Here is a 56,492-nt window from a genome sequence, read left to right on the forward strand (position 1 = left end):
GCTCGCAGCGGGCGGGCGACAGCTTGTTGGCCGGCGTCTTGGGATTGATGCGGGCGCGGAACAGGCTTTCCGACGCATAGATATTGCCCACGCCCACCACCGCCATGCCCGCCAGCAGCACCTGCTTGACGGCGGCGCTGTGATTCTTGAAGTGGCGGTGCAGCCAGGCGCCGTCGAAACGCGGGTCGAAGGGTTCGATGCCCAGCTTGGCCAGCAGGGGATGGGTATCCACGGGACCATCGGATCCGGGGTGCCACAGCACCGCACCGAAGCGCCGCGGGTCATGCAGGCGCAGCACCGCTTCCTCGAAGATCCATTCGACATGGTCGTGCTTGCGCAGGAATTCGCCGGGGGCGACGCTGCGCAGCGACCCCGACATGCCCAGATGCACGATCTGGGTGCCGTGCTCGAACCGCAGCAGCAGGTACTTGCCCCGCCGCGCGCATTCCAGCACGGCGCGGCCGGCGATCAGCGACGGCAGATCCGGCGGGATGGGCCAGCGCATGCGGGATTCATGGACGACCAGCCGCGTCAGCGTCCGGCCGGTGATGACGGCGTCGATTCCCCGACGCGTGGTTTCGACTTCAGGCAGTTCCGGCATGAGCCAGTGTAAGATCGTTAATTGCGTGTACGAAGATTGTGCCATCAACCGGACGGGCCGCGTGAAGTCGTCTTTCAAACCTATAAATATCGGGATCGCCGCGCTAGCGCTTGCGCTGGCAGCAATACTGACCCCACCGGCCCAGGCCGCCGACAGCCGGACGCGCGACGCGACCGGGCCTCGGATGGCGCCCCAGAGCCGCCACCCTGAAACCGAAGTCATCCGGCTGCGCCCCGGGCAGTTGCCCTACGTCTCGCTGACCGCCGATATCTTTTATCGCGTGCTCGCCTCCGAGATCGCCGCGCAGCGCGGCATGTACGGCTCGGCGGCTACCACCATGCTGGGCCTGGCGCGGGATACCGGCGATCCACGCCTGGCCCGCCGCGCCCTCGAGTTCCAACTGGCTGGCGGCAACCTGCCCGGCGCCCTGGACGCCGCCCGGGTCTGGGCGCGCCTGTCTCCCAACGACGTCGAGGCCAGTTCCACCGAGCTGGCGCTGGCCGCCGCCAACGGCCAGACCAAGGGCCTGTCGCAGGCCTTGCGCAACCGCATCGATTCCTCGCGCGACAAGCCGGCCGCCATCGGCCAGGCCCTGGCCGTGCTGAGCCGCCTGAACGACCGCCGCCTGGCCCTGCGCATCCTCGACGAATCGCTGAGCGACAGCGTGCGCAAGCTGCCGGCCGCGCACTTGGCGCTGGCGGACGTGGCTTCCGCCTCGGGCGACTACACCCGCGCCGCGCAGGAGTCGCGCGCGGCGCTGGCCGCGGATCCCAAGTCGGAACCCGCCGCCTTGCGCGTGCTGGAGTACGGCTACAAGGTGGACCCGCAGCGCGCGCAGACCGAGGCGCGCGCCTACATCGCCCGCAATCCCAACGCCCGCAAGGTGCGCCTGATGCTGGCAGGCCAGTTGGCCGACAGCGGCGACTACAACGGCGCGCTGGCTGAATTGCAGGCCATGTCGCGCCGCTCGCCGGAAGATTTCGACCTCTTGTTCATGCAGGCGCAGCTGGCCTACAAGGCTGGACAGCTCCCTCAGGCCAAGAGCCTGTTGCAGCAGTATCTGGACGTGCAGCAGCAACGCCAGCGCGCGACCGTCCCGGGCGCAACCGACGCCGGCGCCGCCGCGGCCGACGCCCATGTGCTGCTGGCCCGCATTGCCGAAGACCAGGGCCACTACGACGACGCCATCGCCGAGCTGGGCCGCATCGACGATCCCACGCTGCGCTACTCGGTGCGCATGCGCCAGGCCGCCTTGCGCGCCAAGAGCGGCCGCATCGACGACGCGCTGGCCATGATCGACGCCGCCGGTCCCCAGGACGAGGAAGAGCGCACGCTGGGCGTGCTGACCAAGGCCCAGATCCTGCGCGACGCCGACCGCGTGCAGCAGGCGGTGTCGGTGCTGGAAGCGGCCGATCAGGCGCTGCCCGACACGGTCGAGATCAAGTACGAACTGGCCATGCTGTACGAGCGCCAGAACCGTCTGGCCGACCTGGAACGCATGCTGCGGCAGGTCATCGCGCTGGACCCGGATCATGCGCATGCCTACAACGCGCTGGGCTATACGCTGGCCGATCACAACCAGCGCCTGCCCGAGGCCCTGGATCTGATCACGCAGGCGCTGGAGCTCGCGCCCAACGATCCGTTCATCCTCGACAGCATGGGCTGGGTCAAGTACCGCATGGGCGATTCCGCGGCCGCCGCCGACTATCTGCGCCGCGCTTACAGCGTGCGTCCGGAGGCCGACATCGCAGCCCACCTGGCTGAAGTTCTCTGGACCCAGGGCAAGCGCGACCAGGCCATCGAGCTGCTGCGCGCGGCCGTGGCCAAGGATCCCAAGAACAAGACCGTTCAGGACGTGGCCAAGCGCCTGGGGATCAGCCTGTGACGGCAGTATTCCAACGTGTGTCCGGCGCTGCCGCGCCGCTGCGCTGGTTCCTGATGGCATTGCTGGCGGCGACGCTGGCGGCCTGCACCACGCCCAAGCCGATCGAAGGCGCCAGCGCCGACGCGTTCTCGCGCATCGGCCGCTTCGCCATCACCGTCAACGAGGAAAGCGGCAAGCAGAATGCCGTGCAGGGCGGCTTCTCGTGGTCGGACGACGGCCGCCACTACGTGCTGGACCTGACCAATCCCCTGGGCTCGACCGAGGCGCGCGTGGAAGGCCGGCCCGGCGCGGCTAGCCTGACCAAGGCCGACGGCACCCGCCTGGTCGCCGACAACCCCGATGCGCTGGCAGCGGAGGCGCTGGGCAGCAGCATGCCGGTGTCCGGACTGCGCGATTGGCTGCGCGGCAAGCTGGCCGCCACGCCTGAAGCCACCGAAGTGTCGCGCGACGAACTGGGTCGCCCGGCGGCATTCGAACAGGGCGGCTGGCGCGCGCGGCTGTCGCGCTACGACACGCTGGGTCCCCAATTGCTGGTGCTGGAGCGGCAGGAGCCGGGCCGCCGCATCATGTTGCGCCTGGTCGTCAACCAGCCTTGAACAATGGGCCGCCTCGGCCCGGAACTGGCGGTCGCCCGGTAAAATCGGGCGACCGCTTTTTTTTCGCCCAGCCGTGACTCTCTACGACGTACCCGCTCCCGCCAAGCTGAATCTGTTCCTGCACGTCGTGGGCCGCCGCGCCGACGGCTACCATCTGCTGCAGACCGTTTTCCGCTTCATCGACCTGTGCGACACGCTGCACTTCGACGTGCGCGCCGATGGCGTCATCAGCCGCGCCACGGAGCTGCCGGGCGTGCCCGAAGAGCAGGATCTGACCTTGCGCGCGGCGCATGCGCTGCAGCGGGCCACGGGCACGAAGCAGGGCGTGCAGATCGGCCTGGAAAAGCGCATTCCGCAGGGCGGCGGCCTGGGCGGCGGCTCGAGCGACGCCGCCACGGTGCTGATCGCTCTGAACCGGCTGTGGGGCACGGGGCTGTCGCGGCGCGAACTCATGGAGCTGGCCTTGCCGCTGGGCGCCGATGTGCCCGTATTCGTCTTCGGCCAGTCCGCATTCGCCCAGGGTATAGGCGAAGATCTGACGGCGGTGGCGCTGCCGGATCGCGCGTATCTGGTGGCGCAGCCGGATGCCAGCGTGCCCACGCCACAAATATTTTCCGCACCCGATTTGACAAGAGATTCTTCTTCCACCACAATAGCGGTCTTTCTTGCTTCGCCTACTTCCCGCTTCGGCAGGAATGATTTGGAGCCGGTGGTCTACCGTCTTTACCCAGAAGTGCTTGGGGCATCGCGGTGGCTTGCTGAACAGGGAATCCTTCGTGGAACCCCGGTTCGCATGTCGGGATCTGGTGCGTGTTTATTCGCCGAATTTTCCGAACTCTCCGAAGCCGTTTTGGCAGAAGCAGAAATATCCGCTACAATGCGCGGCGCTGATAAAACATTCAGCCAAACGCATCCACGGTTTCGGTTAGTGCAGGCATGTACTGGGTTAGCTGAACATCCGTTGCGGAATTGGATTGCAAGATAGTTGGGGAGTCGCCAAGCTGGTTAAGGCACCGGATTTTGATTCCGGCATGCGAAGGTTCGAATCCTTCCTCCCCAGCCAACCGAATACATAAAAAAGCTGTTGAACACGCCTGTAAGACACTGGCCCGGGTTCAGCAGCTTTTTTATTTTCCGGGTCCGCTGGTGCATCACCTCGCATCACCTCGTTAGTGTCTTAAAACGACCATCGCATCATCCATCATGGCAAACGATAGCTTCATGATTTTCACGGGCACCGCCAACACTCGGCTGGCCGTGGACGTAGTCAACCACCTCGATATGTCCCTGGGCAAGATGACCGTCGGTCGCTTCTCGGACGGCGAAGTGATGGTCGAGATCAACGAGAATGTGCGCGGCAAGGACGTCTTCGTCCTGCAGCCCACCTGTGCCCCCACCAACGACAACCTGATGGAAATCATGGTGATGGTCGATGCCCTGCGCCGCGCTTCCGCTGGCCGCATCACCGCCGCCATTCCCTATTTCGGCTATGCCCGCCAGGACCGCCGCCCGCGCTCGGCGCGCGTGGCCATCTCGGCCAAGGTCGTGGCCAACATGCTGCAAGTGGCTGGCGTCGACCGCGTCCTGACGATGGACCTGCACGCTGACCAGATCCAGGGTTTCTTCGATATCCCCGTGGACAACATCTACGCGGGTCCGATCCTGCTGGGCGACATCTGGCGCCGCAATTTCTCGAACCTGGTCGTCGTGTCCCCGGACATCGGCGGCGTGGTGCGGGCCCGCGCGCTGGCCAAGCAGCTGGAAGCCGATCTGGCCATCATCGACAAGCGCCGTCCGCGCGCCAACGTGTCGGAAGTGATGAACATCATCGGTGAAGTCGACGGCCGCACCTGCATCATCATGGACGACATGGTCGACACCGCCGGCACGCTGTGCAAGGCGGCCCAGGCCCTGAAGGACCGCGGCGCCGGCGCCGTTTACGCCTATTGCACGCACCCCGTGCTGTCGGGCGGCGCCATCGACCGCATCGAAGCGTCGGAACTGGACGAACTGGTCGTCACCGACACCATTCCGCTCTCCGAGCAAGGCCAGGCCAGCGGCAAGATCCGCCAGCTGTCGTGCGCCGCGCTGCTGGGCGAGACCATCCTGCGTATCTCGAACGCGGAATCGGTCAGCTCGCTGTTCGTCGATTAAGACGCGGCATCCCTCGGACGGGTAGTCCGGATACAGAGTTTTGCGCCTTGCTGGTCGCGGCAAGGCGCAACAAACACGGCGCGCATTTCGCGTGCCGTGCACTAATCGGCGAAGCCTCTTCGCCATTTATTGTTTTTGGAGTTTTCCATGAAATTCAATGCCACTGCGCGTAGCGTCCAGGGTTCGAGTGCGAGCCGCCGCCTGCGCCGCGCGGGCCGCGTTCCCGCCATCGTTTATGGCGGTACGGCTGCCCCCCTGAACATCGAACTCGACCACAACGAGATCTACCACGCCCTGCGCAAGGAAGAATTCCACGCGTCGATCCTGCAAATGGCGCTGGAAGGCGCAGCCAAGGAAGAGCAAGTCCTGCTGCGTTCGGTTCAATGGCACGCCTACAAGCCGCAAGTCCTGCACGTGGACTTCCAGCGCGTGGACGCCAACCAGGCCCTGCACACCAAGGTCCCGTTCCACTTCATCAACGCTGAAGTCTCGCCGGCCGTGAAGCTGGGCGGCGCCATCATCAGCCACGTCCTGACCGAACTGGAAGTCACCTGCCTGCCGGCAGCGCTGCCCCAGTTCATCGAAGTGGACCTGAAGGACCTGCTGCCTGGCGCATCGGTCCACCTGGCCGACATCAAGCTGCCCAAGGGCGTGACCTACGTCCCCCACGGCGGCGACGCCAACCCGCTGCTGGCCGCCACGGCCGTGGTCAAGGGCGGCGCTGCCGCCGACGAAGGCACTGCCGAAGCTCCGGCCGCCTAAGTCCTGCCGGAAAGCCCTCGGGCTTTCCACGGCTGGTACCCGAAACCCTGCGTGTGCATTTGCATGCGCAGGGTTTTTTGGTTTAAACACCCCCATCATGTCTACTCCTATACGCCTCATCGTGGGACTGGGTAATCCCGGCCCCGACTACGAAACCACCCGGCACAACGCCGGCTTCTGGCTGGCCGACCACCTGGCGGACGATTTGCGCGCTTCTTTTGCGCTGGAGAAGTCCTTTTTCGGCATGGTGGCCAAGTCCCGCCTGGGCGCGGACAACGTGCTGCTGCTGAAGCCCAACACCTACATGAACCGTTCCGGCCAGGCGGTCGGCGCGCTGGCCCGCTTCTATAAGCTGGTGCCGGAGCAGGTGCTGGTGCTGCACGACGAACTGGACCTGATGCCCGGCCAGGTGAAACTGAAGCAGGGCGGCGGCCATGCCGGCCACAACGGCTTGAAGGACATCCAGGCGGCTTTGGGCAGCCCGAACTTCTGGCGCCTGCGCATCGGCATCGGCCATCCCCGCACGCTGGGCCTGGCCCAGCAGGTGGCGGACTTCGTGCTGCATCCGCCGCGCCGCGAAGAGCAGAAGGAGATCGAAGCGGTGATCGACCGTTGCCGCGCCGTGGTGCCGGCGATGCTGGCCGGCGATTTTCCGTTGGCGACGCGTCAACTCCATAGCGGCAACGAGGCCTGATGACAGACCTGCGGCAATCGGCATCGGTATCCGGCGGAAAACTGCGCTTTCGCAGCGAGATTGCAGACTTCTGGCGCTTCATCCGCCATCCGCATCCCGTTTCGCGCCTGCCGGGCCGCGCGTGCGCCAGCGGGCTGGTTGCCGACTGGTGGCCGGGCCTGGGACCGGGGCGCCTGCTGGCCTGGGCCGCGCTGCTGTGGGTGGTGAACCTGTTCGCGCTGGGACCCGTGGCGGTGGCTGCCGCAGGCTTGGGCGGCGTTACGCACCGGCTCGATCCCGCCAACATCCCCTGGCTGACCGCCGTCATCTGGGCGCCGCTGGTGGAAGAGACACTATTCCGCTACGGTCTGCGCCGCCCCAAGCAGGCGCTGTGGCTGATTCCGGCAATGGTGCCCGTGGTGCTGTGGGGGCCCAAGGTCTGGACAGGCTTGCTGCTGGCCGCATTCGTGATCCTGGCCTGCTGGGGCGCGCGTCAGCGCGCCGAGCCGCTGCAGGGTTGGGACACGACCTGGCGGCGCTATTACCTGAAGCACTTCGGCCTGGTGTTCCACCTGGTCGCGCTGACCTTCGCCGCAGTGCACCTGACCAACTTCGTCTACAGCAAGACGCCGTACTGGCTGCTGCCCCTGCTGGTGCTGCCGCAATGGCTCACGGGCCTGGTGCTGGGCTGGATGCGCGTGCGCCGCGGAATCGGCGCGGCGATACTGCTGCACGCTATTTTCAACGCCGGCCCCATTTTGATGATCTGGATCATCATGCGCTGGGTTCCCGCCGCCGCAGCCTAACCGGGGCCGCAACGGCGGCCCGGCCGGCGGGGCTTGAGCGCCCGGCCGGGGTAAACTAGAACGTTAACGATCAATACCGTACTTACACAGGATTCCCATGGCTCTGCAATGCGGCATCGTCGGCCTGCCCAACGTAGGCAAATCGACCCTCTTCAACGCTCTGACCCGCGCCGGCATCGCCGCCGAGAACTACCCGTTCTGCACCATCGAACCCAACGTCGGTGTGGTCGAAGTGCCGGATCCGCGCCTGCAGAAGCTGGCTGAAATCGTCAAGCCCGAACGCATCCTGTCCGCCACCGTCGAATTCGTCGACATCGCGGGCCTGGTCGCCGGCGCGAGCAAGGGCGAAGGCCTGGGCAACCAGTTCCTCTCGCACATCCGCGAAACCGACGCCATCGTCAACGTGGTGCGTTGCTTCGAGGATCCCAACGTGATCCACGTGGCCGGCAAGGTCGATCCCATCGCCGACATCGAAGTCATCGAAACCGAACTGGCCCTGGCCGATCTGCAGACCGCCGAAAAGGCCCTGCAGCGCCACCAGAAGACGGCACGCTCGGGCGACAAGGAATCGCAGCGCATCGTGGCCGTGCTGGAAAAGTGCATCGCCCAACTGAACGAAGCCAAGCCGATCCGCGCGCTGGACCTGACGACCGAAGAGAAGGCCGACATCGCCCAGCTCTGCTTCATCACCGCCAAGCGCGCGATGTACGTGGGCAACGTGGCCGATGACGGCTTCACCAACAATCCGCTGCTCGACCGCCTGACCGAATTCGCCGCCGCGCGCAATGCGCCCGTGGTCGCGATCTGCGCCGCCATTGAATCCGAAATCGTTGACCTCGACGACGCCGACCGCCAGGCCTTCCTGTCCGACATGGGCATGGAAGAACCCGGCCTGAACCGCCTGATCCGCGCCGCCTTCAAGCTGCTGGGCCTGCAGACCTACTTCACCGCAGGCGTGAAGGAAGTGCGCGCCTGGACCGTGCCGATCGGCGCCACCGCGCCCCAGGCCGCCGGCGTCATTCACACCGACTTCGAGCGCGGTTTCATCCGCGCCCAGACCATCGCCTACGAAGACTTCATCACCTACAAGGGTGAGCAGGGCGCCAAGGAAGCCGGCAAGATGCGCGCGGAAGGCAAGGAATACATCGTGCAGGATGGGGACGTGATGAACTTCCTGTTCAACGTCTAAGCGAAGCTGAACGTTTTTCCATGCACCCCAAAGATCGGACCTTGGTCCGATCTTTGGGGTGTTTTTCATGGTGAAGCATCCCGAGCAATACGCGCCGCTCGCGTTCCGGAAGGACTTTGCGAGAAAGGCATGAAGGGCGAGAACATGACGGGTTGCGGCGAATGGGCTGGTTATTCGCCGCAAATAACGCGGTGAATAGCGGGATGACCGGTCGCGGCCGAGTTGGACTGCATCAGCAGATGGCTTGATCGCACAGACGTAAGTTTTCAAGCGGCACCCAGCCCGCCTCGCCGTCTATGAGCCTGACCGCCCAAACCCAGCCATTCAATTCGCGTTCGCCGCGCAGCAATTCACCCGGCGCGACATCCAGTTCCTTGTTGGTGAAATCCTCCAGCAGCGTGGCGCTGCCGTCGGCGTGGCGGTCCAGGAATTGCGCCGGCACGAAACCGGCTTCCTGGCCCGCAGGCGTGCAGAGATACCAGTCGGGCCAGCCCTCGGGGCCATCGTATCGTTCGCCGACGGCGACGCGATCTCCCTTGCGCACCCGCATGGGTTTGGGGAATTCGCTGGTATGGGCCTGGATGACCTGGTAGTGGCGGTCGGGATGCATGGGCATAGCCTGTCTGTGTCGTTGCTACGGACGGGACTATGCCACGCGTTCAAGCAGCCGCGGCACTGCCGATGCCAGCAAGGCAACGCCGGACGCAGTCAGCAGCCCCAACACGATCTGCCGGAAGCGCGCCTCGCTGATGCCTATGTAGAGCTTCGCGCCCAGCAGCACAGGCACCAGCATGGCGGCGGCGACGATGGCGAACATGGGCAGCATGGCGCGCGTGACGATGCCGCTTGCCAGATACGTGCCCATGGTCACCAGCAGCATGGACAGGTTGAAGTTCTGGATGATGGCGCGTTGCGCGTCCTTGTCGAAGCCGCGCAGCGTGCACCACAAGGTGGGCAGCGTGCCCGTGAAACCGCCGATACCGCCCAGCACGCCGCCGGCCATGCCGACGGCCGCGTCGGCCGCGCGGCCGCCCGTGGAGATCTTCGGCAGGTTCCTGGCGTACAGCATGGCGGGGCACCAGATCACCAGCAAGGCGCCGAGTATGGTCTTGAACCAGTCCATGTCCAGGCGCGGCAGCAGCGCCACGCCCAGCGGAATGCCGAACAGGCCGCCGATCACGAAAGGCAGCAATCGCCGCAGGTCGAAGCCGCGGCGCACGGTGATGGCGGCGAGGATCTGCCCGACCAGGGCGCCGAAGACCGCGAGCGTCGCGGCCAGGCGCGGGTCCAGCACCCAGGCCCAGAACGACATCGCCACCAGGCCGAACGCAAAGCCCGACAGGCCTTGTACGAAGCCTGCGACGACCGCGCCCAGGGTGACCACCAGATATACAGAATCCATTGCCGTCTCTTTGTTCTTGCTTCGGGGAACGGCTTGTATTCTGGATGATCGCGACTCCTCGCGAATCGCGTTTTTCTATGGGCTGATATCGCTCTTCTTATGGCGGCGCAGTCGATTCTAGTTCGGCGTCTTGCCCACTGCCGCCCGCAGGAAATTCGTTTCCAGCACGCTCAGCACCCGATTCAAGGTATCGATATCCGCGGCGGACAATCCCTTGAGCGACTCCTCGAAGAAGGCGGCCCGTTTGGGCAGGGCCTCGTCCACCACGGCCTGGCCGGCCGGCGTGAGGCTGGCGTTGGTCAGGCGGTTGTCCTGTGGATCCACTGCGCGGGCGATCCAGCCCATTTTTTCCATGGCCTGCAGCTGCCGCGTGAGTGATGCGGGATCGAGCCGGCAGCGTTCGGCCAGATGCTTCTGCGAGCATTGGCCGCATTCATGCAGCGCCAGCAGGATGCGCCAGCGGGGCAGGGCGTGGCCGACCGTGCTGCTGAATGCGCTCTGCATGCCGCGGTAGGCTTGTCCCATGTGCTGGATGACCTGCAAGCCTTGTTGTTGTTTGGGCAAAAGCTATTCTCCGACGCCGGCCGGCTCTGGTTTGGAGGGGCGGATCAACTGGACCGGCGGCACGCGCCGCACGCACCAGAGCGCGAACACCGCAACCACCAGGGCGATGAGCTGTCCTTCGTGGATGGCGCCGACGAGCGCGACGCGCGCGATCTCGATCAGCGAGGTTCCGTCCTGACCTTGATGCGCCAATTGTGCCAGGAACTGCGTCTGGGCCTCGGGATTGACCAGCATCTGGGGATCGTTGAGCTCGGGCAGCCAGCGGGCGGAAGCGCCGCGCAGAGTGGACTCGACGCCGCTGAAGTAGCTATGGCTGACCATGGTGCCGACGATCGCCGTGCCCAGCATGCCGCCTATCATGCGCAGCGATTGCAGCAGCGCGGTGGCGATGCCCAGGTGGCTGCGGCCGGCAGTCTGCTGCGCGAAGACCGTCAGGTTGGGCATGATGAAGCCCATGCCCAGGCCGGCCATCAGCATGTATGCGGCGATGAGCGCATGTGACGTATAGCTATGGGTGGTAACAATGCCCAGGCACGAGAACGCCATCAGGATGAAGCCCGCGTACAGCATGCGGTTGGGATTGCGGATGCGGGTGATGACGCGGCCGTTGATGATGCTGCCCACGGTGATGAAGACCACCATGGGGGTGATGAGCAGGCCGGCATCCTGGGGCGACAGCCCGAAGCCGCCCTGCAGCAGCAGCGGCGCGTAGAACAGCAGCGAGTACATGGTCACGCCCACCAGCAGGGCCAGCGTGAAGAGCATGGCCAGGCCGCGGTTGCGGAACATGTCCAGCGGCAGCAGCGGGTGCGGACAGCGCCGTTCCCACCAGAGCAGGACGGCGAAGGCGACCGCGCTGCCCACGCCCAGCAACATGATGGGCCCGCTCAGCCCTTCCTTGGGCAGCAATTCGACCAGCAGTTGCAGGCTGCCCAGCGCCAGCGCGATGAGCAACGCGCCCTGCCAGTCCAGCCGCACGCGGCCGGTCGTGTGATTGCGCAGGTGCGGCAGATAGCGTCCGACGAACCAGAGGCCGAGGATGCCGATGGGCAGGTTGACGTAGAACACCGAGCGCCAGCCATAGTGCTCCGTCAGCGCGCCGCCCAGGGTCGGCCCCACCGCGTTGGCGATGCCGAAGGCGGAGCTGAGCATGACTTGCCAGCGCAGCCGTACATGGGGATCGGGAAACAGGTCGGGGATGGAGGCGAACGCCGTGCCCACCAGCATGCCGCCGCCTATGCCTTGCAGCGCGCGCGCCAGGACCAGCGTGAACATGCTGTCGGCGGCGCCGCACAGCACCGAGGCGAGGGTGAACAGCACGATGGCCGCCACCACGAACGGTTTGCGCCCGTAGTAGTCGCCCAGGCGGCCGAAGATGGGCACTGTGATGACGGAGGTCAGCAGGTAAGACGTGGCTACCCATGCATACAGTTCGAAGCCCTTGAGTTCGGCCACAATGGTCGGAAGCGCGGTGCCGACCACGGTCTGATCGATGGCGACCATCATCATGACGAAGCACATGCCCAGCATGGCGAGCAGGGTCTGGCGAAAGGGAAGCACCTGGCCGGGCGAGTGCGGGGTGCCTGTAGTGGGGGCGGACATTGCTGGATCTATCAATGATTGATGTATCAATCATTCTAGCCCTACAATCCCCGAGACAGAAAGTTGTCAGGTCCGAGGCCGGATTTCGAGGCACGGAGCCCGGGGGCAAGAGTGCTGAATTTGCGCGGTTTTGCCTGGCTTTCCGCGCGAAGCCGGCTTGATTTGTTACGATAGCGCTATCTGTACGCTGGTCTAGCTGGCGTCTTCATCAGGCTTTCCTTGGCAGATCCCCATTTTTGGCGCCGTAGCCCCAGGCTCGGCAGGAGAACGGGCACGCCCTGAAAGGCCGTGGCTACATAGGCCGGGCGGTTTTCCGCCGCTAAAGCACCTTCCGCGCGCCTGGCGCCGCGGACGGCATTCAAGGATTTCCAGTCGAGGTACCGACGGGGCAGCAATGAAAACGTGGTTCAAGCGCATTTTGATAGGCCTGGTAGTGTTGGTTGTCGTGGCCGTCGTTGGCCTGGCCATCTTCTTGCTGACATTCGACCCCAACGCGTACAAGTACAAGCTGGAAGAGCTTGTCCAGCAACGCTATCAACGCACGTTGACGATCGACGGCGAGATCGAGCTGTCGCTCTTTCCGCGCATCGGGCTGTCGGTCCAGGGCGTGTCGCTGTCCGAGCCGAATAGCTCCGAAACCTTCGCCTCCATCGACAGCACCAGGCTGGCGGTTGCCGTATGGCCGCTGCTGTCCAACAGCTTCGTCGTCGACCACGTCGCCATCACCGGTTTCAAGGCCCGCGTGGTGCGGGACAAGCAAGGCCATTTCAATTTCAGCAACCTCGTGGGCGGCATCGCGCCGGTCACGGCGGCGCCGGCCAATCCCGCCGAAGCCTTGGCGGGCGCGGCGCAGAGCGCAGTGCAGGCCATCGCCAACGGCAATCTGCCGCAGCCGCGCAACAACATGCAGATCGACATCGCCGGGCTGGACCTGAAGGACGGCCAGGTGCAACTGCAGGACGCCATCACGGGCATGGCGGTGGCGGTCACCAAGATCAACGCCAACACCGGCCGCGTCACTTTCAATCAGCCGTTCGATGTGCGCATGACCGCGCGCGTCGAGGGTGGCAATCCGCGCGTGGACGCCAATCTGACCGGCCAGGCGCTACTGACGCTGGACCCGTCGGCCAAGCGTTACGCCGCGCAGAAGCTGGACCTGCGCATGGACGGCAAGCTGCCGGGCGCCGAGGCCAAGAGCCTGGCGATGCGCGGCAATCTGGCCTTCAATGGCCAGAAGTCGGCGCTGGACATCGCTGGCCTGGAAGTCGTGTTCCAGGGCGACGTCACCGATCCCGCTGCACGCGCGACCAATGTGGATGCCAGCGTGGCCATCCCCAAGCTGGCGATCGACCCGCACAAGAGCCAGCTGCAGATCGAGAAACTGGCGATACGAGCCAAGGGCGGCGTGGCGGACGGTCCCTTCGAATTCGCCGTGGACGCACCGGCGCTCAACATCTCGCCGGCGTCGGCCACGGGTGAAGCGTTGACGGGCCGCGTGCGCATCAGCGGCCTGGACGCGAGCTTTGGCCTGAACGGCATCAGCGGCAACGCCGGTGAACTGGACATCAAGGAAGCCAAGCTGGACAGCACGTCCAAGAATGGCGAACGGATCGTCAAACTGAACTTCGCCTCGCCGCTGTCCCTGAACCTGCTGCAGCGCAGCGGAGGCCTGTCCGGCCTGCGCGGCGACGTCAACATCACCGATCCCGGGCTGCCCAAGGGCAGCCTGCAGATCCCCGTGATCGGCAGCGTGACCGCGGACCTGCTGAAAGATCAGGCCACCAGCAAGATCAACGCGGTGCTGGAAGGCGGCAAGTTCGACCTGAGCGCGGACATCACCAAGCTGAGCGATTCGCCGAAGGTGAGTTTCGCGCTGCTGGTGGATACGCTGGACCTGGACAAGCTGGTGCCGCCCGCCGCGGCAACGCCCGCGCAGCCCGCTCCCAAGCAGCCTGCCGAAGCCAAGAAGGAAGACGGCAAGCCGGCGCAACCGGCCGCTGCTCCGGCTCCGGCTCCCGCTCCCGCTCCCGCCAAGCCCGCCGACGATACGATCGACCTATCGGCGCTGATCGGCCCCAGCGTCAACGGCACGATCAAGGTCGGCAAGCTGGTCGTGCGCGGCCTGAAGGCCGACGACGTCGGCGCCGCGGTCAAGCTGGACAAGGGCAAGCTGGACATCTCCAGCCTGACGGCTGGGCTTTACGGCGGCAAGCTGGCGGGCACCTTGTCGGTGGACGCCGCTCAGGGCAACCAGCTGGCCACCAAGATGTCGCTGGCCGGCATCGCCATTGAACCGTTCCTGATGGACCTGGCGCGCCAGAACGTGCTGAGCGGCACGGGCAGCCTTGCGCTGGACCTGAAGACGGCCGGCGCCAATGCCTACGCCATGAAGAGCGGCCTGGGCGGCACCCTGCAACTGCGCCTGCGCGACGGCGCGGTCAAGGGCATCAACCTGACGCAGACGCTGCGCGAGCTGAAGGCCGCCTTCAAGCCGGAATCGCAGAACGAGACCGTGGCCTCCGACACCAGCAAGCAGACGGCATTCTCCGAGATGGACGCCGACCTGGCCTTCACCAAGGGCGTGGCCGCGGTCAAGCGCCTGAACGTGGTGTCGCCCCTGCTGCGCGTGACGCAGGGCGAACCGGCCACCATCGACTTCGTCAAGAGCGAGCTGGACTTGGTGGCGCGCGCCCGCGTCGTCAATCCGGCTGCCGATCCGGAAGGCAAGGAACTGATCGACCTCAAGGACGTGACCATTCCCGTGCACGTCAAGGGGCCGTTCGACAAGCCCACCTACACCGTGCTCTGGAAGGACGCCATCGGCGGCATTCTCCAGCGCAGCCTGGAAAACAAGCTGCGCGAAGCGGTGACGGGCAAGGGCAAGGGCGGCGCGGCCGTCGACAAGGCTTTGAAGGGACTGCTGGGCAAATGAACGCCGAGAACTTCCAACCCGTGGCCGAGTGCGGCGCCACCATGCAGGCCGAGGCCGCTGGCTATCACCGGCAATGGCTGGTCGCCAACGATTCCGGGCAGTGGCTGAACCGCGCCCTGTGTCCGAAGTTGGCCGAGGTCGCGGTCGAGCTGCGGCTGGGTTATCTGGTGCTGAAGGCGCCCGGCATGCTGCGCATGGATATTCCGCTGGACGTCATCGAAGACGACGACAGCGTGCGCTACAGCATGAAGGTGGGCGAGCAGGTGATCGACGTGATCGACGAAGGGGAACTGGCCGCGGCCTGGATTTCCAATTTCGTGCAGGTGCCTTGCCGCATCATGAAGGTGCATCCCGACACGCCCGTGGCCGCCTGGCCGGCCTGAACGGGCAGGGCGCGCGAGGGCCGCTCAGGCCTGCGCGCCAGAGCGCTTGAATTCGAAGGCCGCGTGGGCCAGCAGGCCCGCCATCAGGCCCCAGAAGGCCGATCCGATACCCCAGAAACTGAAGCCCGATGCCGTGGCCAGCAGCGTGATGAGCGCGGCTTCGCGGCGTTGCGGGTTGGCCATGGCCGCGGCCATGCCGCCCATGATGGTGCCCAGCAGCGCCAGCCCGGCCAGCGCGGCCAGCAAGGCGGCGGGCAGGGCCTGGAAGAACACCGCCACGGCGCCGGCAACCACGCTCAGCACGACATAGCCCAGGCCGTAGGTGGCGGCGGCGATGTAGCGCTTGGACGGGTCCGCATGCGCTTCGGGGCCGGTGCAGATGGCCGCGCTGATGGCGCCCATCGTGACGCTGTGCGCGCCGAAGGGCGCGGCCAGCAGGCCCAGCAGGCCGGTGGCCGCCACCAGGCGCGAGGCGGGCGGCTGGTAGCCGGCGGCCTGCAGGATGGCCAGGCCGGGCAGGTTCTGCGAGGCCATCGCGACGACGAATAGCGGAATGCCCAGGCTGACCGCGGCCTGCGCGCTGAAGGCGGGCGTGGTCCAGACGAATTCGGTGAGGCGCCAGTCCAGCAGGTCCAGCTGGATCAGGTTCAGGCCGAAGGCGATGGCGATGGCCACCAGCATGACGACCAGCACCGCGTAGCGCGGCGCCCAGCGCCGGCACAGCAGATAGGCGGCGCACATCGCCAGCACCAGCGCGGGCTGCTGCTTGATGTTGCTGAAGACGCCCATGCCGAAATTGAGCAACACGCCCGCCAGCATGGCCGCGGCGATTTCGCCGGGGATGCGGCGCAGGATGGGATCGATCCAGCCGAACAGGCCGCAGGCCAGCGTCAGCGCGGCGGCCAGGATGAAGGCGCCGATGGCTTCGTTGAAGGGAACCCCGGCCAGCGCGGTAACCAGCAGGGCCGCGCCGGGGGTGGACCAGGCCATGACGATGGGCAGGCCCGTGCGCAGGCTGTAAACGGCGCCGCCCAGGCCGAACGCCAGGCTGAGCGAGCCGATCCAGGAGCCGATGTGGGCGGAGTCCAGGCCCGCGGTATGGCCTGCCTGCACCATCAGCACGGCGGTGCCGCCAAAGCTGACCAGCACGGCGACCAGGCCGGCGGCGATGGCCGATGCGGACAGGTCGCGGCGGGCGTGGTGGCGGGCAGGAGGGAGGTCGATGCTGGACTGCGCGGCGTCGCTCATGCGGCACCGGTCAGGCGACGGTACTTGGCCATGAGCTGTTCCTGGCCTTCATTCCATTGCGGATGAAGCTCGATGCATTCCACGGGGCACACCACTTTGCATTGCGGCTCGTCGTGGTGGCCGACGCATTCGGTGCACCGGTCAGGGTCGATGACGTAATAGTCCTCGCCCATGGAGATTGCTTCGTTCGGGCACTGGGGCTCGCAAACGTCGCAATTGATGCATTCTTCGGTGATGGTCAGGGCCATGGCGGGCTACGGTATGGGGCGGGTAGGGCTACACGCATTGTACTGCCGCTGCGCGCCCGGGCCGCGCAGCGCAAGAAGGGCGCTCTGCGCGCCCTTCGAGGGTGGAGCAATACCTGCGGCGGGGCTCAGCCCGGCCAGGACTGTTCGCGGCGTTCCTTGGCCTTTTCCTGGAGCCAGCGCTCGACGGACGGGAAGACGAACTTGCTCACGTCGCCGCCCAGCTGCGCGATTTCGCGCACGATGGTGCCGGAGATGAACTGGTACTGGTCCGAGGGCGTCATGAACAGCGTTTCGACGTCGGGCAGCAGATGGCGGTTCATGCCGGCCATCTGGAATTCGTACTCGAAGTCGGACACGGCGCGCAGGCCGCGCACGATCACGCGGCCGCCCTGGTCGCGCACGAAGTCCTTGAGCAGGCCGCCGAAGCTTTGCACTTCCACGTTGGGATAGTGGCCCAGCACTTCGCGCGCGATTTCCACGCGCTCGTCGATGCTGAAGAAAGGCTTCTTGTTGCGGCTAATGGCGATCCCAACCACGACTTTGTCGAAAAGCGTGGCGGCACGGCGGACCAGGTCCTCGTGGCCTCTGGTCAGCGGGTCGAAAGTGCCGGGATATACAGCGGTGATCATACGAGCTCCGTACCGTTATAAGTGGTGTACACCATCCTCCGAAGCTCGGATTATTGACCTATTTGCGCAATGCAGCAAATTCCAGCAGGTGGTAGTGGACCGCGCCTGCCTTGTCCTGCCGCAAGATCGTGAATCCTTCGGGGGCTTCGATGGGATTTTCCGCCTCTACGTAGACTAGCCCATGCTCGGTCAGAATGCCCGGCAGAATCGGCCACAGGCGCGGCAGCCAGCCCTGGCCGAAGGGCGGATCCAGCAGGATCAGGTCAAATCGGGACGCATCCATGCGTTCAGCGACCTGCATGGCGTCGCCCACGTGGATGCGTATCATGTCGGCTTTGAGCTTGTCGCGCAGTGTCCGCAGCGCGGACGCGGCGGTCTTGTCCCGCTCGACCATCTGCACATGCGCCACGCCGCGCGAGGCCGCCTCGAACCCCAGGGCGCCGCTGCCGGCGAACAGATCCAGCACCTGCTTGTCGGCGAACTCGCCGCCCCACAGGTGATTGAGCCAGTTGAACAGCGTCTCGCGCACCCGGTCGGGCGTGGGGCGCAGCGTCTCCACGTCGGGCACGGCAATGGGGGTGCGTCTGTATTGGCCCCCGACGATACGAATATACTTGTTACCCATGTTTAGCCGCTTCTTCAAGAAAAAATCCCCTCCGCCCGCCGCGCCGGTCCAACCCGCGCCGCCGCCGGAGGCCGCAGACGCCGTAGCCGCGCCTGCCGAGCCCGCCGCCGTCCCGGTCACGCCCGCGCCGCCAGCGCCAGTGGCCGCCGAACCGCGCCGCGAACCGAGCATCGAGCCGGCCGCTGCCGCACCGGCTGCAACGCCGGTTGTGGCGCCAGTTGCTGCGCCGCATGAGGCGCCGGCCGTGACGCCTGCGCCGGTTGCGCCCGCAGCGTTTGCGCCGGCACCTGCCACCGTATCGGCACCAGCGCCTGTTCCGGCACCAGCGCCGGCCCCGGCCCCGGCCCCGGCATTGGCTCCCGCTTCTGTCGCGGCGACAGCGCCGGTGGTGGCAACGCCTGCTCCGATCGCCGCTCCCGCGCCGGTTGCGGCGCCCGCGCCCGCCGTCGAACCCGCCGCCGAAGCCCCCAAGAAGGCTTCCTGGCTGTCGCGCTTGAAGCAAGGCCTGTCGCGCACGGGCCAGAGCATAGGCGGCATCTTCGTCGGCGTGAAGGTCGACGAGAACCTGTTCGAGGAACTCGAATCGGCGCTCATTATGGCCGATGCGGGCCTGGAGGCCACCGAAAAGCTCCTGACCGCGCTGCGCGCCCGGGTCAAGAAGGAACGCATCGAGGATCCGGCCAAGGTGAAGGCGGCCTTGCGCCAACTGCTGGCCGACCACCTGCGCCCGCTGGAGCGCGCCTTCGACCCGAAGCGCACGCAACCCCTGGTCGTCATGATCGCGGGCGTCAACGGCGCCGGCAAGACCACGTCCATCGGCAAGCTGGCCCACACCTTCCAGCGCCAGGGCGCCAGCGTGCTGCTGGCCGCCGGCGACACGTTCCGCGCCGCCGCGCGCGAGCAGCTCATCGAATGGGGCAGCCGCAACAACGTGACGGTGATCTCGCAGGACGGCGGCGATCCGGCGGCTGTCGCGTTCGATGCCGTCAACGCCGGCCGCGCGCGCGGCATGGGCGTGGTGATGGTGGATACCGCGGGCCGCCTGCCCACGCAGCTGCACCTGATGGAAGAGCTGAAGAAGATCCGCCGCGTCATCGGCAAGGCGGATGCCGCCGCGCCGCACGAGGTGCTGCTGGTGGTGGACGGCAATACCGGCCAGAACGCCCTGGCGCAGATCCGCGCCTTCGACGCGGCCATCAATCTGACCGGCCTGGTCGTGACCAAGCTGGACGGCACCGCCAAGGGTGGCACGCTGGCCGCCGTGGCCGCGGGCAGCCAGGGCGTGCGCCCGATCCCCGTGTACTGGATCGGCGTGGGCGAAAGCCTGGAAGACCTGCAGCCCTTCGTGGCCGACGAGTTCGCCGGGGCCTTGCTGGCGGATTGAGGTCCATGGATCCGGCGCGCATGCGCCGGAAAAAACAAAGGGACGGCGCATGCCGTCCCTTTTGTATTCAAGCCTGTGTCACTTCCAGAACGGCTTGCTGGCGGCCAGGTCGTCGAACGCCTTCTGTGCGTCGTCCGCCAGTTCTTCCAGGCGCGCGCTGATCCAGCCCAGGGCGAACCAGGCTTGCGGATGGGTGGCGGTACAAGACTCGTAGTAGTCCTTGGCCACCGCCAGGTCGTTGATTTCGCCCAGCACGTCCTGCACGCGCGACAAGAGCTTGCGATAGCCGCGCAGCTTGCCGGCGGGCAGCAGCGATTCGGCGAACGCCAGGCTGTAGCGCAGGCGCTTGCCGCGCTTGCGCAATTCGTGGCGCGTGGGGATGTCCAGCGTCGCGAATTGCGTGCCCTGGTCGGCCACCTTGCTATGCCAGCGATGCAGGCGCCGCGCCAGCTGCTTGTGCAGGCGCTGCGGATCGGGTTCGGGCGCCAGCATCGGAATGATGGTGGGTTTGACGCTGGGCGCCGCCACGCCGCCTTCTAGCCGGATGGCGGGCTCGGGCGCGGCGTCGCTGGGCGTGCCATTGGCTATGGTCTGGCCTTCCGTGGACGGCAGGGCCGGCGGCACGTCCAGGCTCCATTCCAACAACTCCAGCAGCCAGGCCTGGAAGGCCTTGCCGCCGGCGATGCTGCGCGCGTCCTGTTCCGGGGGCGCGGCTTCCATGGGGATGACCGGCATGCCCGCGCGCATCAGCGCGGGCGCCACGGTTTCGTTCAGCACGTCCTGGTCGCGATTGGCGCCGAAGGCGGCGAAGTGCGTGCGCACGCCTTGCAGCAGGGCGTCGGGAATCGGCGCGATCCAGCCGTCGAACAGCTTCCAGGCTGAACGCAGGCGGCGCACCCCAACGCGCAGCTGGTGCACGTGTTCGGAGTTGCCGGCGCGGTAAACGCCTTCGGTGTCGACCTCGGCCAGCACCGAGGCGTTGCGCGCGATCTGGTCCAGGCATTCGGCGGCGATGCGCGCCATGGCCTGGGGCGCCGTCATGTCTACACGCAGCTTGACCGACGCTGCGCCGCGCGGCGCCCAGAACTGGGCGATGGCTTGCGCGCGGCGCGCTTCGAGGTCATCGCCGGGAATGGCGTCGGCATCGGCCAGGCGCTGCGCCAACTGGGCCAGCGCGTCGCCGCGTTCAGACTTGCTGCGCGGGTCCAGCACCAGGCTGTGGCGCTGTTGCCAGCCGCGGGCCGCGGCGAAGATGGCGGCGGGGCGGCCCGACACCAGTTCGAATTCCAGTTCGGAGATGGGCAGCTCCAGCGCGCCGGCACGCAGGATACCGGTGTCGTAGGCCAGCTCCACCGTGCCGTAGCGCGTGCGGACCTTGCGCAGCAGGCGCTGCACATCGGTTTCGTAGCGCAGGCCCAGTTCGCCTTTGATGGCGGCCAGCGCGGCTTCGACCTCGGTGCCGGCATACACCGACAGGTCCAGCACCGGACCGGGCCGCGGGTGATTGAGTTCGATGCGCGTGATGGCGTTGATGCCGGGCATCTTCAGCGTCTGCACCCAGTCGCGGCCTTCCTGGCGCAGCCGGATGGCGATGCGCGCCCGCGCAAGTTCGCGTTCGGGCGTATCGAAATACATGGCGTGCAGGCGGATGCGGGTCGCCTCGCGCTGCTTGATCTCTCGCTGCACCGCCTGGCGCGAAGCCGCGGGCACGTGCAGTTTCAATTCCTGTTCCGACATGGCGACGAGCGTCCAACGGCAAAAGCCGAGATCTTAATCAAACGAGGGGGGCGATTTGATGACCGGTCATATTTATTTCACATGGAGCATAGACGTGTTTGCGGCGCATCAACAACCGGGGGTGCGCAGCCTTGCCCGCAAGCCAGGGGGAGACGCTGGCAGCCGAATGCCGAAGCGTTGGCCGGGTTCGTTCAATTACCAAGTTTCAGTGATATGCAATGTTACGAATCGCTTTTCTAATTGTAATTGGCGGGTAACGCGCTTCGCGGCCCTGGCTTCCATCCGCGTCTGCCCAGCAACTGTTCCTGCGGGCCCCGATTACATAAGAGCCCAATGAATCATACGTATCGCATCGTCTTCAACCGCAGCGCAGGCTTGTGGAAAGTGGTAAGTGAACATGCCCGCGGGCAGGGCAAGGGCGGTTGCCGCAGGGGGCGATCCGCGCGCGGGCGCCTGCCGTTGATGGCGATGTTGCTGGTCGCCCTGGGTACGGCCAGCGGAACACAAGCGGGGCCGCTGGTCACTATCACCGGCGATACCACGGTCGGATCCTTGTCAAGCCCGAGGATTACGGTCCTCGTCCCGCTCTCCGTGGGTATATCCGGCGTGGGAACAGTGACCATCGCCGATGGCGGCGAGCTGTGGATGTCGCTCGGCGACACAGTGTCTCTGGCCGACTCGGCCTCGGCTGACGGCACGATCAACATCGGCGCGGCTCCCGGCGCCGCGCCCGTGGGCGCGGGTTTCCTGTTGACGTCGCTACTCGAGTTCGGCGCGGGCACGGGCACGCTGAATTTCAACACCAACAGCACCCACGACTTCGGCGCGGCGCTGGTCAGCAGCGCGGCGGGCACGCATCAGCTCAATCACTATGCCGGCGAGACGCTGCTGCGCGGTGATAGTTCGGGCTTCGCGGGCGCGGTCAAGGTCATGGGCGGAAGGCTGGCCATTCTCAACAAACTGGGAGCCTCCGAAGGACGCATCGATGCTGGAACTGCGGCGGGCGCCAGGGCCAAGGTCGACGTGGGCAGCGGCGGGGCCTGGAACATTGCGGGCAACTTGTTTGTCGGTGAAAACGGCCCCGGTGAACTCAGCATTTACAGCGGGGGAACGGTATCGAACCAGTTCGGCACTGTTAACGCCAAACAGGGCGGCACGGCGCAAGTAAAGGTTCTCAACGCGAATTCCCGCTGGGTGAACAGTGCTGCCCTGTCGATCGGCTCGGACGGTGCGCGGGGGGCGTTGACGGTCGAGCAGGGCGGCTACGTGAGCAGCAACGACGCCTATGTCGGCCGCATGCAGGACGGCTATGGGACCGTCTTGGTGACAGGGAGCGGATCGGCCTGGGTCAATGGCGGCAAACTCCTGGTGGGCGACATGTCTGCCCAGGGCTTGTTGAGCATCGAGAGGGGCGCTGTCGTCACGACGGTCGACAGCATGGTGGGCAGCATGGGCGGCAGCGGCAGTGTGGTCGTCAGCGGAGCCGGCGCCTCCTGGAACAATACCGGTGCGCTCAATGTGGGCTTCGGCCAGGCTCTCCTCTTTGGCACCGGCAGCGTGACGATCGCGAATGCGGGCGCCGTTACTGTCGGTGCGAACGGAACAGGGGTGGTTGCCTTGGCCAAGGATGGCCTGTTCCCCGGATTCGGCACGACCGGCACGATCAATATCGGCGCGCAGGCCAACCAGGCCGCCGTCGCGGCCGGCACGCTCAATGCATCGGCGATCGAATTCGGCAAGGGCAATGCCACGCTCAATTTCAACCATGCCGATACGGGCTATCGATTCCTGGTACCGCTCAAAAGCACGGGCAATGGCATGCACCAGCTGAACCAGATTGCCGGCTCCACCATCATGGAGGGAGACAGCTCCGGCTTCAGGGGCGCGACGAAGGTGTCGGGCGGCAAGTTGATCGTGACGGGAAAACTGGGCGGATCCGCCGAGGTGACGGGCGGCGTGCTGCAGTATGGCGATGGCGCCACGGGCGCGGCCAACAGCCTGAGCGGCAACCTGAAAGTCTCCGGCGCCGGCAGCATGCTGGCGCTGCGAGGGGGCGCCACGCTCGGGGTCGCAGGCGATGTCGATCTGGCCGACGCCACCGTGTTGGACATCGCGGCCGGCGCGGGCAGTCCGTCATTGCAGGCAAACAAGGTCAAGCTGGGCGACGGCGTGGTGTTCAAGCTGAGCGGAATTTCCGACAGGAGCCAGCTTGACAAGGTACTGATCCAGAGCACGAACGGCATCGATGGTGATTTCAGCGGCGTGAGCGTGGGCGGTTTCACGGGCGCCGTCGATTACCTTACCGTCCACACGCGCAAATCCGCGGACGGCCTGCAGTACCGCGCCACCTACGATTTGAGCTGGACCGCCAACAACAATCTGGGCCATGGCACCTTCACGCTGGCCAACCCTGCGGACCGTTTCGACGTGGGCGTGGTGCTGTCGGACCAGGCCGCCAATACCGGGACCGGCTGGAATGGCAACACGCTGACGAAGGCAGGAGCGGGCACGCTGGTGCTGAGCGGCAACAACACCTACAGCGGCGGCACGGTGATCGCCGGCGGCACGCTGCAGGTCGCAAACAATGCGAATCTGGGCTCCGGCGCGTTGACCTTCAGCGGCGGGACATTGGCGGCCACGCACTCCTTCGATACCTCGCGCGCCGTCGCGCTGGCGCAGCATGGCAGGTTCGACGTGGCTGACGGCGCCGTGCTGGGCCTGACCGGCAGCGTGGCGGGGAGCAGCGACCTGATCAAGAGCGGCGCGGGCACGCTGCGCCTGGACAAGGCGGGCAATGCCTACGGCAATACCTGGATCCAGTCGGGGACGCTGATCGGCAATGCCGCTTCGATCTCCGGCGACGTCAGCAACGGTGGGAGGCTGGTGTTCGAACAGTCGATCAATGGCAACTTCTCGGGCAGCATCTCCGGAGCTGGCACGCTCGTCAAGCAGGGTGCAGGTACGCTGGCGCTCTCCGGCGACCACGCCGCCTTCACTGGCAAGACCACGGTGTCGGCGGGCACGCTGGCCGTGCAGGGCGTGTTGGGCGGCTCGGCGGAGGTCACGGGCGGCACCTTGCAGTATGGCAATGGCGTTGCCGGCGCGGCCAACCGCTTGAGCGGCGACCTGAAGGTGAGCGCTGCGGGTAGCAGGCTGTCGGTGCAGGGCGCCGCCACTTTGTCGGTGGCGGGCGATGTCGGCCTGGCTGATGGCACCGTGCTGGACTTTGACGGCAGTGCGAACGGGCCGGTCCTGCAGGCGGGCAGCGTCACGCTTGGCGACGGTGTTGCTTTCCGGATCAATGGCATCACCGGCGCGGGGATGGCGGAAAAGGTCCTGATCGATACCCAGGCCGGCATCAGCGGGGACTTCGGATCCGTGAGCGTTGGCGGCTATTCGGGCGGGGTGGACTACCTTGCCGTCAACACGCGCAAATCGGCGGATCAACGGCAGTATCTGGCCAGCTATGGTCTGAGCTGGATGGCCAATAACGATCAGGCAGGCGGCACGTTCACGCTGACTGGCGCCACGGACCGGTTCGAGGCCGGCGCGGCGCTGAGCGACCAGGCGCCCAATGCCGCGAAAGGCTGGAACGGCCGCAGCCTGACCAAGGCCGGCGCGGGCACGCTGGTGCTGAGCGGAAACAACCGCTACACGGGCGGCACCGAGATCCTGGGCGGCACGCTGCAAGTGGCGCGCGACGAGAATCTGGGCGCGGCCTCGGGTGGGCTGGCCTTCAACGGCGGCACACTGGCCGCCACGGGCTCCTTCGACACCGCGCGCGCCGTCACGCTGGCGAACTCAGGAACCTTCGACGTGGCAGACGGTGCCAGGCTCGGGGTCAATGGGCCAATCTCGGGCGGCGGTTCCCTCGTCAAGACCGGCGCGGGCACGCTGGACCTGGCCGGCAATCACGCCTCGTACACAGGCAAGACGACCGTGTCGCAGGGGCGGCTGATCGTGCAAGGCGTGCTGGGCGGCTCGGCCGCGGTGACGGGCGGATCATTGCAATACGGCAACGGCGTCGCGGGCGCGGCAAACCGCCTGAGCGGCGATCTGAAGGTTGCCGGCGGCACGCTGTCGGTGCAGGGGCCGGCCGTGCTGTCGGTGGCGGGTGATACCGATCTGGCCGACGGCACGGCCCTGGAGATCGCGGCGGCGACTGGCCGCCCCGCCTTGCAGTCGGATCGCGTCTTGCTGGGCGATGGCGTGACGTTCCGGCTGGCAGGCATCTCCGACACGAGCCGGCTCGACCAGGTGTTGATCGATACCCGCCACGGCATCAGCGGAGACTTCGCGTCGGTGAGCGTAGGCGGCTTCACGGGCGCCGTGGACTACATGACCGTCAATACGCGCAAGTCGGCGGACAATATGCAGTACCTGGCGACTTATGGCTTGTCCTGGAGCGCCGGCAACAACCTGGCGCACGGCACGTTCACGCTGACCAACGCCACGGACAGTTTCCAGGTGGGAGCGGCGTTGACGGATCAAGCCGGCAATGCCGCCAGCGGTTGGGACGGCAGGACCCTGACCAAGGCAGGCGCGGGCACGCTCGTGTTGAGCGGCGACAACAGCTATGGCGGCGGTACGACCATCTCGGGCGGCGTGCTGCAGGTTGGCCGCGACGCGAACCTGGGGGCGGCCACGGGCGGGCTGAGCTTCAATGGGGGCACGCTGGCGACTACCGGGACTTTCGACACCGCGCGCGCGATCACGCTGGCGCAGGCGGGCGGCTTCGACGTGGCGGCCGGTACTACCTTGGGCCTGGCCGGCACGGTATCGGGTGGGGGCATGCTCATCAAGGCGGGGGGCGGCACGCTGGTGCTCAGCGGCAACAACACCTATGCCGGCGGCACGCGCATCGTTGGCGGCAGCGTGCGGGTCGCGCAGGACGCGAGCCTGGGCGCGGCCTCGGGCGCGCTGACGTTCGACGGCGGCGCGCTGGCGACCACGGCGTCGTTCGACACCTCGCGCGCCGTCCTGCTGGCGCAGTCGGGCAGCTTCGACGTCGCCGCAGGCACGGTCTTGGGGTTGAACGGCACGGTGTCGGGAGGCGGCATGTTCGCCAAAACCGGGGCCGGCACGCTGGTGCTGGGCGGCAGCAATACCCACGCCGGTGGCACGCGGGTCGATGGCGGCATCTTGCAGGTCGCGCGGGACGCGAACCTGGGCGCAGCGGCCGGCGCGGTAACGTTCGGCGACGGCACGCTGGCGACCACCGCGTCATTTGATACCACGCGCGCGATCTCGCTGATGCAGTCGGGTCGCTTCGACGTGGCTGCGGGCACGGCGCTGGGCCTGAGCGGCACGGTTTCGGGCGCTGGCGGGTTTGCCAAGCTTGGCGCCGGCACGCTGATCCTGAGCGCCAGCAACAGCCATGCCGGCGGCACCGAGATCGCCGGCGGCGTCTTGCAGGTCGCGCAGGACGCGAACCTGGGCGCGGCCGCCGGCGCGTTGACGTTCAATGGCGGCACGCTGGCGACCACGGGCAGCTTCGATACCGCGCGCACGGTCGCGCTGGCGCAGACAGGGACCTTCGATGTCGCCGCCAACACGACGCTGGGCCTGACCGGCATGGTCACGGGTAGCGGCAATCTGATCAAGACCGGGGCCGGCACGCTGCGCCTGGACAACTCGGCCAATGCCTACGGCAATACGCTGATCCAGGACGGCATCCTGGTTGGCAATGCCGCTTCGATCCAGGGCAACGTCGACAATAACGGCACGTTGGTGTTCGACCAGGGCGCGAATGCGTCGTTCGGCGGCGCCATTTCCGGCAACGGCTCACTGGTCAAGAGCGGCGCCGGCACGTTGGGACTGACCGGCGACAGCTCGGGCTTTACCGGCAGCACCACGGTCCAGGGCGGCAGGCTGGCCCTGAACGGCAAGCTGGGCGGTGGCTTGAACATCGGCGCGGGCGGTGTGCTCGCAGGCGCGGGGACCGTGGGCTCGGGAGCTGGCTCGACGGTGACCGTGGCGGCGGGCGCCACGCTGGCGCCGGGCAATTCCATCGGCACGCTGACCGTCGATGGCGATCTCGTCATCGAGAGCGGCGCACGCTACGCCGTGGAAACCAATCCGCAGGGCGCCGAGGCCGACCTCATCCATGTCACGGGCAATGCCACGATCAATGGCGGCTCCGTCGCGCATATCGGCATCGACGGCGACTACGGACTGCGTTCCGTCTACACGCTACTGACCGTCGACGGCGCCCTGTCCGGCCGATTCGACACGGTGACGTCCGACTATGCCTTCCTGACGCCGAAACTGGGCTACGACTACGGCGCGGGCCGCGTGTCGCTGGAATTGGCGCGCAACGGCACCGCGATGGCCTCGGTCGCCGCCTCGCGCAACCAGCGTGCTGCAGCGGGCGCGATCGACAGCATCGGCATGGCGGCGGGCAACGGGCTTTACGACGCGATCGCCGTGCTGCCTGACGACAAGGGCTTGCTGCGTTCCAGTTTCGACCAGCTGTCCGGCGAAATCCACGCGTCGGCCAAGACCGTGCTGTTCGAGGACAGCCGCTACGTGCGCGACGCCGCCAGCGAACGCCTGCGCTCGGCCGCGGGCGCGGTCGGCGCATCGGCGGCGCCGGTGCTGGCTTCCTCCGGGGGCGGCGCCCGCCTGGCTCCGGCCACGGCCATGGGGCCCGCCAGCTGGATACAGGGCCTGGGCTCCTGGCGCCAGACCGATGGCGACGGCAACGCCGCCCAGGTCAAGAGCTCGACCGGCGGCTTTCTGCTGGGCGCGGACGCGACCGTGTCCGACGCCTGGCGGCTGGGCCTGATGGCGGGCTACACCCGCTCGGATTTCGACGTGCGCGACCGCGCGTCATCGGGCGACAGCGACAACTACCATCTTGGCGCCTACGGCGGCGGTCAATGGGGCGCGCTGGGCCTGCGCGGCGGGTTGGCCTACAGCTGGCACGACATCGCTACCCGGCGCTCGGTTTCGATGCCCGGCTACTCCGATCGCCTCAAGGCCAATTACGATGGCCGCACGGTCCAGGCTTTTGCCGACCTCAGCTATCGCATCGACACGCGCATCGCCGCGCTTGAGCCGTTCGCCAACCTGGCTTACGTCAACCTCAAGACCGACGGCTACAGCGAGAGCGGCGGCGCCGCGGCGCTGCGCGCAAACAGCCAGACCACCGAGACCACCTACACGACGCTCGGCTCGCGGGTCATGTCCAGTTTCGAACTGGGCAGCGCGCAAGCCACCGCCCGGGGATCGCTGGGCTGGCGCTACGCCTTCGGCGACTTGAAGCCCACAGCCACCCAGGCGTTCTCCGCTGGCGATGCCTTTACCGTGGCCGGCGTGCCCATCGCGAAGAACAGCGCGGTGCTGGAAGCGGGGCTGGATGTGCAGGTGTCACGCAAGGTGTCGTTCGATCTGTCATACCAAGGGCAGCTCGCAAGCGGGGCGCAGGACCACGGCGTCAGGGCCGGGGTGAGCATGCGGTTCTGATTCGTCGGCGCAAAAAAAACCGCCCGTTTCCGGGCGGAGCAAAGGAACGCTGTAGGGATCCGCGGACGCGTCAGAGGATGCGTTTGCGAACCTGCGTAATGATGATTTCGGCCACGACGACCACCGCGAAGATGGCAGCCAGCACCAGCGCCACGCGGTCCCACTGGAACAGGTTCAGCGCCGTGTCCAGCGCCATGCCGATGCCGCCGGCGCCCACCAGCCCGAGTACCGCCGATTCGCGCACGTTGATGTCCCAGCGCAGCAGCACGATGGACCAGAAGGCCGGGCGGATCTGCGGCCAGTAGGCGTACCAGATCACGGAAGCCTTGCTGGCGCCAGTAGCGGTGACGGCCTCGATCGGGCCGCGCTGCGCTTCCTCGATGGCTTCGCCCACCAGCTTGCCGACGAAGCCGATGGAGCGGAACGCAATGGCCAGCGTGCCGGCCAGCGCGCCCGGGCCGAAGATGGCGATGAACAGCAACGCCCACACCAGCGAATTGACCGAACGGCTGGATACCAGGATCAGCCTGGCCAGCATGTTGACGGTCTTGCTGGGCGTGAGATTGTTGGCCGCCAGCAGCCCGACCGGCACCGCCATCACCACGGACAGGATGGTGCCCAGCGTGGCGATGTGCAGCGTTTCGATCAGCGCGCCGTGCACGCCTTCCGGGTAGTAGGCCCAGTCTATCGGCCACATGCGCCGGAACAGATCGGCCATCTGTTCGGGCGCGTCGTACAGGAACTCCGGAATGATCTCGACACCGCGGATCGCCTGCACGATGGCCGCGACCACCAGCAGATAGAGCGCGAAGCGCAGCAGGCGCTGGCCCATGCTGTAGCGCTGCCAGACGCGTGGCGAACCCGGGGGATTGAAGGTGGAGGCGTGGGCGTTCATTCGTCCACCTCCGCCCGGCGCTTGGCTGGCGTTGCGCTGCCGCCGATGCCGCGCGCACCCGCGAAGCGGCCTTGCAGGATGCGATCGAAGCCCAGGTTGTCCAGGAACACGGCGCGCACGAAGCCCGCGAGGATTTCGCCCAGCATGATGATGGCGATCAGGGTCAGCAGGATGGCGCTGACGAAGTCGTAGTCAAAGCGCTGGAACGCCGAGAACAGCGTGCCGCCCACGCCGCCCGCGCCCACGATCCCCACCATGGTGGAGTTGCGCAAGTTAGAGTCGAACTGGTAAGTCGCAAAGCCGATGAAACGGGCGAACACCTGCGGCAGCACGCCGAAGATGATCACATTGGCGAACGAGGCGCCGGTGGCGCGCACGGCTTCGACCTGCTTCAACGAAATCTCTTCGATGGCTTCGGTGAAGAGTTTGCCAATGAAGCCGACCGAGGCGACCGTCAGCGCCAGGATGCCGGCCAGCGCGCCAAAGCCCACGGCCTTGACGAACAGGATGGCGACGATGACGGGATGCAGCGCGCGGCACAGGGCCACGATGGCGCGGGCGGGCCAGGATACCCAGGTGGGCATCATGTTGCGCGCGCCCAGCAAGCCGATGGGCAGCGCGATGAGGATGCCCAGCACCGAGGCCAGCACCGCGATTTCCAGGCTTTCCGCGATGCCCTTCCACAAGGTGGCGGGTTTTTCGAAGTTGGGCGGAAACATGCGCGCCAGGAACGTGGACGCGTGGCCCATGCCGGTTTCAAAGCGCGCCCAGCTGAAGTCCAGCTGCGCGCCGGCGTACAGCGTGTAGGCCAGCAGCAACAGCAGGCCGGCCTTGGCGCGCCCGGACATGGCGAAGGGGCGGGCGCCTTTGGGTGGGATCATTCCAGCCAAGACTCGCCTCCGTAGATGGTCTTGAGCATGGCGGCGTCCAGCCCCTGGCCATCGCCGTCATAGACCACGTGTCCGCCGGACATGCCGACGATGCGGGTGGCGTAGCGGCGGGCGAGTTCGACGTCGTGGATGTTGACGATGACGGGAATGCCCGTGGCGCTGCCTTGTTCGGACAGCAGCTCCATGATCTCGACGGAGGTCTTGGGATCGAGCGACGAGGTGGGCTCGTCGGCCAGCAGCAGCTGCGGGCGCTGCATCAGCGCGCGGGCGATGCCCACGCGCTGGCGCTGGCCGCCCGACAGCGCATCGGCGCGCTGGTCGGCGAAGCCCGCCAGGCCCACGGTGTCCAGCAGCTTGTAGGCATGCTGGATGTCCTCGGGCTCGAAACGGCGCATCCACGCCTTCACGGCGGAGGTGTAGCCCAGCCGTCCGGTCAGGAGGTTTTCCATGACCGTCAGGCGTTCGACCAGGTTGTATTCCTGGAACACCATGCCGATGCGGCGGCGCGCGCGGCGCAGCGACGCGCCGCGCACGCGGGCCAGGTCCACGGTGCCATCCTGGGACTGCAGCACGATCTCGCCCTTGGTGGGTTCGATCAGCCGGTTGATGCAACGCAGGAGCGTGCTTTTACCGGTGCCCGAGGGGCCGATGATGGCGGTCAGCCCCTGTCCCGCGATCTGCAGGTCGATGCCGTTGAGTACCGGCCGGCCGGCCCGGTATTCCTTCACCAGGCCGGAAATGCGTAGCGACGTCGTCATACGGAATTACTTCTTGCTCTTGGCGGATTCGCGGTCGTAGGCGGCGCGGTTGAAGCTTTCGCCGCCGGATTCGGCGACCTGGCGCACGATGGCCCAGTCCTTCTCGTAGGTCACCGGGTAGAAGCGGTCGGCGCCGTCGAAGGCCTTGGACATTTCCGCGGGGAAGCGGTAGTCGTAGAAGCACTTGAGCATCTGGTCGCGGAACTTGGGCTCAAGGTCGTGCGCATAGGCGAACGACGAGGTCGGGAACTTCTCGCTCTTGTAGATCACGCGGAAGTCGGCTTCCTTGACCTGGCCGCGCTCGACCATGCGTTTGAACACGTCCGAGGCCACGGCCGCGGCGTCGTAGTCGCCGGAGTTCACGCCCATGACGGACTGGTCATGCTTGCCAGAGAAGATGACCTTGTAGTCCTTGTCGGGCGTCAGGCCTTCCTTGGGGAACAAGGCGACCGGCGCCATGTGGCCCGAGTTCGACGAGGGCGCGGTGTGCGCGAGCTTCTTGCCCTTCAGGTCGGTCAGCTTCTGGTACGGGCTGTCCTTCTTGACGATGACGATCAGGTTGTAGCCCTGGAAGCCGTCGGCATAGCCCTTGACTGCGAACGGCACGGCGCCCGCGATGTTCACGGCGAAGGCGGTGGGGCCGGTCGAGAAGCCGCCGACGTGCAGGCGGCCCGAGCGCATGGCCTCGATTTCCGCCGCATTGCTCTGCACCTGGTAGAACACCACGCGCTTGCCGGTGCACTCGGACAGGTGCTTGGTGAAGGGCTTGAAGATGTCTTCGTAGACCGCCGGGTCTTCCACCGGGGTGTAGGTGAACACCAGGGTGGACGGGGTCTTCAGCTTGGCCGGATCGGTGGGCGTGTCGGCCACCAGGTCCTTGTTGGCGTCGCAGTACATCTGGTCCAGGTCGCCCCGGTTGGTGCAGGCGTCGGCGGCTTGCGCGGCGGACGTACCCAGGGCAAAGGCGGCCAGCGTGGCCGCTTGAAGCAGGCGCAGAGCTTGCATCTTGTGTCTCCTCTTTCTTGGTCTGTGTGACGTGTCACTGAATTCAACCTGAATTCAAACATGGAAGAGGAGGGGACGCACTCGGGAAAGTCCCTGCCTTTCTTTTCGCCTTTTGTTCGCTTTGTTCGGTTTATGTTCGTTTTTGCGCGAAACTCGCCGATTAACTCAGCTCCGGTAACCGAGCTTGCGCGAGATTTCCTGCGCGCAGGCCAGCAGCGGCCGGGCAATGGCGCCGTCCCAGGCCACGTCGAACAGACCGGTGGGACCCAGGCTGGTCAGGGCCAGGACGATATTGCCGGTGTTGTCGAAGACCGGCACCGACAGCGCGTCCACGCCCGGCAGCGGATTGCCCAGGGCGCGCGCCATGCCGTGCACGCGGATGTCGGCCAGTTGCGCCTCGATGTTGGCGCGGGACGCCTTGCGCGGAGGCGGCATGCTGGCGATGACGGCCGTGTCGCCTTCCTCGCGCGCGATGTAATGTTCGCTGACCTTGGGCGGCAGCCAGGCCGCGAACACCAGGCCAGTGGCCGTGTGCAGCATGGACATCACCGTGCCCTTGCGCATGTTCACGTGGACCGGGTAGCTGGCCTCGGTCATGTGGATCATGGTGGGGCCGTGCGAGCCGAGCACGGCGATGCCCAGCGTGTGGCCGATTTCCGATTGCAGCTTGGCGATTTCCGGCATGGCGACGCGCACCGGGTCCAGGCGCTGCAGGCTGACCAGGCCCATCTGCAGGGCGAAGGGGCCCAGCTCGTACTGGCCGGTGATGGCGTCCTGCTGCACCAGGCCGACGCGGATGAAGCTGACCAGGTACGGGTGTGCCTTGGCCGAGGTCATGCCGGCGCCCGCAGCCAGGTCGCGCAGGGTCAGGGGCTTGCCGGCGTCGACCAGGGCGGCCAGCAGCGGCACGCCCACCTCGATCGACTGAATGCTGCGGCGGCCGTCGTTGGCGGCCGGAGAGGAAGCGGAAGGGGATGTCGCCACGGTGTGCGGACCTCAGGCCGGCTGTGCTTGGGTGGACCGCGCGGCCAGCAGCCGGTCGGCCATTTCCACGAAGCCCGCGCCGCCGTGGAAGGCGGCGACGAAGGCGGGGCGGTGGGTCAGGCGGTGCAGCTGGGCCTGGATGTTGGCCACGCCGACCGAAATCGGGAAGTAGGCGAACATGGGCTCGTCGTTGGGGGAGTCGCCGATGAACAGGGTGCGGTCCAGGGCGCCGGCCACGTCCGCGCCGAACTCGCGCTGGAACATGGTTCGCGTCATGGTGAGCTTGTCGTAGTCGCCGAACCAGCCGTTGACGTGGATGGAGCTGACCTTGGCCTGGGCGCCGGCCTCCTCGAAGATCTGGACGATGCGGCTGATGGCGGAATCGGGCAGCGCGGGCACGTCCTCGCAGAAATCGATGGCCAGGTCGGCCACGCGGTAGTCCTGGTCGCTGGCCACGGCGGCGCCGGGCACTTCGGCCAGGACGCGGTCGCGGATGGCGTCCAGCTTCCTGCGGCTGGCCTGGCGCGAGGCGGCGTCGGTCCAGTAGTGGGTGGTCATGCGGCGGGCCTGGCGGTCGTAGGCGTAGTAGAAGGCGCCGTTTTCGCCGACCACGGCGCGCACCGGCCACATGCGGGCGATGTGGTCGCACCAGCCGGCCGGGCGGCCGGTAATGGGCACGACCTGGATGCCGGCCTGTTCCAGGCGCTCCAGCGCCGCATAGGCGTCCGCCGGCAGGCGGCCCTCGGTGGTCAGCGTGTCGTCGATGTCGGTCAGCACGACGCGGACGGCCGCCGCGACGGTCAAAGGCATGGCCGCAAGGGCTTGCATGTGGGGTTTCCTTGGCTCGATTTTCAGGGGATGGTCTCCGGGCGAAAGTTTACCGGACACCCCCGGCGGACGGGGCCCGGAAGGCCGGATAGGGGTTCCGCCTCCAGGGGCGGTAAAATCCGGGCTTTCCCGCCTGGTTTACGTGCCCGCCATGTCCGTCCAGTTGTCCCCTTTGCCCGGCTCCGAGCCGGAATCCTTCGGCATCGCTTCGGTTGCCGAGATCATCGCCGAGCTGCGCGCCGGCCGCATCGTCATCCTGGTTGACGAGGAAGACCGTGAAAACGAGGGCGACCTGGTCATGGCCGCCGAATTCGTCACGCCCGAAGCCATCAACTTCATGGTGACGCACGGCCGCGGCCTGGTGTGCCTGACCCTGACCGAAGAGCGCTGCCGCCAGCTGGACCTGCCCCTGATGGCGGCCCGCAACGGCACGCGCTACGGCACCAACTTCACCCAGTCGATCGAGGCCGCAGAAGGCGTCGAAACCGGCATTTCGGCCGCCGACCGCGCCCGCACCATCCAGGTGGCGGTGGCGCGCGACGCCAAGCCCGCTGATCTGGTCCAGCCCGGCCACATCTTCCCGGTGCGCGCGGTGCCCGGCGGAGTGCTGGTGCGCGCCGGCCATACCGAGGCCGGCTGCGACCTGACCGCCATGGCAGGCCTGACGCCCGCCGCCGTGATCTGTGAAATCCTCAAGCCGGACGGCACCATGGCCCGCCTGCCGGACCTGGTGCAGTTCGCCCGCGAGCACGGCCTGAAGATCGGCACCATCGCCGACCTGATCCAGTACCGCAGCGAACACGAATCCATCGTCAAGCGCGTGGGCAAGCGCACCATGCAGACGGCCTGGGGCGAATTCGAGGCCGTGGCCTATGAGGACGCCGCCACCGGCTCCGCCCATTTGGCGCTGGTGCATGGTAACGTGACTCCCGACGCCGAGACGCTGGTGCGCGTGCACGAGCCGGCCTCCGTGCTGGACGTGCTGGACACCGGAGCCAGCCCGCACAGCTGGGGCGTGGCGCAGGCCCTGCAGGCCATCGCGGCCGCACCCGCCGGCGTGCTGGTGCTGATGAACTGCCAGTCGTCCACGGAACACCTGTTTGGCCAGATCGCTGGTTGGAATGACCCGAAGGCCCAGGCCAATCCCGCCAACGCCGACCGTTACGGCCTGCGCACCTACGGGATTGGCGCCCAGATTCTGCGTGACCTGCACGTGGGCCAGATGAAGCTGCTGGCCCGGCCGCGCAAGATGCCCAGCATGGCGGGCTTCTCGCTCACCATTACGGGTTACGATTGCGACCCTCCGAATACTCCCGCAACACACTGAAGGCCGACATATGAACCCTTACATCCTTACCCCCGACCTGAACGGCGAAGGGCTGCACATCGGCATCGTACGCGCCCGCTTCAACGAGGAAGTCGGCCAGGCCGAACTCGAAGCGTGCCTGAAGGAACTGGCCGAACTGGGCGTGGACGAGCGCGACGTGATGGTCGCCACCGTTCCGGGCGCCCTGGAACTGGGCGTGGCCCTGTCCCACATGGCCGAAACGTTTGAATTCGACGCCCTGATCGCGCTGGGCGCGGTCATCCGCGGCGAGACCTATCACTTTGAAGTGGTCAGCAATGAAATGGCCACGGCAATCACCCGTATTTCCCTGGAAACCGGCATCCCCGTCGCCAATGGCGTGCTGACCGTCGACACCGACGAGCAGGCGCAGGCGCGCGCCGCCGGCAAGGGTCGCGATTGCGCCCAGGTGGCCGTTGAAATGGCCAACCTGGTGGCGGCCCTGGAACCCGAGGAAGAAGACGAAGACGACGAAGACGAGGACGAAGATTTTGACGACGAAGAAGACGACGACCAGCGCTGATAGCGCGGCGCAGGCCCGCGCCAACGCGCGCAGCGCGCGCCGCCGCGCCCGCGAATTCGCCCTGCAAGGCGTGTACGCGTGGCTGCTGCGCGGCGGCGAAGGCACGCAGGACGCCGGCGAGATCGACGCCCATCTGCGCGACACCGAGGACTTTTCCGAGGCCGATGCGCAGTGGTTCAAGACCTTGCTGCATGGCGTGCTGCGCGAAGCGCCCGCGTTGCGCCAGCGTTTCACGCCCTACGTCGACCGTCCGCTGGCCGAGCTGTCGCCCGTTGAGCATGGCATCCTGCTGATCGGCAGCTTCGAACTGATCCATCATGTCGAAGTGCCGTACAAGGTCGCCATCAATGAAGCCGTCGAACTGGCCAAGTCGTTCGGCGGCACCGACGGTTTCAAGTTCGTCAACGGCGTGCTGGACAAGCTGGCGGCCGACGTGCGCGCGAACGAAGTCCAGGCTGCTGCTAGACGGTAGGGCTCCCCCGAAGCGCTGCGCGCTTCCCCCCAGGGGGGCGCCGCTGCGGACCGGCGGAGCCGGATCCGCGCGGCCCGGATTGTGGGGCACCTGTTTCTTGCGCGGTTGTGCGGCGGCGCGACCCATGATTTGTGTGGGGGCTGTAAGTCCCCCGCGGGATTCAACGCCGGCCGGCTGCGCCGGACTGCGGAGTTGCCTTGGCGTCCGAATTTGATTTGATCGCGCGCTATTTCACCCGCGCGGCCCCTGCCGGCCTGCTGGGCGTGGGCGATGATTGCGCCCTGTTCCCGGTCCCGCCCGGCGAACAGGTGGCCACCAGCACGGACTTGCTGCTGGAAGGCCGCCATTTCTTTCCCGATGTGGATCCGAAGTCGCTGGGGCACAAGGCCCTGGCGGTGAATCTGTCCGATCTGGCCGCCATGGGCGCGCGCCCTGTCGGCTGCGTGCTGGGCCTGGCCTTGCCGCGGCTGGACGAACCCTGGCTGGCGGCTTTCGCTGAGGGCTTCCACGCGCTGGCCGCCGCCCACGGCTGCCCGCTCATCGGCGGCGACACCACGCGCAGCGCGCACGACCTTGCCATCAGCGTCACCGTGTTCGGCGCCGTGCCGGCAGCGCAGGCCCTGAGACGGGACGGCGCCCAGGCTGGCGACGACATCTGGGTATCGGGCGAATTGGGGGCGGCCGACGTCGCCTACCGTCTGCTGGACGGGCAGTACCCTGCCGATGCGGCGCTGCTGGCGGCGACGCGCGGCGCGCTGGAATGGCCCGAGCCGCAGGTGGCACTGGGTCTGGCGCTGCGCGGCATCGCCCATGCCGCCATCGATATTTCCGACGGCCTGCTGCAGGACCTGGGCCACATCCTGGCCGCCAGCCGCGTCGGCGCCACGCTGCAGTACGAGCAGATGCCCGTGGCCGCCGCCCTGGCGCCGCTGGACGAAGCGCCGCTGCGCCGAGCCGTGCTGGGCGGGGGCGACGTCTACCAGCTGTGCTTCACCGCGCCTGCTTCCGGGCGCGAGGCCGTGGTCGCTGCGGCGGCCGCATCCGGCGCGCGCATCACCCGCGTCGGACAGGTCCAGGCGCGGCCCGGCCTGTCCGTGCTGGACAGCCAGGGCCAGCCCCTGGCCGAGCTGCCTGCCGGTTTCGATCATTTTCCCGCGGCCTGATCCGCCGCGTCCCAACCCGCACACCCATGCCGTCGACCGACAATCGTCCCACCTCCATGCGCGACCGCGCCCGGACCGCATACCCGCCCTTGTCCTGGGTCTGTCGCGATCCGGGCAGGCTCATCGCCTTTGGCTTCGGCAGCGGCCTGATCCGGCCTGCCTCGGGCACCTGGGGCACGCTGCTGGCCTGGGCGATCTGGGTCGCCGCCGCGCCCGCCGCGTCGGACTGGGCGATCGGCGCATTCCTGGCGCTGGCTTTTTTATACGGATGCTGGGCCTGCCATCGCGTCGGCCGTGAACTCCAGCAGTCGGATCATGTCGGAATGGTCTGGGACGAGATGGTGGCGTTCTGGCTGGTGCTCTGGCTGACGCCCGCGGGCTGGTTGCCGCAGGCGCTGGCGTTCGTGCTGTTCCGCACGTTCGACATCGTCAAGCCGCCTCCCATCAAGTTCTTCGACGCCCACATCAAGGGCGGTTTCGGCGTGATGTGGGACGATATCGTGGCGGCCGGATACGCCTTGCTGGTCATGGCGCTGGTCGTGCGCACAGGAGTCTTGGGATGAGCGGACAACAAGAAGGCACCCGGCAAAATCTGTCGGCCGAACAGTTGGCGCAGGCCACCTCGCTGGCCCTGGCCGAAAGGCTGGGCGAAACGCTGCGGCGCAAGGGCTGGATGCTGGGCACGGCCGAATCCTGCACCGGCGGCCTGTTGGCCGGGGCCATGACGGCGGTGGCTGGATCCAGCGACTGGTTCGAGCGCGGCTTCGTGACCTACAGCAACGAGGCCAAGGTTTCTGAACTGGACGTGTCGCCCGACGCCTTGCACCACTTCGGCGCCGTCAGCGAACCGGTGGCGCTGGAGATGGCCAACGGCGTGCTGCTGGCCTCGCCCGCCGCGCATGTGGCGGTGTCCACGACAGGCATCGCCGGTCCCGGCGGCGCGACGCCCGGCAAGCCGGTGGGCATGGTGTGCTTCGGTTTCGCGCTGCGCGCGGGCGAAGGCATCAGCAGCCGCGCCGTCACGCACGTGTTCCCCGGCGACCGCGCGCAAGTGCGCAACGCGGCGGTGGATTACGCGCTGCGCGGGGTGCTGGAATTGTTGGGAGCGCCGGTCAACCGACGCTGAAGGACGAGGCTTGCGCAGCTGGGGGCGCGAAGCCCCCGTGCCGGAGATCAGCGCACCGCGTTGATCGCGTCGCGCAAGCCCTTGGCCGCCGTGCCGGCGGCCTCGCGCCAGTCGTCGCCGCCGCTGGCGTAGATGATGGCGCGCGACGAGTTGATCATCATGCCGCTGCGGGCCGTGTTGGCGCCGGCGTTCACCGTGGCGGTGATGTCGCCGCCCTGGGCGCCGATGCCTGGCACCAGCAGCGGCACCGCGTCGCCGATGCGTTCGCGCACCGCGGCCAGCTCATTCGGGAAGGTCGCGCCCACCACCAGGCCGCACTGGCCATTGGCGTTCCATTTGTCGGCGACCAGGCCCGCGACGTGCAGGTAGAGCGGCTCGCCATTGTCCATCTTCAGGAATTGCAGATCCGAGCCGCCGGGGTTGGAGGTGCGGCACAGCACGATCACGCCGCGGTCGCGCCACGCCAGATAGGGTTCCACCGAGTCCAGGCCCATGTAGGGGCTGACCGTCAGCGCGTGCGCCTGGTAGCGTTCGTAGGCTTCGCGGGCATAGTTCTCGGCGGTGGAGCCGATGTCGCCGCGCTTGGCGTCCAGCACGATGGGCAGGTCGGGATGCTTTTCGCGGATGTGCTGGCACAGCGCTTCCAGCTGGTCTTCGGCGCGGTGCGCGGCAAAGTAGGCGATCTGCGGCTTGAAGCTGCAGGCGTAGGGCGCGGTGGCGTCCACGATGTCGCGGCAGAACTGGAAGATGGCGTCCGGCTTGTCCTGCAGTTCGCGGGGGAAGCGCTGCGGATCGGGATCCAGCCCGACTTGCAGGAGCGAGTTGCTGGTGGTCCAGGCGTGTTCGAGTTTTTGCAGGAAATTCATGGGAGTTCAGTGCAGTTTGACCCGCGGGCGCGTGCGCCGCATGAGCAGGCGGGCCAGGGCAAGGGAGGCGGTACGAGAGACGCCGAGCACCGCTTTGTGGTGCATCAGGTGCAGGCTCATGTACATCAGGCGTGCCAGTGTACCGCTTACGAACAGTCCCCGTCCGGCGAGCTTGCCCATCAGGCTGCCGACGCCGGCGTCCTGGCCCAGCGACACCAGCGAGCCGTGGTCCTCGTAGACGTAGGGCGCGGTGGATTCGGGCGCATGGCGCAGGCGCGCGGTGAGCTTCTTGGCCAGGTAGTCGGCCTGCTGGTGGGCCGCCTGGGCGCGGGCCGGCACGCTGCGGCCGTCGCGCCACGGCGCCGCGCAGCAGTCGCCCAGCGCCAGGATGTGCGGATCGGCGGTTTCCAGCCGTTCGTTGACTTCCAGTTGGCCCACCTTGTTCAGCGGCAGGTCCAGGTCGGCCAGCAGGGCCGGGCCCTGGATGCCCGCCGCCCACATGCAGAGCTGGGCGGGGAATTCACGGCCGTCCGCTGTCCTGACGCTGTCGGCCGTGACTTCCGAGACCCGGCAGGACGTTTCCACCCGTATGCCCATCTCGGTCAGCCGCTTGGTGGCCGCTATCGAGATCTTCTCGGGCAGGGCGGACAGGATGCGCGGCGCGCCCTCGACCAGGGTGATGGCCAGGTCGCGTTCGGCGCGGAAATTGGGCAGGCCGTAGGCGCTGACCACGTGGCTGGCCTCGACCAGTTCCACGGCCAGCTCGACGCCGGTGGCGCCGCCGCCCACGATCACCAGATCCAGGCGGGCCGAGGGGTTGCGCACCTTGGCCTGGTCGACCAGGGCCATGGCCTTGAGCATGGTCAGCCGGAATTGCTCGGCGTTCTCGGTGGAGTCCAGCGTGACCGCGTGTTCGGCCGCGCCCGGCGTATTGAAGAAATTGGAGGTGCTGCCCAGGGCCAGCACCAGGGTGTCGTAGGCCAGTTCGCGGCGCGGCAGGACTTCCTGGCCCTGCGCGTCGCTCACCGCGCCCACCGTGATCCGGCGCTGCTCGCGGTCGACCTGTTCCAGACGGCCCTGCGCGAACGAAAACCCGTTCATGTGGGCCAGCATCAGGTAGGACAGGCCTTCCTGGTGGATGTCCAGCGTGCCCGCGGCCGCTTCATGCAGCGAGGGTTTCCAGATATGGAAGGGGCGGCTGTCGACCAGCGTGATGTGCTGCCGGCCATGCACGCGGCCGAGCTTGGCCGCCAATTCCAGGCCGCCGGCGCCGCCGCCGACGATGACAATGCGCTCGGAGGAGTCGGGTGTCGATCTAGGCATCATGGCTCCCAGTATAAGTAGCGGCGCATCTCCCCGGAGATGATTAGCCGCGTCAATGCATGACGAATCGGCTGATGGCCACGCCGATCCAGACCGCCCCGGCGAAGATCAGCAGCAGCATCACGGCGGCGCTGCCCAGGTCCTTCGCGCGTCCCAGCAGCGGGTGCGATTCGACGGAAAGCGCGTCGGCCAGCGCCTCGATGGCGGAATTCAGCAACTCCGCCGCCAGCACCATGATCACCGTGCCCACCAGGAAAAACACTTCGACCGTGGTCCGGCCGAGGAAGAACGCGGCCGGGATCATCAACACGGCCAGCGCCAGTTCCTGGCGGAATGCCGCCTCGTACTTGATCGCGGCCTGCAGGCCCTGCAGCGAGTAGCGCAGCGCATTCAGGATGCGGCGCAGGCCGCCTGTGCTCTTGTAGGGCGAATGATGCGGATTGTGTGACATGGGTACGGAAAGTGGGCTGGGTGTGGCGGCTTTTTAACAGATAAGCATTGCCCGCGAGGCCATCGCGTGCATCTTTGGGCAAACCCTAATTGTGACGCATCCAGGGCCGGCGCAAGATTTGGTCAATTGGTAAGGCCACTTTACCTTTTGGCCTGAATTTCCTACCCGAGTTTCCGCAGTCCATGCCCATCCAGACCATCGAACCCCGCCGCCTGTATCGCCAGATCGCCGACCAGCTTCGCCTGCTGATCGAGTCGGGCGAGTTCCCGGTCGGCGCGCGCCTGCCGCCCGAGCGCGATCTGGCGCTCAAGCTGGGCGTGTCGCGTCCGTCGGTGCGCGAAGCGCTGATCGCGCTGGAGGTCGAAGGCTGGGTGGAGGTCCGCATGGGCTCGGGCGTCTATGTGCAAAGCCTGGCCGGGGGACCGCGCGCCAGCCTGACGGCAGAGAGTCCGCTGGAAACCATACGCGCCCGCCAGGTGATCGAAGGCGAGCTGGCCGCGCAGGCCGCCTTGCGCAACACACCGGCGCTGGTGGACGGGCTGGCCGAAGCCGTCGGCACCATGGAAGACGAGGCGCAAGCCGGCAACGTGCCGATCCGCGGAGACCGCTTGTTCCACCTACGCGTCGCCGAGATGGCGAACAACGCCGTGCTGGTGCGCGTGGTGAGCGAACTGTTCGACGAGCGCCACAATCCGTTGTCCGTAAAGCTGGGCGACTACTTCGAGAATCCATCCAGCTGGGCGGCAGCCATCGCTGAACACCGCAAGGTGATCGAGGCCATCCGCGCCGGCGACGATCGCGGCGCGCGCGCCGCCATGCACCACCATCTGGCCTGCTCGCACGATCGCCTCACGGCAAGCTGGCCTGGCGCGGACGCGTCCGGCCTGCAGTTGGACAGCCGGGAGCAGACGGAACCATGACCATCGCACGCAGGTGTCCCCCGTTCGGAACGCCAAGGAGCAAGTCGCCATGACGCTGGCCTGTCGCATCCACGGGGCGCGCGACCTGCGCCTGGAACCGGACGAAGTCGCGCCGCTGGCGCCGCACGAGGTGGAACTGAGGCTGGGGGCGGCGGGCATCTGCGGATCCGACCTGCACTATTTCCTGCATGGCCGCGTGGGCGCCTTCGTCATCCGCGAGCCCCTCATCCCCGGCCACGAGGCTTCGGGCGTGGTGCTGCGGACGGGCGATGCCGTGCGGTCGGTGGCTCCGGGCATGAAGGTCGCCATCAATCCCTCCCACCCTTGCGGTGGCTGCGACTACTGCCGCGCCGGCCGCGACAATCTCTGCCGCAACATGCGCTTTCTCGGCAGCGCCAGCATCTATCCGCACGTGCAAGGCATGTTCCGCGAACGCTTCGTGATGGGCGAACGCCAGCTCACGCCGGTGCCGGAAGCAGACGTCTCTTTGGGTGAGATCGCCTGTGCGGAGCCGCTGTCCATCGGCCTGCATGGCGTCAACCGGGCGGGTCCCATGATGGGCAAGCGCGTGCTGGTCACGGGCGGGGGCACCATAGGCTGCATGACCGTGCTGGCCGCCAGGCTGGCGGGCGCGGCCCACGTGACCGTGGCGGACGTGGCCGACCGGCCGCTGGACATGGCGCGCCAGGTCGGCGCCGACGAGGCCGTGCGCAGCGACCGGCTCGCGCCTGCCGACCTGGCCGATATCGCCGACATCAGCATCGAAGCGGCCGGCAGTCCGGCGGCGCTGGCGACCTGCCTGACGGCGACGCGGCGCGGCGGCCGCATCGTGCAAGTGGGAACGCTGCCCGCCGAGGGCATCGCGTTTCCGGCCAACAACATCATGGCGCGGGAGCTCGACTATGTCGGCGCGTTCCGAGCCGGCGTGGAGTTCGATTGGGCCGTCTCCTACCTGCGTGCGCGCAAGGTCGACGTGCGGCCCCTGATGAGCGCGCAGTTGCCGTTGTCGCAGGCGTTCGAGGCCTTCGAGCTGGCGGCGGATCGCAGTCGCAGTACCAAGGTGCAACTTGTAGTTGAAGCGTGACCCGCTGGCGGCTCTTCACGGGCTGCCACGCCGGGCATTCAAAAAACAACGAGGAGACGACATGAACCTAGGCAACGCCGTCAAGGCGCTGGTTGCCGCCATTGCGCTCGCCGCCAGCGGCAGCGCAATGGCGCAGACCAAGCTCAAGTGGGCCCACGTATACGAGACATCCGAACCCTTCCATACCGCGTCCGTCTGGGCGGCGCAGGAAATCGGCAAGCGTACCAACGGCCGCTACCAGATCGACGTATACCCGGCCTCGCAGCTGGGCAAGGAAAACGACATCAACCAGGGCCTGACCCTGGGCACGGTGGACATGATCATCTCGGGCTCCAGCTTCGCGGCCAAGAGCTTTCCCCGCATCGGCGTCACCTACTACCCCTACATCTTCCGCAATCCCGAGCACCTGATCGCCTACACCAAGAGCGACATCTACAAGGAGCTCACGCGCGGCTACGACGAGAAAAGCGGCAACCACATCGTCGCCACCACCTACTACGGCACGCGCCAGACCACGTCCAACCGGGCCTTCACCAAGTGTTCCGAAATGAAGGGCCTGAAGATCCGCGTGCCCGACGTGGCTGCCTACCTGGCCATGCCGCGCGCCTGCGGCGCCAACACCGCGCCGATCGCCTTCGCCGAGGTCTACCTGGCTTTGCAGAACGGCACCGTGGAGGCGCAGGAGAACCCGCTCACCACCATCGAGGCCAAGAAGTTCTACGAGGTGCAGAAGAACATCATCCTCACCGGCCATATCGTCGATCACCTGAATACGGTGATCTCCGGCAAGCTGTGGAAGAGCCTGTCCGACGAGGACAAGAAGATCTTCGCCGAAGTGGCGCAGCAGGCGGCCGAGAAGGCCTCTGCCGAGGTCGCTGAAAGCGAGAAGAAGATGGTCGAGGTATTCCGCAAGCGCGGCCTGAACGTGGCGGAGGTGAACGTCCAGGACTTCCGCGACACCGTGCTGGAGAAAGTGCCGTTCAAGCAGTACGGCTACGAGAAATCGGATTGGGAACGGATCCAGGCCGTGAAGTAAACGCATGCGGAGCCGCTGCGGCGGCTCCGCGCCGACCTGTCCGATTCCGTACAAGGGGAACGCCATGCATTCCGATGCCAAGGCCGCCGTCATGGCGGCCGCCAGCAACAACCCTGTCCATCCCGCAGGGCACCAGCCGCCCGCCACGGCGCAGGAGATCGTCCACAGTTTCGAGGAAGCCGACCATCACGAGGTCAGCCTGGCCGGTTACCAGCCCGAAGACTGGATCTGCCTGGGCATATTCTGGGTCATGGCGCTGCTGGTCTTCCTGCAGTTCTTCTCGCGCTATGTACTGAACGACTCCTACGCCTGGACCGAGGAACTGGCTGTCTACTGCCTGATCGGCGTGGTGTTCATCGGTTCGGCCATGTGCGTGCGCGCCTGCCGCCACATCCAGGTGGACTTCCTGTACCGCTATCTGCCGCCTCCCGTCGGCCGCGTGTTGGCCACCGTCATCGACCTGCTGCGCACGGCGTTCTTCGGCTACGCGGTATGGCTCACCTACCGCTACATCACCCTGGTCGGCGACGAACCCATGACCACGCTGTTCTGGAACAAGGCCTATGTCTACTGGATGGCGCTGGCGGGCTTCGCGCTGATGTTCCTGCGCTCGGTGCAGGTGTCGATCAGCAACTGGCGCCAGGGCTACTCCATCCTGGAAAACCCCGCGGCCTACGAGTCGCAGGACTAGCCGGGGCGGCCCCGGAATCCGACAACGACAACCGGAAGCGAGACATGGGCATACTGATCGGAACCTTTCTGCTGTTGATGATCTTCGGCCTGCCGGTGGCGGTAGCCATGGCGGGCGCGTCGCTGCTGTTCGTGCTGATTTCGGGCAGCGTGCCCGACGTGGTAGTGGCGCAGCGCATGATCGCGGGCGTGGAGTCCTTCCCGCTGCTGGCCGTGCCGTTCTTCATCCTGGCCGGCAACCTGATGAACATCGCCGGCATCACCGGCCGCATCTACAACTTCGCCGTGGCGCTGGTGGGCTGGATGCGCGGCGGGCTGGGGCAGGTGAACATCATCGGCTCGGTGGTGTTCGCCGGCATGTCGGGCACCGCCATCGCCGACGCCGCGGGCCTGGGCACCATCGAGATCAAGGCCATGAAGGACCACGGCTACGAGACCGAGTTCGCGGTGGGCGTGACGGCCGCTTCGGCCACGCTGGGTCCCATCATTCCGCCGTCGCTGCCCTTCGTCATCTACGGCATGATGGCCAACGTGTCTATCGGTTCGCTGTTCCTTGCCGGCCTGATCCCAGGCGCGGTCCTGACCGTGCTGATGATGCTGACCGTCGCCTATTACGCGCGCCGCAACAACTGGGGCGGCGACGTGTCCTTCGACTGGAAGCGGTTGGGCGCCGCCGGGCTGGAAGTCGGCATCGTGCTGGCGTTCCCGCTGGCCATCTGGCTCATGACCGAGGCCGGCATGTCGGCCAACCTGGCCGCCGGCGTCGCCTTTGCCGTGTTGCTGGCGCTGGACTGGCGCTACAACTTCTCGGCGGTGATGGCGCTGATGGCGCCGGTCATCCTGATCGGAGGCATGACGCTGGGCTGGTTCACGCCCACGGAGGCCGCCGTGGCCGCGGTGATATGGGCATTGTTCCTGGGGCTGGTGCGCTATCGCTCCATGACCTTGCGGACCCTGGCCAAGGCAACTTTCGACACCATCGAGACCACGGCCTCGGTGCTGTTCATCGTCACCGCTGCGTCGGTGTTCGCGTGGCTGCTGACCACCACCCAGGCGGCCCAGGCGCTGACCGACGGCATTCTCAGCGTGACGCAGAACAAGTGGGTGTTCCTGCTGATGGCCAACGTGCTGATCCTGATCGTGGGCTGCTTCATCGACACCATCGCCGCCATCACCATCCTGGTGCCCATCCTGCTGCCCATCGTGCTCAAGCTGGGCATCGACCCGATCCATTTCGGCCTGATCATGACGCTGAACCTGATGATAGGCCTGCTGCATCCGCCCATGGGCATGGTGCTGTTCGTGCTGGCGCGGGTATCCAAGCTGTCGGTGGAACGGACCACGGTCGCCATCCTGCCCTGGCTGGTACCGCTGTTCCTGGCGCTGATCGCCATTACCTACATCCCCCAGATCACCCTCTGGCTGCCCACCGCCATGGGCATGGCCAAGTAAAAAGGAAGACGTCATGACTGGAAGGCTGCAAGGCAAGACCGCCATCGTCACCGCCGCAGGGCAAGGCATCGGCCGCGCCGTGGCCGAGGCCTACGTCCGCGAAGGCGCCGACGTGCTGGCGCTGGACATCAACGGCGGGGCGCTGGAAACGCTGGCGGGATGTCGGCGCCGCGTGCTGGACGTGACCGACGCCGCCGCGATCGGCGCGCTGGCCGCCGAGGCCGGACCGGTGGACGTGCTGTTCAACGGCGCCGGCTTCGTGCACGCCGGGACCATCCTGGACTGCGACGAAAAAGCCTGGGACTTTTCGTTCGAATTGAACGTGAAGTCCATGTACCGCATGATCCGCGCCTGCCTGCCCGGCATGCTGGCGCGCGGCGGCGGCTCCATCGTCAACATGGCCTCGGTGGCGTCCAGCATCAAGGGCGCGCCCAACCGCTGCGTCTACGGCGCCACCAAGGCGGCGGTGATCGGGCTGACCAAGTCCGTGGCCGCGGATTACGTGGGCCAGGGCATACGCTGCAACGCCATCTGCCCAGGCACGGTGGAATCGCCTTCGCTGCGTCAACGCATCGAAGCGCAGGCCAGCGCCGGCGGCCAGACGCTGGCCGCCGTGGAAGCCGCCTTCGTCGCCCGCCAGCCCATGGGCCGCATCGGCAGCGCCGAGGAAATCGCCCTGCTGGCGGTGTACCTGGCCAGCGACGAGTCCGCCTTCACCACCGGCACCGCTCAGGTCATCGACGGCGGCTGGTCGAACTGAACATTCACTACACACATGAGGAACATGCGATGAAACTGTTGCGCTATGGTGCGAAAGGCGCGGAGAAGCCCGGAATGCTGGACGCCCGCGGGCAGGTGCGGGACCTGTCGGCCGTCCTGCCGGACATAGCCGCCGCCACGCTCACGCCCGCGGGCCTGGCGCGGCTGCGCGCGCTGGACCCGGCCAGCCTGCCGCTGGTGGACCGCCCGGGCCGCCTGGCCCCGCCCTGGAGCGGCATGGGCAAGTTCATCTGCATCGGGCTGAACTACGCCGACCATGCGGCGGAATCGGGCCTGCCGGTGCCGGCCGAGCCGGTGATCTTCATGAAGCCCACTTCGGCCGTGGTCGGCGGCAACGATCCCGTGGTGTTGCCGCAAGACTCCGTCAAGACCGACTGGGAAGTGGAGCTGGGCGTGGTGATCGGCGAGCGGGCCCGCTACGTCAGCGAGGCAGACGCCATGAACCACGTGGCCGGCTATTGCGTGGTCAACGACGTGTCCGAACGCGAATACCAGATCGAGCGCGGCGGCACCTGGGACAAGGGCAAGGGCTGCGACACCTTCGGCCCGGTCGGCCCGTGGCTGGTCACCGCCGACGAGATCGCCGACCCGCAGGCGCTGGACATGTGGCTGGACGTCAACGGCAAGCGCTATCAGAACGGCAGCACCCGCACCATGGTGTTCGGCGTGGCGCAGCTGGTGTCCTACGTCAGCCGTTTCATGACCCTGTATCCAGGCGACCTGATCAGCACCGGCACGCCGCCGGGCGTGGGCATGGGCCAGAAGCCGGCGCCCGTGTACCTGAAGGCCGGCGACGAGGTGCGGTTGGGCATTGCCGGCCTGGGCGAACAGCAGCAGCGCGTCCACGCCTGGGACCCCGCATTGATCGACGGTTAGCGGCGCGCGCGCGCCAGGAGCCACCTCATGTCAGAAATCGATACCGCGGTCATACGCATCCACCCGGCGGACAACGTGGTGATCGCCAGGCGGCAGTTGGCCGGAGGCACGAGCCTGGCCGGCGAAAACGTCGTCGTGCGCGGGCTGGTGCCGCCGGGGCACAAGGTGGCGACGCGCGCCATCGCCGCAGGCGAATCCGTGCGGCGCTACAACCAGGTCATCGGCGTGGCGCGCTGCGACATCGCGCCGGGCTCGCACGTCCATACGCAGAACCTGGAATTTTCCGACTTCGAGCGCGACTACGCCGTGGGCGCCGACGCGCGCGCCACCGACTACGTCGACGCGCCCGCGCAATTCGAAGGCATCGTGCGGGCCGACGGCCGCGTCGCCACGCGCAACTACATCGGCATCCTCACCAGCGTAAACTGTTCCGCCACGGCCGCGCGCGCCATTGCCGACCATTTCCGCCGCGACATCCATCCGGAGGCGCTGGCCGGCTATCCCAACGTGGACGGCGTGGTGGCGCTGACGCATGGCGCGGGCTGCGCCACGGGCAGCGAAGGCGAGCCGCTGCGCCTCTTGCGCCGCACGCTGGGCGGCTACGCGCGCCATCCCAATTTCGCGGGCCTGCTGGTGCTGGGCCTGGGCTGCGAGACCAATCAGATCGGTGGCCTGATGGAACAGGAGGGGCTGCGCGAAAGCGGCTTGCTGCACACCTTCAACATCCAGGAAACTGGCGGCACGCGCAAGACGGTGGCGCATGGCATCGAACTGGTGCGTGCCATGCTGGCGCAGGCCGACCGCGTCCGCCGCCAACCCGTGCCCGCAAGCCAGCTGACCGTGGGCCTCCAATGCGGCGGGTCCGACGGCTACTCGGGCATCAGCGCCAACCCGGCGCTGGGCGCCGCGGTGGACCTGCTGGTGCGCCATGGCGGCAGCGCCATCCTGTCGGAGACGCCGGAGATCTACGGCGGCGAGCACCTGCTGACCCGGCGCGCGGCCACGCCCGAGGTCGCGGCCAAGCTGCTGGCCCGGTTGCGCTGGTGGGAGGACTACTGCGCCCGCAACGACGCCGAAATGGACAACAACCCATCGGCCGGCAACAAGGCGGGGGGGCTGACCACCATCCTGGAGAAATCCCTGGGCGCCATCGCCAAGAGCGGCACGACTCGCCTGGCCGACGTGTACGAATACGCCGAGACGGTCCGCGCGCGCGGGCTGGTGTTCATGGATACGCCGGGCTATGACCCGGTGTCGGCCACCGGCCAGGTCGCCGGCGGCGCCAACCTGATCTGCTTCACCACCGGCCGCGGCTCGGCCTACGGCTGTGCGCCCGCGCCGTCCTTGAAGCTTTCGACCAACACGGCGCTGTGGCAGCGGCAGTCCGACGACATCGACATCAATTGCGGCGAAGTGGTTGACGGCGCGCAAAGCGTGGCGCAGATGGGTGAGCGCATATTCCGTCTGATGCTGGAAACGGCTTCGGGCCGGCGCACGCGCAGCGAGGAACACGGCTACGGCCAGAACGAGTTCGTGCCCTGGCAGTTGGGCGCGGTGATGTAGGCGCCCGGCGTAGGTAGGCCAGGGGTTTCCAGCATTCCACAGGACCATACATGAAGATCACCCAAGCGCGCGTCATCGTCTGCAGCCCCGGCCGCAACTTCGTCACCTTGAAGATCGAAACCGATGAGGGCCTGTACGGCATCGGCGACGCCACGCTCAACGGCCGCGAGCTGGCCGTGGCGGCCTATCTGACCGAGCACGTGATTCCTTGCCTCATCGGGCGCGACCCGCAGCAGATCGAGGACATCTGGCAGTACCTGTATCGCGGCGCATACTGGCGGCGCGGCCCGGTCACGATGTCCGCGATCGCGGCCGTGGACACCGCCTTGTGGGACATCAAGGCCAAGGCCGCGGGTATGCCGCTATACCAGCTGCTGGGCGGCAAGAGCCGTTCTGGCGTCATGGTCTACGGCCACGCCAATGGCCGCGACATCGACGAAACCGTGGACGAGGTGCTGCGCTACCGCGAAATGGGCTACCTGGCCATCCGCGCGCAAAGCGGAGTGCCGGGGCTGAACTCGGTCTATGGCGTGGGACGCGGCCGCATGTTCTACGAGCCGGCCGACGGCTCGCTGCCGTCCGAGCACGACTGGTCCACGGAAAAATACCTGGACCACGCGCCGCGTCTGTTCCAGCGGGTGCGCGACGCAGTGGGCTGGGACACCCATCTGCTGCACGATGTGCATCACCGGCTCACGCCCATCGAGGCCGGCCGCCTGGGCAAGTCGCTGGAACCCTACCGCCTGTTCTGGATGGAGGACGCCACGCCCGCCGAAAACCAGGAAGCCTTTCGGCTGATCCGCCAGCACACGGTCACGCCGCTGGCCGTGGGCGAAGTGTTCAACACCATCTGGGATTGCAAGGACCTGATCGAAAACCAGCTGATCGACTACATCCGCGCCACGGTGGTGCATGCGGGCGGGATCACGCATCTGCGCCGCATTGCCGATCTGGCCGCGCTCTATCAGGTGCGGACCGGCTGCCACGGCGCCACCGACCTGTCGCCCGCTTGCATGGGAGCGGCCCTGCATTTCGACCTGTGGGTGCCGAATTTCGGCATCCAGGAGTACATGCGGCATACCGACGAAACGGACGCGGTGTTTCCCCATGCTTACAGCTTCAACCAAGGCATGCTATACCCTGGCGACGCGCCGGGCCATGGGGTCGACATCGACGAAAAGCTCGCCGCCAGATATCCCTACCAACGCGCCTACCTGCCGGTCAACCGGCAGGCGCATGACGGCGCACTATGGCACTGGTAATCCATGCTCGAACGCTTGAACTCGGAGTCCCTGGCGCATCTGCCCGAGGATGTGGAATCTCCCGCTTATGACCGCAGCCGGGTCACGCCCGGCATCGTGCATCTGGGCATCGGCGCCTTCCATCGCGCCCATCAGGCGGCCGTGACCGACCTGGCCATGGCCGCCAGCGGGGACCTGAGCTGGGGCATCGTGGGCGTGTCGCTGCGCAGCCCGGCGACGCGCGACGCGCTGACGCCGCAGGATGGCCTGTACACGCTGGCGCTGCGCGATGCCGGTCCGGACGGCCAACTGCGGGAACAACTGCGGGTGATCGGATCGGTGCTGCGCATCGTGGTCGCCGAGGAAGACCCCCAAGCGGTGCTCGAGCGCATCGCTTCCGCCCAGACCCGCATCGTCAGCCTGACCGTCACCGAGAAGGGCTACAGCCACGAACCGGCCACCGGCCATCTGCGCTGGGACGATCCCGACATCGAGCACGACCTCGCGAATCCGGTCAGGCCGCGCAGCGCCATCGGCATGCTGGTGTACGGCCTGGCGCTGCGGCGCGAACGCAGCCTGCCTCCCGTCACGCTGCTGTCCTGCGACAACCTGCACGCCAACGGCGACACGCTGCGCAGCCTGGTGCTGGCCTTCGCCTTGCGGGTCGACGTGGGCCTGACCGCGTGGATCGATAACCATTGCACCTTTCCGAACTCCATGGTGGACCGCATCGTGCCGGCCACGCAGGACGAAGACCGCGCGCGCGTGGTGCAGCGCCTGGGATTCGAGGACGCCTGGCCGGTGGTGGGCGAGCCCTTCCTGAACTGGGTCATCGAAGACAAGTTCGCGGCCGGCAGGCCCGCCTGGGACGCCGCCGGCGCGAGCTTCGTGCGCAACGCCGCGCCGTACGAACGCCTCAAGCTGCGCATGGTCAACGCGCCGCATTCCGCATTCGCGTACCTGGGTTCGATGCTGGGCTTGCGCACCAATAGCGAGGCCGCGGCCACGCCGGCGCTGCGCCGCTACGTCGACGACATGATGCGGCTGGAGCTTGGGCCTACGCTGCGCGGCGTTCCGGAGTCGGGGCTGGATGAGTATCGCCTGCGCTTCCTTGCGCGCGTGGCCAATCCGGCGCTGCCGCACCTCACGAGGCAGGTCGCGATGGACGGTTCGCAGAAAGTGCCGCAGCGCCTGCTCGCCGCCATCCGCGACCGCAAGCAGCGGGGCGACGATTTCAGCCGGCTGGCCATGTCGGTAGCCGCCTGGCTGCATTACCTGCGCGGCTACGACGAGCAGGGCAACGCCTATGCCATCCAGGATCCGCTGGCCGGGGCGCTGGCCAAACTGCTGGCGCGCGCCGAGGTGGCCGCCACGGCTTCGGCCCCGTCGCAGGCGGCGCATCGGCGCGCCATGGTGATGGCGGGATTCCGGCCTGTTTTCGGCGACCTGGGCAGCAAGCCCGCCTTTGTCGAGGCGCTGGCCTTGCACCTGGAACGCCTGCGGACGCTTGGCGTGCTGGGCGCGCTGGAGGCCCTGGAGCAGGACGCGGCCCGGCAAGGCTCGGCGCAGCCCGTGCCGGCCGCTTGACCGCTGGCGGCACGCCGCCGGCATCCACAAGGAGCGCAGCATGGCAAGGCCGGAAAGCGTGGACGCGGCGCAGTGGCGGCATTGGGGCGAGGCATGCCTGGAGGCCCTGGACTTCAACCAGGACGACGCCCGCTGCCTGGCCGCCAGCCTGGCGCAGACCAGCTTGTGGGGCATCGATTCGCATGGCATCGCGCGGCTGCCGCACTATCTGAACCGGGTCGCCCATGGTTCCATCCTGGCGCGGCCCGACATCCGCATCCAGCAGAGCGGACCGGCCACCGCGCAGGTGCATGGCGGCAGGGGCCACGGCATCGTGGTGGCGCACCGCGCCAACGAAACGGCCATGGCGCTGGCGCGCGAGGCGGGCGTGGGCGCCGTCGGCGTCAGCGACTCTTCGCACTGCGGGGCCATCGGCCTGTACACGAGCACAGCAGCCCGGCAAGGACTGATCGGCATCGCTTTCACGCATTCCGACGCCATCGCTGCGCCATTCGGCGGCCGGCTGCCGTACTTCGGCACCAATCCCGTTTCCTGTGCTTTCCCCAGGCAGGGTGGCGAGCCGTTGTGTCTGGACATGGCGACGACGTCGATCCCGTGGAATCGCGTCATGAACGCGCGTCGCGACGGTATGGCGCTACCTGCGGGCGTGGCGCTGGATGGCGAGGGGCTGGGCGTGACCGACGCGGCGCATGCCCGCGCCCTGACGCCGCTGGGCGGCGAGTACGGCCACAAGGGCTACGGCCTGGCGATGATGGTCGAATTGCTGTGCGGGCCGCTCAACGGCAATCCTTACGGGCCGCACATCGGTCCCATGTACGAACAGCTGGAACGCCCGCGGGAGCTGGGGGCGTTCTTCATCGTCATCGATCCTGCCCGGTTCGCCGGCGGCGCGGCGTTGGCCGCGGTGGCGGCGGGCATGGCGGCCGAACTGGCGGCACAGCCCGGATCGCCACGCATGCCGGGCGATCCCGAACTGGCCTCGCAGGCACAGCGCCAAGCCACGGGGATTCCGGTGCCGCCGGCGCTGAAGGCTGAAATGGCCGAATGGAGCGGCAGGCTGGGCCTATCCTTGCCGCCATTGGCACCGCCGCGCGCCGAGGCGTGAGCGCGGCCGTACGGGTCAGACGGGACGCCGTTCCAGGCCGAAGAACTCCATCGTGTTGCGGCACAGGATCTTCTGCTGCACTTCCGGCGGCAGGCCGGCGTGCGTCACCAGCTTGCCCACTTCCTGCTCGCCCAGCGGATACGGGTAGTCCGAGCCCAGCAGCACGCGGTCTTCGCCCATCACGTCGATCAGCAGGCGCAGCGCGCGCGGGTCGAACACCGCGCTGTCGGTGTAGAAGCGGTCGGTGTAGGAAGAGGGCAGTTGCGGACAGTCCTGGCGGATGATGTCGCGGTGGCGCCAGGCATTGTCCACCCGGCCCAGCAGGAAGGCGAAGCTGCCGCCGCCGTGCGCGAAGCAGAGCTTCAGGCTGCGCGGAATGCGTTCGAACGCGCCGGACAGGATCAGCGACAGGATGCCCAGCTGGGTTTCGGCGGGCATGGCGACCAGCCAGGGCAGCATCCATTTCTTCATGCGGCCGTCGGTCATCATGTCCCAGGGGTGCACCAGCACCGGGATGTCGTTGTTGGCGCAGTGGATCAGGAACTGCACCAGGGTCTCGTCGTCCAGGTCGCGCGGGCCGACGTGGTTGCCGATCTGCACGCCCAGGTGGCCGGCGGCGCGGGCGCGCGACGCTTCCTCGCAGGCCAGCTCCAGATCCTGCAGCGGCACCTGCGCCAGCGCCTTCAGGCGCGCCGGCGCATGGGCGCAATGCTCCAGCGCCAGGTCGTTCATGCGAGCAGCCCAGTCGGCCGCGGCCTGCGCGGGATAGGAGTAGCCGAACATGATGGGCGTCGCGCACAGGATCTGCAGGTCCACGCCGTTGCGGTCCATTTGCTCCAGGCGCAGGGCGGGGTCCCACAGGGTGGCGTCCACCGGGCGGAAGGGGCGCTCGCCCGCCATGATCTGGCCGCTCGAGCCGTCGCCATCCAGCCGCAGCCAGGGCGCGTTGACGGGGTCCAGCGCCGCTGCTTCCTGCCGGGTGATCGGCGGGAAGAAGTGCGCGTGCATGTCGATTTTCTGGGTCATGTGCAGAACAGGATGAGTCGGTCGGACGCCTGGCCGATCGCGGCGAGGCAAGGCTGGAGGAGAGCGGTCCTAGGCCGGCGCCGCTTGCGCGGAAGGCGCATGCCCCTTGCCGGGATGGATCTCGCCGCAACCGGGACAGGTGCGTTTCTCGGTGCTGGAATAAAAGGCCTGGAACAGCGGCGGCAGGTCGGTCACGATGCTCTTGAGCTGCACCTCCACGCGATGCACCAGGCTGCCGCATTGCGGGCAATACCACTCGAAGCCGTCCAGCAGGCCCGGCGGGCGCTGGCGTTCTATGACCAGGCAGGCGCTGTCGGTTTCGGGCCGTTGCGGCGAATGCCGCACGTGCGGCGGCAGCAGGAAGATGTCGCCTTCCTTGAGATCCACGCGTTCGGGCTTGCCGTCCACCCACAGCGACAGCCAGGCGTTGCCGCGCAGCTGGTAGAAGAACTCTTCCAACGGATCGTCGTGGTAGTCGGTGCGATGGTTCGGGCCGCCGACCACGGTGACGATGAAGTCGGCGTCCTGCCAGATCTGCTGGTTGCCGACCGGTGGCTTGAGCAGGTGCGCGTGGTCGTCTATCCAGCGCTGGAAATTCAACGGCGGGCCATAGGCAGGCATGAGGATCTCCGGAAGTCTGGGGGCGGACCGGGGCTGCCCCATAGCCCGCAGTCTAGGCGGGACCTTGCGGGCCTGCACAATAGAAATTACGCCGCCGGGTATGCTTGTTGTCTATGGCGGGATAACCCTGAGTAAATCTTCAAGCGCCGCTTTCAGCGCGCTGCGCCGCGATCTGCTTCAGATAGTCCACCAGACGCTGGCAGGCCGGCGTCAGCGGACGGTCCGCGCGCACGGAGTAGCCGACGTCGCCAAATGGGCCGAAGGCATGGGTGGGCAGGCGGGCCAGCATGCCCGTGGCCAGGAACGGCGCTGCCGCGTCGTAGGGCAGCAGGGCCAGCGCGTCGCTATGCATGAGCACGCCGATGTTGGTCAAGAGGGAGAGCGATTCGACATGCCGGGCTGGCAGTCGCAGCCCGGCGTCCAGGAAGCTGCGCTCGATCGAGGCGCGCAGCGGCGAGCTGGGGGCGGGCAGGATCCAGATATGGCCGGCCAGGTCGGCCAGCGCCGCGGCCGGCGCGCCGGCCAGCGGATGGCCGGCGCGGGCCACCAGGCACAGCTCTTCCCGGTACAGCTTGTGATGGTCCACCGCCACGCCGGAGATCGATGCCATGTCGGCGCCGGGCAGGCGGCCGACCACGATGTCCAGATCGCCCGTGGCCAGCGCCGGCAGCAACTGGGAGGTCGGCCCTTCGCGCACGCTGACCTGGATGCCGGGGTGCGCGGTCATCAGCCGCGCAATCGCCTCGGGCAGCAGCTTGGCCGACGCGGCGATGAGCGTGCCCACCACCACGTGGCCGCTGGCCCCGCCCAGCACCGCGTCGATGTCGTCGGCCATGTAGCGGATCTCGGCCATCATGGCGTGGACCCGGCGGCCCAGCACCACAGCCAGTTCCGTCGGCGTGACCCCGCGGTTGGACCGGTCGAACAGCGGGGCGCCGAAGAAGGTCTCCAGCTCGTGGATGGCCTTGGTGACCGTCGGCTGGGTCAGGTGCAGT

51 protein-coding genes, 1 tRNA gene and 1 pseudogene (2 of these 53 running past the window's edge) are annotated in these 56,492 nt (G+C 67.1%); 31 read left to right on the forward strand and 22 right to left on the reverse strand.

Going from position 1 to position 56,492, the window contains the following annotated elements; genetic code table 11:
* Window positions 1-601 carry the 5' portion of a bifunctional DNA-formamidopyrimidine glycosylase/DNA-(apurinic or apyrimidinic site) lyase gene (gene mutM, locus BRO63_RS26310; RefSeq protein ID WP_088142613.1) on the reverse strand. The gene continues 227 nt to the left of window position 1, outside the view, so only the first 601 of its 828 coding nucleotides appear in the window; the start codon lies at window positions 599-601; its stop codon lies beyond the left edge, outside the window.
* On the opposite strand from mutM, the gene BRO63_RS26315 reads away from it, so the two are divergent.
* From BRO63_RS26315 to ychF, 9 genes are all read left to right on the forward strand, one after another.
* A complete protein-coding gene (locus BRO63_RS26315; protein WP_088142614.1) occupies window positions 600-2,486 on the forward strand; it encodes a tetratricopeptide repeat protein in 1,887 nt (628 codons plus the stop codon). The genes mutM and BRO63_RS26315 overlap by 2 nt on opposite strands.
* A 53-nt stretch (window positions 2,487-2,539) precedes the next feature.
* A complete protein-coding gene (lolB, locus tag BRO63_RS26320; RefSeq protein WP_088142796.1) occupies window positions 2,540-3,082 on the forward strand; it encodes a lipoprotein insertase outer membrane protein LolB in 543 nt (180 codons plus the stop codon).
* A gap of 73 nt (window positions 3,083-3,155) precedes the next feature.
* Complete coding sequence (gene ispE, locus BRO63_RS26325; RefSeq protein WP_088142615.1) at window positions 3,156-4,067, forward strand: 4-(cytidine 5'-diphospho)-2-C-methyl-D-erythritol kinase; 912 nt, start codon at window positions 3,156-3,158, stop codon at window positions 4,065-4,067.
* Between the two features lies 1 nt (window position 4,068).
* A tRNA-Gln gene (locus BRO63_RS26330) sits at window positions 4,069-4,145 on the forward strand.
* 140 nt (window positions 4,146-4,285) lie between these two features.
* Window positions 4,286-5,236 carry a ribose-phosphate pyrophosphokinase gene (locus BRO63_RS26335; RefSeq protein ID WP_006227587.1) on the forward strand — a complete coding sequence of 317 codons (951 nt, stop codon included), beginning with the start codon at window positions 4,286-4,288 and terminating at the stop codon, window positions 5,234-5,236.
* 147 nt (window positions 5,237-5,383) lie between these two features.
* Window positions 5,384-5,998, forward strand: coding sequence for a 50S ribosomal protein L25/general stress protein Ctc (locus tag BRO63_RS26340; RefSeq protein WP_088142616.1), 615 nt, complete (start codon window positions 5,384-5,386; stop codon window positions 5,996-5,998).
* 97 nt (window positions 5,999-6,095) lie between these two features.
* Window positions 6,096-6,692, forward strand: coding sequence for an aminoacyl-tRNA hydrolase (pth, locus tag BRO63_RS26345; RefSeq protein WP_054451950.1), 597 nt, complete (start codon window positions 6,096-6,098; stop codon window positions 6,690-6,692).
* Window positions 6,692-7,477, forward strand: a complete 786-nt coding sequence (locus tag BRO63_RS26350) for a CPBP family glutamic-type intramembrane protease (protein ID WP_088142617.1) — start codon at window positions 6,692-6,694, stop codon at window positions 7,475-7,477. The genes pth and BRO63_RS26350 overlap by 1 nt, the downstream gene beginning before the upstream one ends.
* A 97-nt stretch (window positions 7,478-7,574) precedes the next feature.
* Window positions 7,575-8,666: a redox-regulated ATPase YchF gene (ychF, locus tag BRO63_RS26355; RefSeq protein ID WP_088142618.1), complete on the forward strand. Its 1,092-nt coding sequence runs from the start codon at window positions 7,575-7,577 to the stop codon at window positions 8,664-8,666.
* 232 nt (window positions 8,667-8,898) lie between these two features.
* Here the strand turns inward: ychF and BRO63_RS26360 are convergent, their stop codons facing one another.
* The 4 genes from BRO63_RS26360 to BRO63_RS26375 all read right to left on the reverse strand — a co-directional run bounded on the left by BRO63_RS26360 (window position 8,899) and on the right by BRO63_RS26375 (window position 12,234).
* Window positions 8,899-9,276, reverse strand: coding sequence for an SH3 domain-containing protein (locus tag BRO63_RS26360; protein ID WP_088142619.1), 378 nt, complete (start codon window positions 9,274-9,276; stop codon window positions 8,899-8,901).
* Window positions 9,277-9,312: 36 nt separating this feature from the next.
* On the reverse strand, window positions 9,313-10,068 hold the full coding sequence (locus BRO63_RS26365; protein WP_088142620.1) for a sulfite exporter TauE/SafE family protein: 756 nt from the start codon (window positions 10,066-10,068) through the stop codon (window positions 9,313-9,315).
* Window positions 10,069-10,185: 117 nt separating this feature from the next.
* Complete coding sequence (locus BRO63_RS26370; RefSeq protein ID WP_088142621.1) at window positions 10,186-10,632, reverse strand: MarR family winged helix-turn-helix transcriptional regulator; 447 nt, start codon at window positions 10,630-10,632, stop codon at window positions 10,186-10,188.
* 3 nt (window positions 10,633-10,635) lie between these two features.
* Window positions 10,636-12,234: an MDR family MFS transporter gene (locus tag BRO63_RS26375; RefSeq protein ID WP_088142622.1), complete on the reverse strand. Its 1,599-nt coding sequence runs from the start codon at window positions 12,232-12,234 to the stop codon at window positions 10,636-10,638.
* Between the two features lie 394 nt (window positions 12,235-12,628).
* Between BRO63_RS26375 and BRO63_RS26380 the strand changes: the two genes are divergently transcribed.
* Together BRO63_RS26380 and BRO63_RS26385 are read left to right on the forward strand one after the other, a co-directional pair.
* Window positions 12,629-15,166 carry an AsmA family protein gene (locus BRO63_RS26380; RefSeq protein WP_088142623.1) on the forward strand — a complete coding sequence of 846 codons (2,538 nt, stop codon included), beginning with the start codon at window positions 12,629-12,631 and terminating at the stop codon, window positions 15,164-15,166.
* Window positions 15,163-15,549 (forward strand): MOSC N-terminal beta barrel domain-containing protein, encoded by a 387-nt coding sequence (locus tag BRO63_RS26385; protein WP_088142624.1) that lies wholly within the window; start codon window positions 15,163-15,165, stop codon window positions 15,547-15,549. The genes BRO63_RS26380 and BRO63_RS26385 overlap by 4 nt, the downstream gene beginning before the upstream one ends.
* 24 nt (window positions 15,550-15,573) lie before the next feature.
* On the opposite strand, the gene BRO63_RS26390 is transcribed toward BRO63_RS26385, so the two are convergent.
* From BRO63_RS26390 to rsmD, 4 genes are all read right to left on the reverse strand, one after another.
* Window positions 15,574-16,797 carry a benzoate/H(+) symporter BenE family transporter gene (locus BRO63_RS26390; RefSeq protein ID WP_179215222.1) on the reverse strand — a complete coding sequence of 408 codons (1,224 nt, stop codon included), beginning with the start codon at window positions 16,795-16,797 and terminating at the stop codon, window positions 15,574-15,576.
* Window positions 16,794-17,045, reverse strand: coding sequence for a YfhL family 4Fe-4S dicluster ferredoxin (locus tag BRO63_RS26395; RefSeq protein ID WP_042795127.1), 252 nt, complete (start codon window positions 17,043-17,045; stop codon window positions 16,794-16,796). The genes BRO63_RS26390 and BRO63_RS26395 overlap by 4 nt, the downstream gene beginning before the upstream one ends.
* 125 nt (window positions 17,046-17,170) lie before the next feature.
* The gene (coaD, locus tag BRO63_RS26400) at window positions 17,171-17,674 is read right to left on the reverse strand and encodes a pantetheine-phosphate adenylyltransferase (protein WP_013396175.1); all 504 of its coding nucleotides are present in this window, start codon (window positions 17,672-17,674) and stop codon (window positions 17,171-17,173) included.
* A gap of 58 nt (window positions 17,675-17,732) precedes the next feature.
* Window positions 17,733-18,299, reverse strand: a complete 567-nt coding sequence (gene rsmD / locus BRO63_RS26405; protein WP_059371359.1) for a 16S rRNA (guanine(966)-N(2))-methyltransferase RsmD — start codon at window positions 18,297-18,299, stop codon at window positions 17,733-17,735.
* A 352-nt stretch (window positions 18,300-18,651) separates the two neighbouring features.
* Between rsmD and ftsY the strand changes: the two genes are divergently transcribed.
* On the forward strand, window positions 18,652-19,683 hold the full coding sequence (gene ftsY, locus BRO63_RS26410) for a signal recognition particle-docking protein FtsY (protein ID WP_373557801.1): 1,032 nt from the start codon (window positions 18,652-18,654) through the stop codon (window positions 19,681-19,683).
* A gap of 78 nt (window positions 19,684-19,761) precedes the next feature.
* Here the strand turns inward: ftsY and BRO63_RS26415 are convergent, their stop codons facing one another.
* A complete protein-coding gene (locus tag BRO63_RS26415) occupies window positions 19,762-21,420 on the reverse strand; it encodes a CYTH and CHAD domain-containing protein (RefSeq protein WP_088142626.1) in 1,659 nt (552 codons plus the stop codon).
* Between the two features lie 333 nt (window positions 21,421-21,753).
* Here BRO63_RS26415 and BRO63_RS34685 point away from each other — a divergent pair.
* Both BRO63_RS34685 and BRO63_RS34580 read left to right on the forward strand, forming a co-directional pair.
* A pseudogene (locus BRO63_RS34685) lies at window positions 21,754-21,882 on the forward strand (ESPR domain-containing protein); the annotation flags it as partial.
* 153 nt (window positions 21,883-22,035) lie between these two features.
* On the forward strand, window positions 22,036-28,887 hold the full coding sequence (locus BRO63_RS34580; protein WP_256943408.1) for an autotransporter-associated beta strand repeat-containing protein: 6,852 nt from the start codon (window positions 22,036-22,038) through the stop codon (window positions 28,885-28,887).
* A 70-nt stretch (window positions 28,888-28,957) separates the two neighbouring features.
* On the opposite strand, the gene phnE (BRO63_RS26465) is transcribed toward BRO63_RS34580, so the two are convergent.
* The 6 genes from phnE (BRO63_RS26465) to BRO63_RS26490 form a co-directional block, all read right to left on the reverse strand.
* Window positions 28,958-29,782: a phosphonate ABC transporter, permease protein PhnE gene (phnE, locus tag BRO63_RS26465; RefSeq protein WP_088142627.1), complete on the reverse strand. Its 825-nt coding sequence runs from the start codon at window positions 29,780-29,782 to the stop codon at window positions 28,958-28,960.
* A complete protein-coding gene (phnE, locus tag BRO63_RS26470) occupies window positions 29,779-30,663 on the reverse strand; it encodes a phosphonate ABC transporter, permease protein PhnE (protein ID WP_088142628.1) in 885 nt (294 codons plus the stop codon). Before phnE (BRO63_RS26470) ends, phnE (BRO63_RS26465) begins: the two co-directional genes overlap by 4 nt.
* Window positions 30,660-31,430: a phosphonate ABC transporter ATP-binding protein gene (gene phnC, locus BRO63_RS26475; RefSeq protein ID WP_088142629.1), complete on the reverse strand. Its 771-nt coding sequence runs from the start codon at window positions 31,428-31,430 to the stop codon at window positions 30,660-30,662. Before phnC ends, phnE (BRO63_RS26470) begins: the two co-directional genes overlap by 4 nt.
* A 6-nt stretch (window positions 31,431-31,436) precedes the next feature.
* On the reverse strand, window positions 31,437-32,435 hold the full coding sequence (gene phnD, locus BRO63_RS26480; protein ID WP_054451932.1) for a phosphate/phosphite/phosphonate ABC transporter substrate-binding protein: 999 nt from the start codon (window positions 32,433-32,435) through the stop codon (window positions 31,437-31,439).
* Between the two features lie 165 nt (window positions 32,436-32,600).
* Complete coding sequence (locus BRO63_RS26485) at window positions 32,601-33,419, reverse strand: IclR family transcriptional regulator (protein ID WP_088142630.1); 819 nt, start codon at window positions 33,417-33,419, stop codon at window positions 32,601-32,603.
* 12 nt (window positions 33,420-33,431) lie between these two features.
* Window positions 33,432-34,247, reverse strand: coding sequence for an HAD-IIB family hydrolase (locus BRO63_RS26490; RefSeq protein ID WP_088142631.1), 816 nt, complete (start codon window positions 34,245-34,247; stop codon window positions 33,432-33,434).
* 151 nt (window positions 34,248-34,398) lie between these two features.
* On the opposite strand from BRO63_RS26490, the gene ribBA reads away from it, so the two are divergent.
* The 6 genes from ribBA (at window position 34,399) to BRO63_RS26520 (ending at window position 38,876) form a co-directional block, all read left to right on the forward strand.
* Window positions 34,399-35,574: a bifunctional 3,4-dihydroxy-2-butanone-4-phosphate synthase/GTP cyclohydrolase II gene (gene ribBA, locus BRO63_RS26495; protein WP_088142632.1), complete on the forward strand. Its 1,176-nt coding sequence runs from the start codon at window positions 34,399-34,401 to the stop codon at window positions 35,572-35,574.
* 10 nt (window positions 35,575-35,584) lie between these two features.
* On the forward strand, window positions 35,585-36,115 hold the full coding sequence (ribH, locus tag BRO63_RS26500; RefSeq protein WP_088142633.1) for a 6,7-dimethyl-8-ribityllumazine synthase: 531 nt from the start codon (window positions 35,585-35,587) through the stop codon (window positions 36,113-36,115).
* The gene (gene nusB, locus BRO63_RS26505) at window positions 36,084-36,587 is read left to right on the forward strand and encodes a transcription antitermination factor NusB (protein ID WP_088142634.1); all 504 of its coding nucleotides are present in this window, start codon (window positions 36,084-36,086) and stop codon (window positions 36,585-36,587) included. Before ribH ends, nusB begins: the two co-directional genes overlap by 32 nt.
* A gap of 197 nt (window positions 36,588-36,784) precedes the next feature.
* Window positions 36,785-37,750, forward strand: coding sequence for a thiamine-phosphate kinase (thiL, locus tag BRO63_RS26510; RefSeq protein ID WP_088142635.1), 966 nt, complete (start codon window positions 36,785-36,787; stop codon window positions 37,748-37,750).
* 56 nt (window positions 37,751-37,806) lie between these two features.
* Window positions 37,807-38,313: a phosphatidylglycerophosphatase A family protein gene (locus BRO63_RS26515; protein ID WP_054452311.1), complete on the forward strand. Its 507-nt coding sequence runs from the start codon at window positions 37,807-37,809 to the stop codon at window positions 38,311-38,313.
* Entirely contained in the window at window positions 38,310-38,876 is a 567-nt protein-coding gene (locus BRO63_RS26520; protein ID WP_088142636.1) for a CinA family protein, read from the forward strand. The genes BRO63_RS26515 and BRO63_RS26520 overlap by 4 nt, the downstream gene beginning before the upstream one ends.
* 47 nt (window positions 38,877-38,923) lie before the next feature.
* Here BRO63_RS26520 and pyrF read toward each other — a convergent pair whose 3' ends face one another.
* The 3 genes from pyrF to BRO63_RS26535 are packed head-to-tail and all read right to left on the reverse strand — an operon-like array spanning window position 38,924 to window position 41,516.
* Window positions 38,924-39,742 carry an orotidine-5'-phosphate decarboxylase gene (pyrF, locus tag BRO63_RS26525; RefSeq protein WP_088142637.1) on the reverse strand — a complete coding sequence of 273 codons (819 nt, stop codon included), beginning with the start codon at window positions 39,740-39,742 and terminating at the stop codon, window positions 38,924-38,926.
* Window positions 39,743-39,748: 6 nt separating this feature from the next.
* Window positions 39,749-41,068, reverse strand: a complete 1,320-nt coding sequence (locus BRO63_RS26530) for an NAD(P)/FAD-dependent oxidoreductase (RefSeq protein WP_088142638.1) — start codon at window positions 41,066-41,068, stop codon at window positions 39,749-39,751.
* 49 nt (window positions 41,069-41,117) lie between these two features.
* Window positions 41,118-41,516, reverse strand: a complete 399-nt coding sequence (locus BRO63_RS26535; protein WP_088142639.1) for a diacylglycerol kinase — start codon at window positions 41,514-41,516, stop codon at window positions 41,118-41,120.
* Window positions 41,517-41,698: 182 nt separating this feature from the next.
* Here BRO63_RS26535 and BRO63_RS26540 point away from each other — a divergent pair, with 182 nt between their 5' ends.
* The 11 genes from BRO63_RS26540 (at window position 41,699) to BRO63_RS26590 (ending at window position 53,850) form a co-directional block, all read left to right on the forward strand.
* On the forward strand, window positions 41,699-42,436 hold the full coding sequence (locus BRO63_RS26540) for a FadR/GntR family transcriptional regulator (RefSeq protein ID WP_088142640.1): 738 nt from the start codon (window positions 41,699-41,701) through the stop codon (window positions 42,434-42,436).
* 49 nt (window positions 42,437-42,485) lie between these two features.
* Window positions 42,486-43,520, forward strand: coding sequence for an L-idonate 5-dehydrogenase (locus BRO63_RS26545; protein WP_088142641.1), 1,035 nt, complete (start codon window positions 42,486-42,488; stop codon window positions 43,518-43,520).
* A 61-nt stretch (window positions 43,521-43,581) separates the two neighbouring features.
* Window positions 43,582-44,556 (forward strand): sialic acid TRAP transporter substrate-binding protein SiaP, encoded by a 975-nt coding sequence (locus tag BRO63_RS26550; protein ID WP_088142642.1) that lies wholly within the window; start codon window positions 43,582-43,584, stop codon window positions 44,554-44,556.
* Window positions 44,557-44,620: 64 nt separating this feature from the next.
* Window positions 44,621-45,247 (forward strand): TRAP transporter small permease, encoded by a 627-nt coding sequence (locus BRO63_RS26555; protein WP_088142643.1) that lies wholly within the window; start codon window positions 44,621-44,623, stop codon window positions 45,245-45,247.
* A gap of 44 nt (window positions 45,248-45,291) precedes the next feature.
* A complete protein-coding gene (locus BRO63_RS26560; protein WP_088142644.1) occupies window positions 45,292-46,698 on the forward strand; it encodes a TRAP transporter large permease in 1,407 nt (468 codons plus the stop codon).
* 13 nt (window positions 46,699-46,711) lie between these two features.
* Window positions 46,712-47,458 carry an SDR family oxidoreductase gene (locus BRO63_RS26565; protein ID WP_088142645.1) on the forward strand — a complete coding sequence of 249 codons (747 nt, stop codon included), beginning with the start codon at window positions 46,712-46,714 and terminating at the stop codon, window positions 47,456-47,458.
* Between the two features lie 29 nt (window positions 47,459-47,487).
* Window positions 47,488-48,354 carry a fumarylacetoacetate hydrolase family protein gene (locus BRO63_RS26570; RefSeq protein WP_088142646.1) on the forward strand — a complete coding sequence of 289 codons (867 nt, stop codon included), beginning with the start codon at window positions 47,488-47,490 and terminating at the stop codon, window positions 48,352-48,354.
* A gap of 27 nt (window positions 48,355-48,381) precedes the next feature.
* Window positions 48,382-49,917 (forward strand): UxaA family hydrolase, encoded by a 1,536-nt coding sequence (locus BRO63_RS26575; protein ID WP_088142647.1) that lies wholly within the window; start codon window positions 48,382-48,384, stop codon window positions 49,915-49,917.
* A gap of 50 nt (window positions 49,918-49,967) precedes the next feature.
* Window positions 49,968-51,179, forward strand: coding sequence for a D-mannonate dehydratase ManD (manD, locus tag BRO63_RS26580; protein WP_088142648.1), 1,212 nt, complete (start codon window positions 49,968-49,970; stop codon window positions 51,177-51,179).
* 3 nt (window positions 51,180-51,182) lie between these two features.
* Window positions 51,183-52,745, forward strand: coding sequence for a mannitol dehydrogenase family protein (locus tag BRO63_RS26585; RefSeq protein WP_088142649.1), 1,563 nt, complete (start codon window positions 51,183-51,185; stop codon window positions 52,743-52,745).
* Window positions 52,746-52,785: 40 nt separating this feature from the next.
* Window positions 52,786-53,850, forward strand: coding sequence for an Ldh family oxidoreductase (locus tag BRO63_RS26590; protein WP_088142650.1), 1,065 nt, complete (start codon window positions 52,786-52,788; stop codon window positions 53,848-53,850).
* Between the two features lie 15 nt (window positions 53,851-53,865).
* Here BRO63_RS26590 and BRO63_RS26595 read toward each other — a convergent pair whose 3' ends face one another.
* From BRO63_RS26595 to BRO63_RS26605, 3 genes are all read right to left on the reverse strand, one after another.
* Complete coding sequence (locus BRO63_RS26595) at window positions 53,866-54,876, reverse strand: amidohydrolase family protein (protein WP_088142651.1); 1,011 nt, start codon at window positions 54,874-54,876, stop codon at window positions 53,866-53,868.
* Window positions 54,877-54,945: 69 nt separating this feature from the next.
* Window positions 54,946-55,497 (reverse strand): 3-hydroxyanthranilate 3,4-dioxygenase, encoded by a 552-nt coding sequence (locus tag BRO63_RS26600; RefSeq protein ID WP_088142652.1) that lies wholly within the window; start codon window positions 55,495-55,497, stop codon window positions 54,946-54,948.
* A gap of 139 nt (window positions 55,498-55,636) precedes the next feature.
* Window positions 55,637-56,492 carry the 3' portion of a LysR substrate-binding domain-containing protein gene (locus tag BRO63_RS26605; protein ID WP_088142653.1) on the reverse strand. It continues 113 nt past the right edge of the window, so the window shows 856 of its 969 coding nt (coding positions 114-969); its start codon lies beyond the right edge, outside the window; the stop codon is at window positions 55,637-55,639.

This window comes from Achromobacter xylosoxidans, assembly GCF_002192695.1.
Taxonomy (GTDB): Bacteria; Pseudomonadota; Gammaproteobacteria; order Burkholderiales; family Burkholderiaceae_B; genus Achromobacter; species Achromobacter xylosoxidans_C.

What these genes read in the sequence shown, in the direction of transcription:
- BRO63_RS26315 (WP_088142614.1), top strand. Translation starts at nt 600, where the DNA reads ATGAGCCAGTGTAAGATCGTTAATTGCGTGTACGAAGATTGTGCCATC.
- lolB (WP_088142796.1), top strand. Translation starts at nt 2,540, where the DNA reads ATGGCATTGCTGGCGGCGACGCTGGCGGCCTGCACCACGCCCAAGCCG.
- BRO63_RS26335 (WP_006227587.1), top strand. Translation starts at nt 4,286, where the DNA reads ATGGCAAACGATAGCTTCATGATTTTCACGGGCACCGCCAACACTCGG.
- BRO63_RS26340 (WP_088142616.1), top strand. Translation starts at nt 5,384, where the DNA reads ATGAAATTCAATGCCACTGCGCGTAGCGTCCAGGGTTCGAGTGCGAGC.
- pth (WP_054451950.1), top strand. Translation starts at nt 6,096, where the DNA reads ATGTCTACTCCTATACGCCTCATCGTGGGACTGGGTAATCCCGGCCCC.
- BRO63_RS26350 (WP_088142617.1), top strand. Translation starts at nt 6,692, where the DNA reads ATGACAGACCTGCGGCAATCGGCATCGGTATCCGGCGGAAAACTGCGC.
- ychF (WP_088142618.1), top strand. Translation starts at nt 7,575, where the DNA reads ATGGCTCTGCAATGCGGCATCGTCGGCCTGCCCAACGTAGGCAAATCG.
- BRO63_RS26360 (WP_088142619.1), bottom strand. Translation starts at nt 9,276, where the DNA reads ATGCATCCCGACCGCCACTACCAGGTCATCCAGGCCCATACCAGCGAA.
- BRO63_RS26365 (WP_088142620.1), bottom strand. Translation starts at nt 10,068, where the DNA reads ATGGATTCTGTATATCTGGTGGTCACCCTGGGCGCGGTCGTCGCAGGC.
- BRO63_RS26375 (WP_088142622.1), bottom strand. Translation starts at nt 12,234, where the DNA reads ATGTCCGCCCCCACTACAGGCACCCCGCACTCGCCCGGCCAGGTGCTT.
- BRO63_RS26380 (WP_088142623.1), top strand. Translation starts at nt 12,629, where the DNA reads ATGAAAACGTGGTTCAAGCGCATTTTGATAGGCCTGGTAGTGTTGGTT.
- BRO63_RS26385 (WP_088142624.1), top strand. Translation starts at nt 15,163, where the DNA reads ATGAACGCCGAGAACTTCCAACCCGTGGCCGAGTGCGGCGCCACCATG.
- BRO63_RS26390 (WP_179215222.1), bottom strand. Translation starts at nt 16,797, where the DNA reads ATGAGCGACGCCGCGCAGTCCAGCATCGACCTCCCTCCTGCCCGCCAC.
- BRO63_RS26395 (WP_042795127.1), bottom strand. Translation starts at nt 17,045, where the DNA reads ATGGCCCTGACCATCACCGAAGAATGCATCAATTGCGACGTTTGCGAG.
- coaD (WP_013396175.1), bottom strand. Translation starts at nt 17,674, where the DNA reads ATGATCACCGCTGTATATCCCGGCACTTTCGACCCGCTGACCAGAGGC.
- rsmD (WP_059371359.1), bottom strand. Translation starts at nt 18,299, where the DNA reads ATGGGTAACAAGTATATTCGTATCGTCGGGGGCCAATACAGACGCACC.
- BRO63_RS26415 (WP_088142626.1), bottom strand. Translation starts at nt 21,420, where the DNA reads ATGTCGGAACAGGAATTGAAACTGCACGTGCCCGCGGCTTCGCGCCAG.
- phnE (WP_088142627.1), bottom strand. Translation starts at nt 29,782, where the DNA reads ATGAACGCCCACGCCTCCACCTTCAATCCCCCGGGTTCGCCACGCGTC.
- phnE (WP_088142628.1), bottom strand. Translation starts at nt 30,663, where the DNA reads ATGATCCCACCCAAAGGCGCCCGCCCCTTCGCCATGTCCGGGCGCGCC.
- phnC (WP_088142629.1), bottom strand. Translation starts at nt 31,430, where the DNA reads ATGACGACGTCGCTACGCATTTCCGGCCTGGTGAAGGAATACCGGGCC.
- phnD (WP_054451932.1), bottom strand. Translation starts at nt 32,435, where the DNA reads ATGCAAGCTCTGCGCCTGCTTCAAGCGGCCACGCTGGCCGCCTTTGCC.
- BRO63_RS26490 (WP_088142631.1), bottom strand. Translation starts at nt 34,247, where the DNA reads ATGCAAGCCCTTGCGGCCATGCCTTTGACCGTCGCGGCGGCCGTCCGC.
- ribBA (WP_088142632.1), top strand. Translation starts at nt 34,399, where the DNA reads ATGTCCGTCCAGTTGTCCCCTTTGCCCGGCTCCGAGCCGGAATCCTTC.
- ribH (WP_088142633.1), top strand. Translation starts at nt 35,585, where the DNA reads ATGAACCCTTACATCCTTACCCCCGACCTGAACGGCGAAGGGCTGCAC.
- BRO63_RS26515 (WP_054452311.1), top strand. Translation starts at nt 37,807, where the DNA reads ATGCGCGACCGCGCCCGGACCGCATACCCGCCCTTGTCCTGGGTCTGT.
- BRO63_RS26520 (WP_088142636.1), top strand. Translation starts at nt 38,310, where the DNA reads ATGAGCGGACAACAAGAAGGCACCCGGCAAAATCTGTCGGCCGAACAG.
- pyrF (WP_088142637.1), bottom strand. Translation starts at nt 39,742, where the DNA reads ATGAATTTCCTGCAAAAACTCGAACACGCCTGGACCACCAGCAACTCG.
- BRO63_RS26530 (WP_088142638.1), bottom strand. Translation starts at nt 41,068, where the DNA reads ATGATGCCTAGATCGACACCCGACTCCTCCGAGCGCATTGTCATCGTC.
- BRO63_RS26535 (WP_088142639.1), bottom strand. Translation starts at nt 41,516, where the DNA reads ATGTCACACAATCCGCATCATTCGCCCTACAAGAGCACAGGCGGCCTG.
- BRO63_RS26540 (WP_088142640.1), top strand. Translation starts at nt 41,699, where the DNA reads ATGCCCATCCAGACCATCGAACCCCGCCGCCTGTATCGCCAGATCGCC.
- BRO63_RS26545 (WP_088142641.1), top strand. Translation starts at nt 42,486, where the DNA reads ATGACGCTGGCCTGTCGCATCCACGGGGCGCGCGACCTGCGCCTGGAA.
- BRO63_RS26550 (WP_088142642.1), top strand. Translation starts at nt 43,582, where the DNA reads ATGAACCTAGGCAACGCCGTCAAGGCGCTGGTTGCCGCCATTGCGCTC.
- BRO63_RS26555 (WP_088142643.1), top strand. Translation starts at nt 44,621, where the DNA reads ATGCATTCCGATGCCAAGGCCGCCGTCATGGCGGCCGCCAGCAACAAC.
- BRO63_RS26560 (WP_088142644.1), top strand. Translation starts at nt 45,292, where the DNA reads ATGGGCATACTGATCGGAACCTTTCTGCTGTTGATGATCTTCGGCCTG.
- BRO63_RS26565 (WP_088142645.1), top strand. Translation starts at nt 46,712, where the DNA reads ATGACTGGAAGGCTGCAAGGCAAGACCGCCATCGTCACCGCCGCAGGG.
- BRO63_RS26570 (WP_088142646.1), top strand. Translation starts at nt 47,488, where the DNA reads ATGAAACTGTTGCGCTATGGTGCGAAAGGCGCGGAGAAGCCCGGAATG.
- BRO63_RS26575 (WP_088142647.1), top strand. Translation starts at nt 48,382, where the DNA reads ATGTCAGAAATCGATACCGCGGTCATACGCATCCACCCGGCGGACAAC.
- manD (WP_088142648.1), top strand. Translation starts at nt 49,968, where the DNA reads ATGAAGATCACCCAAGCGCGCGTCATCGTCTGCAGCCCCGGCCGCAAC.
- BRO63_RS26585 (WP_088142649.1), top strand. Translation starts at nt 51,183, where the DNA reads ATGCTCGAACGCTTGAACTCGGAGTCCCTGGCGCATCTGCCCGAGGAT.
- BRO63_RS26590 (WP_088142650.1), top strand. Translation starts at nt 52,786, where the DNA reads ATGGCAAGGCCGGAAAGCGTGGACGCGGCGCAGTGGCGGCATTGGGGC.
- BRO63_RS26595 (WP_088142651.1), bottom strand. Translation starts at nt 54,876, where the DNA reads ATGACCCAGAAAATCGACATGCACGCGCACTTCTTCCCGCCGATCACC.
- BRO63_RS26600 (WP_088142652.1), bottom strand. Translation starts at nt 55,497, where the DNA reads ATGCCTGCCTATGGCCCGCCGTTGAATTTCCAGCGCTGGATAGACGAC.